General features: G+C 72.9%; 55 protein-coding genes and 1 tRNA gene (1 of these 56 cut by a window edge). 32 read left to right on the forward strand and 24 right to left on the reverse strand.

Features of this window, described 5'->3' with window-relative positions; all coding sequences use genetic code 11:
• The 8 genes from Q6348_RS06320 to Q6348_RS06355 form a co-directional block, all read left to right on the forward strand.
• On the forward strand, window positions 1–1302 hold a 1302-nt coding region (locus tag Q6348_RS06320; RefSeq protein WP_304600452.1), incomplete at its 5' end, for a PKD domain-containing protein.
• Window positions 1303–1385: 83 nt separating this feature from the next.
• Window positions 1386–2723: a hypothetical protein gene (locus Q6348_RS06325; protein WP_304600453.1), complete on the forward strand. Its 1338-nt coding sequence runs from the start codon at window positions 1386–1388 to the stop codon at window positions 2721–2723.
• The gene (locus Q6348_RS06330) at window positions 2720–4354 is read left to right on the forward strand and encodes a tyrosine-protein kinase domain-containing protein (protein ID WP_304600454.1); all 1635 of its coding nucleotides are present in this window, start codon (window positions 2720–2722) and stop codon (window positions 4352–4354) included. The genes Q6348_RS06325 and Q6348_RS06330 overlap by 4 nt, the downstream gene beginning before the upstream one ends.
• Before the next feature lie 211 nt (window positions 4355–4565).
• Window positions 4566–5021: an FAD synthase family protein gene (locus Q6348_RS06335; protein ID WP_304600455.1), complete on the forward strand. Its 456-nt coding sequence runs from the start codon at window positions 4566–4568 to the stop codon at window positions 5019–5021.
• 122 nt (window positions 5022–5143) lie between these two features.
• Window positions 5144–6094, forward strand: coding sequence for an acyltransferase family protein (locus tag Q6348_RS06340; RefSeq protein WP_304600456.1), 951 nt, complete (start codon window positions 5144–5146; stop codon window positions 6092–6094).
• Window positions 6095–6182: 88 nt separating this feature from the next.
• Entirely contained in the window at window positions 6183–9788 is a 3606-nt protein-coding gene (gene mfd, locus Q6348_RS06345; protein WP_304600457.1) for a transcription-repair coupling factor, read from the forward strand.
• A gap of 50 nt (window positions 9789–9838) precedes the next feature.
• The gene (locus tag Q6348_RS06350) at window positions 9839–10354 is read left to right on the forward strand and encodes a SurA N-terminal domain-containing protein (protein ID WP_304600458.1); all 516 of its coding nucleotides are present in this window, start codon (window positions 9839–9841) and stop codon (window positions 10352–10354) included.
• Window positions 10351–11034 (forward strand): nucleoside triphosphate pyrophosphohydrolase, encoded by a 684-nt coding sequence (locus Q6348_RS06355; protein ID WP_304600459.1) that lies wholly within the window; start codon window positions 10351–10353, stop codon window positions 11032–11034. Before Q6348_RS06350 ends, Q6348_RS06355 begins: the two co-directional genes overlap by 4 nt.
• A gap of 12 nt (window positions 11035–11046) precedes the next feature.
• Here the strand turns inward: Q6348_RS06355 and Q6348_RS06360 are convergent, their stop codons facing one another.
• Entirely contained in the window at window positions 11047–12027 is a 981-nt protein-coding gene (locus tag Q6348_RS06360; RefSeq protein WP_304600460.1) for a zinc-binding alcohol dehydrogenase family protein, read from the reverse strand.
• A gap of 343 nt (window positions 12028–12370) precedes the next feature.
• On the opposite strand from Q6348_RS06360, the gene Q6348_RS06365 reads away from it, so the two are divergent.
• The 5 genes from Q6348_RS06365 to eno all read left to right on the forward strand — a co-directional run bounded on the left by Q6348_RS06365 (window position 12371) and on the right by eno (window position 18242).
• Window positions 12371–13927 carry a Re/Si-specific NAD(P)(+) transhydrogenase subunit alpha gene (locus Q6348_RS06365; protein WP_304600461.1) on the forward strand — a complete coding sequence of 519 codons (1557 nt, stop codon included), beginning with the start codon at window positions 12371–12373 and terminating at the stop codon, window positions 13925–13927.
• 2 nt (window positions 13928–13929) lie between these two features.
• Window positions 13930–15366, forward strand: coding sequence for a Re/Si-specific NAD(P)(+) transhydrogenase subunit beta (gene pntB, locus Q6348_RS06370; protein ID WP_304600462.1), 1437 nt, complete (start codon window positions 13930–13932; stop codon window positions 15364–15366).
• A gap of 63 nt (window positions 15367–15429) precedes the next feature.
• Window positions 15430–16215: a type I 3-dehydroquinate dehydratase gene (aroD, locus tag Q6348_RS06375; RefSeq protein ID WP_304600463.1), complete on the forward strand. Its 786-nt coding sequence runs from the start codon at window positions 15430–15432 to the stop codon at window positions 16213–16215.
• On the forward strand, window positions 16212–16757 hold the full coding sequence (locus Q6348_RS06380) for a shikimate kinase (RefSeq protein WP_304600464.1): 546 nt from the start codon (window positions 16212–16214) through the stop codon (window positions 16755–16757). The genes aroD and Q6348_RS06380 overlap by 4 nt, the downstream gene beginning before the upstream one ends.
• A gap of 204 nt (window positions 16758–16961) precedes the next feature.
• Window positions 16962–18242 (forward strand): phosphopyruvate hydratase, encoded by a 1281-nt coding sequence (gene eno, locus Q6348_RS06385; RefSeq protein WP_304600465.1) that lies wholly within the window; start codon window positions 16962–16964, stop codon window positions 18240–18242.
• Window positions 18243–18302: 60 nt separating this feature from the next.
• On the opposite strand, the gene Q6348_RS06390 is transcribed toward eno, so the two are convergent.
• Together Q6348_RS06390 and Q6348_RS06395 are read right to left on the reverse strand one after the other, a co-directional pair.
• Entirely contained in the window at window positions 18303–18857 is a 555-nt protein-coding gene (locus Q6348_RS06390; protein ID WP_304600466.1) for an HAAS signaling domain-containing protein, read from the reverse strand.
• A complete protein-coding gene (locus tag Q6348_RS06395) occupies window positions 18854–19210 on the reverse strand; it encodes a PadR family transcriptional regulator (protein ID WP_304600467.1) in 357 nt (118 codons plus the stop codon). Before Q6348_RS06395 ends, Q6348_RS06390 begins: the two co-directional genes overlap by 4 nt.
• A 169-nt stretch (window positions 19211–19379) precedes the next feature.
• On the opposite strand from Q6348_RS06395, the gene Q6348_RS06400 reads away from it, so the two are divergent.
• The 10 genes from Q6348_RS06400 (at window position 19380) to Q6348_RS06445 (ending at window position 28563) form a co-directional block, all read left to right on the forward strand.
• Complete coding sequence (locus Q6348_RS06400; protein ID WP_304600468.1) at window positions 19380–20048, forward strand: FtsB family cell division protein; 669 nt, start codon at window positions 19380–19382, stop codon at window positions 20046–20048.
• A complete protein-coding gene (locus tag Q6348_RS06405) occupies window positions 20045–20542 on the forward strand; it encodes a DUF501 domain-containing protein (RefSeq protein ID WP_304600469.1) in 498 nt (165 codons plus the stop codon). Before Q6348_RS06400 ends, Q6348_RS06405 begins: the two co-directional genes overlap by 4 nt.
• A 61-nt stretch (window positions 20543–20603) precedes the next feature.
• The gene (locus Q6348_RS06410) at window positions 20604–21551 is read left to right on the forward strand and encodes a Ppx/GppA phosphatase family protein (protein ID WP_304600470.1); all 948 of its coding nucleotides are present in this window, start codon (window positions 20604–20606) and stop codon (window positions 21549–21551) included.
• Window positions 21552–21574: 23 nt separating this feature from the next.
• Complete coding sequence (locus tag Q6348_RS06415; protein ID WP_304600471.1) at window positions 21575–22051, forward strand: NUDIX domain-containing protein; 477 nt, start codon at window positions 21575–21577, stop codon at window positions 22049–22051.
• Between the two features lie 2 nt (window positions 22052–22053).
• Window positions 22054–22905, forward strand: a complete 852-nt coding sequence (locus Q6348_RS06420; protein ID WP_304600472.1) for a uracil-DNA glycosylase — start codon at window positions 22054–22056, stop codon at window positions 22903–22905.
• An 81-nt stretch (window positions 22906–22986) separates the two neighbouring features.
• On the forward strand, window positions 22987–24435 hold the full coding sequence (locus Q6348_RS06425; protein WP_304600473.1) for an NAD(P)/FAD-dependent oxidoreductase: 1449 nt from the start codon (window positions 22987–22989) through the stop codon (window positions 24433–24435).
• Window positions 24436–24467: 32 nt separating this feature from the next.
• Window positions 24468–24541, forward strand: a tRNA-Leu gene (locus Q6348_RS06430).
• A 113-nt stretch (window positions 24542–24654) separates the two neighbouring features.
• The gene (locus Q6348_RS06435; protein ID WP_350339646.1) at window positions 24655–26112 is read left to right on the forward strand and encodes a phytoene desaturase family protein; all 1458 of its coding nucleotides are present in this window, start codon (window positions 24655–24657) and stop codon (window positions 26110–26112) included.
• Window positions 26109–27611, forward strand: coding sequence for a CYTH and CHAD domain-containing protein (locus tag Q6348_RS06440; RefSeq protein ID WP_304600474.1), 1503 nt, complete (start codon window positions 26109–26111; stop codon window positions 27609–27611). The genes Q6348_RS06435 and Q6348_RS06440 overlap by 4 nt, the downstream gene beginning before the upstream one ends.
• 103 nt (window positions 27612–27714) lie before the next feature.
• On the forward strand, window positions 27715–28563 hold the full coding sequence (locus Q6348_RS06445) for a Bax inhibitor-1/YccA family protein (RefSeq protein WP_304600475.1): 849 nt from the start codon (window positions 27715–27717) through the stop codon (window positions 28561–28563).
• On the opposite strand, the gene Q6348_RS06450 is transcribed toward Q6348_RS06445, so the two are convergent.
• Together Q6348_RS06450 and Q6348_RS06455 are read right to left on the reverse strand one after the other, a co-directional pair.
• Window positions 28560–29207, reverse strand: a complete 648-nt coding sequence (locus tag Q6348_RS06450) for a TetR/AcrR family transcriptional regulator (protein ID WP_304600476.1) — start codon at window positions 29205–29207, stop codon at window positions 28560–28562. The genes Q6348_RS06445 and Q6348_RS06450 overlap by 4 nt on opposite strands.
• Window positions 29200–30069: an alpha/beta fold hydrolase gene (locus Q6348_RS06455; RefSeq protein WP_304600477.1), complete on the reverse strand. Its 870-nt coding sequence runs from the start codon at window positions 30067–30069 to the stop codon at window positions 29200–29202. Before Q6348_RS06455 ends, Q6348_RS06450 begins: the two co-directional genes overlap by 8 nt.
• 48 nt (window positions 30070–30117) lie before the next feature.
• Here Q6348_RS06455 and Q6348_RS06460 point away from each other — a divergent pair, with 48 nt between their 5' ends.
• A complete protein-coding gene (locus Q6348_RS06460) occupies window positions 30118–30555 on the forward strand; it encodes an FKBP-type peptidyl-prolyl cis-trans isomerase (protein WP_434062000.1) in 438 nt (145 codons plus the stop codon).
• 24 nt (window positions 30556–30579) lie between these two features.
• On the opposite strand, the gene Q6348_RS06465 is transcribed toward Q6348_RS06460, so the two are convergent.
• The 5 genes from Q6348_RS06465 to msrA form a co-directional block, all read right to left on the reverse strand.
• Window positions 30580–31248: a response regulator gene (locus Q6348_RS06465; protein WP_304600479.1), complete on the reverse strand. Its 669-nt coding sequence runs from the start codon at window positions 31246–31248 to the stop codon at window positions 30580–30582.
• Complete coding sequence (locus Q6348_RS06470) at window positions 31245–32474, reverse strand: sensor histidine kinase (RefSeq protein WP_304600480.1); 1230 nt, start codon at window positions 32472–32474, stop codon at window positions 31245–31247. The genes Q6348_RS06465 and Q6348_RS06470 overlap by 4 nt, the downstream gene beginning before the upstream one ends.
• Window positions 32475–32505: 31 nt before the next feature.
• A complete protein-coding gene (locus Q6348_RS06475) occupies window positions 32506–33351 on the reverse strand; it encodes an ABC transporter permease subunit (RefSeq protein ID WP_304600481.1) in 846 nt (281 codons plus the stop codon).
• Window positions 33348–34307 (reverse strand): ABC transporter ATP-binding protein, encoded by a 960-nt coding sequence (locus tag Q6348_RS06480; RefSeq protein ID WP_304600482.1) that lies wholly within the window; start codon window positions 34305–34307, stop codon window positions 33348–33350. The genes Q6348_RS06475 and Q6348_RS06480 overlap by 4 nt, the downstream gene beginning before the upstream one ends.
• A 164-nt stretch (window positions 34308–34471) precedes the next feature.
• Window positions 34472–35140: a peptide-methionine (S)-S-oxide reductase MsrA gene (msrA, locus tag Q6348_RS06485; RefSeq protein WP_304600483.1), complete on the reverse strand. Its 669-nt coding sequence runs from the start codon at window positions 35138–35140 to the stop codon at window positions 34472–34474.
• A 126-nt stretch (window positions 35141–35266) separates the two neighbouring features.
• Between msrA and Q6348_RS06490 the strand changes: the two genes are divergently transcribed.
• On the forward strand, window positions 35267–36427 hold the full coding sequence (locus tag Q6348_RS06490; RefSeq protein ID WP_304600484.1) for an AI-2E family transporter: 1161 nt from the start codon (window positions 35267–35269) through the stop codon (window positions 36425–36427).
• Between the two features lie 2 nt (window positions 36428–36429).
• Entirely contained in the window at window positions 36430–37617 is a 1188-nt protein-coding gene (gene ilvA, locus Q6348_RS06495) for a threonine ammonia-lyase (RefSeq protein ID WP_304601930.1), read from the forward strand.
• A 22-nt stretch (window positions 37618–37639) separates the two neighbouring features.
• Here the strand turns inward: ilvA and greA are convergent, their stop codons facing one another.
• Together greA and Q6348_RS06505 are read right to left on the reverse strand one after the other, a co-directional pair.
• On the reverse strand, window positions 37640–38128 hold the full coding sequence (gene greA / locus Q6348_RS06500; protein WP_304600485.1) for a transcription elongation factor GreA: 489 nt from the start codon (window positions 38126–38128) through the stop codon (window positions 37640–37642).
• Window positions 38129–38261: 133 nt separating this feature from the next.
• Window positions 38262–38669, reverse strand: coding sequence for a DUF4307 domain-containing protein (locus Q6348_RS06505; RefSeq protein WP_304600486.1), 408 nt, complete (start codon window positions 38667–38669; stop codon window positions 38262–38264).
• 140 nt (window positions 38670–38809) lie between these two features.
• Here Q6348_RS06505 and mca point away from each other — a divergent pair, with 140 nt between their 5' ends.
• The 3 genes from mca to Q6348_RS06520 are packed head-to-tail and all read left to right on the forward strand — an operon-like array spanning window position 38810 to window position 40691.
• Window positions 38810–39667: a mycothiol conjugate amidase Mca gene (mca, locus tag Q6348_RS06510; RefSeq protein WP_304601931.1), complete on the forward strand. Its 858-nt coding sequence runs from the start codon at window positions 38810–38812 to the stop codon at window positions 39665–39667.
• Complete coding sequence (locus tag Q6348_RS06515) at window positions 39664–39903, forward strand: hypothetical protein (protein WP_304600487.1); 240 nt, start codon at window positions 39664–39666, stop codon at window positions 39901–39903. Before mca ends, Q6348_RS06515 begins: the two co-directional genes overlap by 4 nt.
• Window positions 39903–40691, forward strand: coding sequence for a nitrilase-related carbon-nitrogen hydrolase (locus tag Q6348_RS06520; RefSeq protein ID WP_304600488.1), 789 nt, complete (start codon window positions 39903–39905; stop codon window positions 40689–40691). Before Q6348_RS06515 ends, Q6348_RS06520 begins: the two co-directional genes overlap by 1 nt.
• 4 nt (window positions 40692–40695) lie before the next feature.
• Here the strand turns inward: Q6348_RS06520 and trhA are convergent, their stop codons facing one another.
• The 4 genes from trhA to Q6348_RS06540 are packed head-to-tail and all read right to left on the reverse strand — an operon-like array spanning window position 40696 to window position 45657.
• Window positions 40696–41364, reverse strand: coding sequence for a PAQR family membrane homeostasis protein TrhA (trhA, locus tag Q6348_RS06525; RefSeq protein WP_304600489.1), 669 nt, complete (start codon window positions 41362–41364; stop codon window positions 40696–40698).
• Window positions 41365–41393: 29 nt separating this feature from the next.
• Window positions 41394–42245, reverse strand: a complete 852-nt coding sequence (locus tag Q6348_RS06530) for an MIP/aquaporin family protein (RefSeq protein WP_304600490.1) — start codon at window positions 42243–42245, stop codon at window positions 41394–41396.
• Window positions 42242–42961, reverse strand: coding sequence for an SDR family NAD(P)-dependent oxidoreductase (locus Q6348_RS06535; RefSeq protein WP_304601932.1), 720 nt, complete (start codon window positions 42959–42961; stop codon window positions 42242–42244). Before Q6348_RS06535 ends, Q6348_RS06530 begins: the two co-directional genes overlap by 4 nt.
• Window positions 42910–45657, reverse strand: coding sequence for an MGH1-like glycoside hydrolase domain-containing protein (locus Q6348_RS06540; RefSeq protein ID WP_304600491.1), 2748 nt, complete (start codon window positions 45655–45657; stop codon window positions 42910–42912). Before Q6348_RS06540 ends, Q6348_RS06535 begins: the two co-directional genes overlap by 52 nt.
• A 137-nt stretch (window positions 45658–45794) precedes the next feature.
• Between Q6348_RS06540 and Q6348_RS06545 the strand changes: the two genes are divergently transcribed.
• Together Q6348_RS06545 and phoH2 are read left to right on the forward strand one after the other, a co-directional pair.
• A complete protein-coding gene (locus tag Q6348_RS06545; RefSeq protein ID WP_304600492.1) occupies window positions 45795–46556 on the forward strand; it encodes an isoprenyl transferase in 762 nt (253 codons plus the stop codon).
• 385 nt (window positions 46557–46941) lie between these two features.
• The gene (phoH2, locus tag Q6348_RS06550) at window positions 46942–48252 is read left to right on the forward strand and encodes an RNA 5'-3' helicase PhoH2 (RefSeq protein WP_304600493.1); all 1311 of its coding nucleotides are present in this window, start codon (window positions 46942–46944) and stop codon (window positions 48250–48252) included.
• Between the two features lie 45 nt (window positions 48253–48297).
• On the opposite strand, the gene Q6348_RS06555 is transcribed toward phoH2, so the two are convergent.
• The 8 genes from Q6348_RS06555 to xseA all read right to left on the reverse strand — a co-directional run bounded on the left by Q6348_RS06555 (window position 48298) and on the right by xseA (window position 55662).
• Window positions 48298–49512: an NYN domain-containing protein gene (locus Q6348_RS06555; RefSeq protein ID WP_304600494.1), complete on the reverse strand. Its 1215-nt coding sequence runs from the start codon at window positions 49510–49512 to the stop codon at window positions 48298–48300.
• 3 nt (window positions 49513–49515) lie between these two features.
• Window positions 49516–50925, reverse strand: coding sequence for a class II fumarate hydratase (locus Q6348_RS06560; protein WP_304600495.1), 1410 nt, complete (start codon window positions 50923–50925; stop codon window positions 49516–49518).
• Window positions 50922–51776 carry a class I SAM-dependent methyltransferase gene (locus tag Q6348_RS06565; RefSeq protein WP_304600496.1) on the reverse strand — a complete coding sequence of 285 codons (855 nt, stop codon included), beginning with the start codon at window positions 51774–51776 and terminating at the stop codon, window positions 50922–50924. Before Q6348_RS06565 ends, Q6348_RS06560 begins: the two co-directional genes overlap by 4 nt.
• Before the next feature lie 98 nt (window positions 51777–51874).
• Entirely contained in the window at window positions 51875–52501 is a 627-nt protein-coding gene (locus Q6348_RS06570) for a carbonic anhydrase (RefSeq protein ID WP_304600497.1), read from the reverse strand.
• A 77-nt stretch (window positions 52502–52578) separates the two neighbouring features.
• The gene (locus Q6348_RS06575; protein ID WP_304600498.1) at window positions 52579–53001 is read right to left on the reverse strand and encodes a DUF1761 domain-containing protein; all 423 of its coding nucleotides are present in this window, start codon (window positions 52999–53001) and stop codon (window positions 52579–52581) included.
• Window positions 53002–53168: 167 nt separating this feature from the next.
• Window positions 53169–54179, reverse strand: coding sequence for a carbohydrate kinase family protein (locus Q6348_RS06580; protein WP_304600499.1), 1011 nt, complete (start codon window positions 54177–54179; stop codon window positions 53169–53171).
• Window positions 54179–54418, reverse strand: coding sequence for an exodeoxyribonuclease VII small subunit (locus Q6348_RS06585; RefSeq protein ID WP_304600500.1), 240 nt, complete (start codon window positions 54416–54418; stop codon window positions 54179–54181). The genes Q6348_RS06580 and Q6348_RS06585 overlap by 1 nt, the downstream gene beginning before the upstream one ends.
• A gap of 35 nt (window positions 54419–54453) precedes the next feature.
• Window positions 54454–55662 (reverse strand): exodeoxyribonuclease VII large subunit, encoded by a 1209-nt coding sequence (gene xseA, locus Q6348_RS06590; protein WP_304600501.1) that lies wholly within the window; start codon window positions 55660–55662, stop codon window positions 54454–54456.
• 107 nt (window positions 55663–55769) lie between these two features.
• On the opposite strand from xseA, the gene Q6348_RS06595 reads away from it, so the two are divergent.
• Window positions 55770–56259, forward strand: partial view of a 4-hydroxy-3-methylbut-2-enyl diphosphate reductase gene (locus Q6348_RS06595; protein ID WP_304600502.1) — the 5' portion only. It continues 503 nt past the right edge of the window; 490 of the gene's 993 nt are visible here — the first part of the coding sequence; its start codon is at window positions 55770–55772; its stop codon lies beyond the right edge, outside the window.

Here is a 56259-nt window from a genome sequence, read left to right on the forward strand (position 1 = left end):
GGTGCGCTGTCGTACGTGTGGGACTTCGGTGACGGGTCCACCGGTAGTGGCGCGACCGCGTCGCACACCTACGCGGCCGACGGGACGTACACGATCTCGCTGACCGTGACGGACCCGGGCGGCCTGACCGACAGCGTCACCCACTCCGTGACCGTGGTGGCGCCCAACCAGGCGCCGACGGCGGCGTTCACCGCGACGCCGACGGGTCTGTCGGTGTCGGTGGATGGGTCGGGGTCGAGCGATCCGGAGGGTGGTGCGCTGTCGTACGTGTGGGACTTCGGTGACGGGTCCACCGGTAGTGGCGCGACCGCGTCGCACACCTACGCGGCCGACGGGACGTACACGATCTCGCTGACCGTGACGGACCCGGGTGGTCTGACCGGAACGGTCACCCACGACGTCACTGTCTCTGCGGCGCCGCAGCCCCCGCAGGCGGCGTTCACGGCGACGCCGGCGGGTCTGTCGGTGTCGGTGGATGGGTCGGGGTCGAGCGATCCTGAGGGTGGTGCGCTGTCGTACGTGTGGGACTTCGGTGACGGGTCCACCGGTAGTGGCGCGACCGCGTCGCACACCTACGCGGCCGACGGGACGTACACGATCTCGCTGACCGTGACGGACCCGGGTGGTCTGACCGGGACGGTCACCCACGACGTGACGGTGTCTGCCCCGGTGGCGCCGACGGAGCTCGCCACGGATACCTTCGGCCGGACCCTGGCCACAGGTTGGGGTGACGCAGAGGTCGGAGGCTCGTGGTCGGTGCTCGCGTCGTCGAGCTACTACTCGGTGGACGGGACGTCCGGACTCCAGGTGATTCCGAGGGCGGGTGCGACCCTGGGGGCGTTCCTCGAGTCCGTCTCGGCGGATGCCGTCGACCTGACGGCGAAGGTCGCTGTGGACCAGGCTCAGACGGGCGGTGGGACCTACCTCTCCCTCGTCGGTCGGCAGGTCGGGTCTTCCTCCTACTCGGGACGTGTGCGGCTGCTCTCGACCGGGTCGGTCCTCGTGCAGATCGTTCGCGACTCGACGTCCGTCGCCTCGGCCGTTGTGCCAGGGATGACCTACACACCGGGTGACCTGATCGCCGTGCGCGTCCGGGTGGCTGGAACCTCGCCGACAACGATCTCCGCCAGGGCCTGGCCAGCGGGCGACACCGAGCCGACCGACTGGCTCGTCCAGACCACGGACAGCACCGCCGCGTTGCAGATGCCTGGCTACCTCGGGCTCATGGCATATCTCTCGGGCTCGTCGACCTCGGTGCCTACCACCGTCCGGTGGAATGACCTGCACGTGACCGTGGACTGACAGCCACGTGTTCGCGGCCCGGGTATCGTGCGATGCCGCGAGCCCGGGCCGCGGGCCATCTGGTGCGAGGATCAGGGGAACGGGTGTCCGGAGCGCAGGTTGACCGCTACGCCTTGCTGCTGGCTGTGGTGGCCGTCCTCGCGGTCCTCGTGCCGGCCTTCCGATCTAGGCCGCGCTTCGCGGTGGTCGCATGGACGCTCGTCGTCGCGTTCGTACCGTACTGGATGGGCGTGGACGTCAAGGTGTACGTCGCGCCCGCGACGGGTGTGGCCCTCATGGGCATCGTCGCCTTGACCGGCCGAAGGCCGGTGCGACTGCGCGCGCCCGACCTGATCGTGGCGGTCGCGGTGACCACGGCCGTGCTCGCTTACGTCGGCGGTTACGGCACCATCCACTCGGCGTCGGTGGCGGTGCTCGACTGGGGGGCGTGCTACGTGTTTGCACGCCTCGTCGCGTCGTCCGTCGAGGCCCGCTGGATCTACGGCGTGGTCGCGCTCGTGCTCGGCGCGGCGGGCCTGCTGGCCCTGGTGGAGTTCGCGACCGGAGTCAACGTGTTCGTCCACCTGCCCGCGTTGAGCGACTACAGCGGCAGCATCTGGCGCACGCTGCAGACCCGCGGCGGCGTGCTCCGGGCCGAGGGCGCGTTCGGTCACTCGATCGCCCTGGGTGCGAGCCTCGCCATGGCGGTGCCGCTTGCGCTGGGTAGTCGCTTGCCCAAGGCGGTCAAGGTGGCTGTTGTGACGACGCTGCTTGCCGGCAGTGTGGTGACGTTCAGCCGCATCGGGATCGGCACTGCAGTGGCCGGACTGGTGCTCTCTGTGCTGCTGATGCGCAGCGAGTTGGCCATGCGGACGCGGCTCGCGATGAGCGCCCTGTTCGGGGTGGTCGCGGTCGTGGCAACCCCGTTGCTGGAGGGCGTGTTCGCCGCAGCAGGCAGCGAGGCGGCTGGCAGCGCCGCTTACCGGCCGGCACTCCTGCGCCTCCTGCCGACCATCCGCGTGCTGGGGATGTCGGGCGCACGTGAACGCAGCGCTGCCGGGACCACGAGCTTCGGAGCCTTCGGCTCGATCGACTCCGCAGTGATCCTGGCGGGCGTCACCTACGGGCTCATCGTCGTGGTCCTGCTTCTGGGCCTGCACGTGACGGCCGCGGCGACGCTGTTGCGGCGGACCGAGCCCAGCCCCGCCCAGATCGCGATTGTTGCCCAGCTCCCCGCGGTGCTGACCGTCGCGCTCATCACCCAGTACGCCATGTTCTTCTGGTTCATGGCGGGGCTCGCGGTCAGTACCTACGTCCGGGCGAGACCGTCCCCTCCGTATCGTGACGTGGTGGTCTCCCCAGGGCGGTCCACTAGAATCCAGCGACCCCGGTCGGCGGTGCTCGACGATGACCGGGAGCTCAGCGGCTCGGAGGCCACATGACCTTGCACGAAGTGATCGCCTCGCTGCGCAAGCACCTGCTGCTCGTTGTGGCTACGACCCTCCTGCTCACGCTCGGCGTTGGTGTCCTGTCCCATTACTCCCAGCCGGTCTACCGGTCGTCGGCGAGCCTGTACTTCTCGCTCGAGTTGGGTCAGTCCGCCAGCGACCTGAACCAGGGTGCGGCGTACACCCAGAACCAGATGCTCTCCTTCGCCCAGCTCGCGACGCTGCCGTTCGTCCTCGAACCCGTCATCAGCGATCTCGGCCTCAGCACGAATGCCCGCGAGCTTGCGAAGAACGTGAGCGTGAACCTTCCCCAGGACACCAAGATCCTGGAGGTCGCGGCGTCCAGCACGTCGGCGCAACGTGCTGCGAACATCGCCAACGCCGTCGCCGCGCAGCTCAAGATCGGTGTGGAAGACCTGACCAAGCGCAGCGACGGCACCAGCACCGTCAGCGTTCGGGTGGTCAAGCAGGCTGAGGTGCCGAACTACCCCATCGCGCCCAATACCAAGCGGAACGTCCTCGCGGCTTTCGTCGCGGGATTGCTCCTCGGGGTGGTACTCGCCTATCTCCGCGATGTGCTCGATACCCGGGTGCGGCGGCCGGATGACGTCGCCCGCGTCGCCGATGTACCGGTGCTCGGACAGATCGGGCGCGCCACGGGGCGTAGAGGCAGTTCCCGCTCCGTCGCCTTCGATGACGAGCGTGCCGAGCAGTTCCGTCGGCTGCGCACCAATCTCCGGTTCGTCAACGTCGACAACGAGGGGCTCTGCGTCGTGGTCTCCTCTGCCCTGGCGGGCGAGGGGAAGACGACTGCATGTGTGAGCCTTGCCATGGCTTTGGCCGAGGCCGATATGTCCGTCCTGCTCGTCGACGCCGACATGCGCCGCCCTCGCGTGGCCGAGTACCTGGGGCTGGAAGGCAGTGTCGGGCTGACCACCGTGCTCATCGGCCGCGCGACCATTGAGGACGTGGTCCAGCGGTGGTCGGACCACGGGATCGATGTCGTGACGGCGGGCGAGGTGCCACCGAATCCGAGTGAGCTGGTGGCCACCAAGGCCCTTCGTGCGCTCCTGGAGAAGCAGCGCGCGCGCTATGACGTCGTGCTCTTGGACGCCCCACCCTTGCTCCCGGTCGCAGACGCCGCGGTGCTGTCCAGGATGGCTTCCGGCGTGATGCTGGTCGCGGACGCCCGCCGGGTTCGTCGGCAGCAGCTGCGTGAAGTCATCGACGGCGTCCGCGCCGCTGGCGGACACGTGCTAGGGGTCGTGCTCAACCGCGTCAAGCCACGCCGCGGTTCCGCGTACGGCTACGCGCCGCACGAGGGACGGCACGCCCGCTGGGCCGCCGCAGCCGACGAGGAGGACGGAGATCGCGCGGCGACGGCCGTCGCCGAGGAGGACGGCGCGCGTGCGCTCCCCGTCCCCGGCTCGCCCGAGAGCACGCAGGATGCCGACACTCCAGCGGACGACGCGACCTCCTCGTTCCTCGCATCCGGGGAGGAGGGCGGCTCAGCGCACGCGCCGCAGGATGTCCACGGCAAAGGCGAGGTTCTGGACGTCGAAGCAGAGCGACACGGTCGCGCCGACGCGTTCTCGGCTCGCGCGCCCGTCGCCGACGAGGAGTAGCGAAGAGCGGTCGGCCCCGATTAGGGGTGGGCGGGGGCTGGAGGCCGGGCCGGAGAGACGCGAACGCCGCACGGTTCCGGTCTGACCGAAATCACCCGCTTCGCCCTGTCCTGCCCGCGTCTTGGCCCGTAGCCTGTGAACGACGGCGGGCCGACCGCCCGGGGGGCAAGCGCAGGCCCATGGCCTGGCGGGTCCGCGACGAGGAGCGACCATGACTCGAGTCGGATATGCGCCTGGCGCGTTCGACCTTTTCCATATCGGGCACCTGAACCTGCTCCGTCACGCGAGAGCACATTGCGACGTCCTGGTGGCGGGCGTCGTGTCGGACGAGATGCTCGAGCTTGCGAAGGGGCGGCGCCCGGTGATCCCTTTGGCCGAACGTCTCGAGATCGTGCGCCACGTCGATCTGGTTGATGACGTCTTCGTCGAGACCCAGCCGGACAAGTTGGTGACCTGGCAGGACGTTCGGTTCCACGTCCTCTTCAAGGGGGACGACTGGCGAGGCACGGCCAAGGGCGACAAGTTGGAGCGGGACTTCGCAGCTGTGGGTGTCGACGTCGTCTACTTCCCCTACACGGTTCACACCTCGAGCTCCCTGCTGCGCCGCGCGCTCGCTCTGATCGAGGGAGATGAGTGGCCGGGGGCTGCTGTCGGCGGGGGCTCGTGACGACCGACCGCACCGTGGCCGCGTCCACCGGAGATGGGGCCCACGCTCCGCTGGACGTGGACCCGGGCACACACTTGTGGCCGGCGCTGCCGGCGCCCGGGGCCAGCCAGCCGCGTGGGCGCATGGAGTGGATGGACACGTTGCGGGGTAGCGCGATCCTCTTGATGCTGTTCTGGCACGCGACCTCGCTTCCGAACCTGCGCGGCATGCCCGTGCCTGCCGCTCTCCTTTCCATCAACGACTTCTTTCTGCCGTTCCGGATGCCGACGCTGATGTTCCTTTCGGGCATGCTTCTGCCCCGCGCACTGACGAAGCCAGTGCTGGTCTACCTGCGGGGAAAGCTCTCGCTCATCGCGTGGCCGTGGTTCGTCTGGATGGTCGCCTACCGGATCACGGATGGTTCGACCTGGGCTCTGGTCCACCCGTCGACATATGTGGCTCGCGGCTATATGTGGTTCCTGTTCTTCCTCTGCGTGTACTACGCCGTCGCGCCGATCGTGCGTCGTCTGCCGCCCTGGGTGATGCCGCTCGTGCTTCTGGCGGGCTCGTTCGCGTTCACGCCGGCGTCGTCGGTGAACCACCGGCTGCTCTACTTCGGGATCTTCTTCTTCGCTGGGGCCTGGGCGACCCATCTCGGGCCAGGGTTCATGAGAAGAGTGACCCGGCCACGAAGCGTTGTCGTGCTTGCGGTTCCGGCCTTGGCGCTGGGGCTCGCCTCAGCGCTGACGGACCTCGCCTACGAGAGCCTCTACGTGCCTGCAAGTTTCGCGGGCATCCTCGTCGCCGTTGCCGCGGCGTCCCGCCTGCCGTCGAGGCTGACGTCGCCGGTGAGGTATGTCGGCAGGAACTCGATCGTCTACTACACGGCCCACTTCCCGGCCATGGTCGGGGTGCTCTGGCCTTTCGTTCATGCCGGAACGCATGTGGCCGTCGTCGTCCCGAGCCTGATGCTCGCGGGACTCGCGATCGGGACATTGTTCTCGCATTGGCGCTCGGTCATCCCGATCCGATGGCTGTTCGAGATGCCGGGTCTGCCCCCGGTCCGGCAGGCTGCCGGCAAGGTGCCGGCCTGACCCACGTCGGGCGGCTTGAGGGCTGGAGCCTAGACTCGGGCGGCGTGTGCGTGCTCGCACGCGACTGCCTATCCGCTCCGAAGGACCGATGACCCTCTCCGGCCTGCTGCCCGTGCTCGACCCGGACCCGGCGGTGGCGCGCACCCTCGCCGAGGTGCGTGAGCCCGTCTCGTCGCGGGAGCCCGAGCTGGACGTGGTTGCGCCGCTCGGTCTGCGCGCCCCGCTGCTCGCGCGACTCCTGGACGCCGGCGGTGCCGCGCCGGCCACGATCGTGGTGATCACGGCGACGGGTCGGGAGGCCGAGGAGCTCGCGACGGCCGTGGCGTCCTACGCCCCGGCGCACGCGGACGCGATCGCCGTGCTGCCGTCCTGGGAGACCCTGCCGCACGAGCGGCTCTCCCCGCGCAGCGACACCGTCGCCCGCCGCCTGGCGGTGTTCCGTCGCCTCACGCACCCCGACCCGGACGGCCCCGGCGGTCCGCTGCGCCTGGTCGTGGTGCCGGTGCGCGCGGCCCTGCAGCCCACGGTCGCCGGTCTCGGCGAGCTCGAGCCGGTGTCGTTGCAGGCCGGTGGCACGGCGGACCTGGAGCGGGTCGTCGAGGCCCTGGCGGGCGCCGCCTACACGCGCGTCGACATGGTCGAGCGGCGCGGCGAGTTCGCCGTCCGGGGCGGCATCCTCGACGTCTTCCCCCCCACGGACGACCACCCGGTGCGCGTCGAGTTCTGGGGCGACCAGGTCGAGGAGGTGCGCTGGTTCGCGGTGGCGGACCAGCGCAGCCTCGAGGTCGCCGAGTCCGGCCTGTGGGCCCCGCCGTGCCGAGAGATCCTGCTGACCGAGGCGGTCCGGGCGCGTGCCGCGGAGCTGGTCAGCGAGCTGCCCGGCGCAGCCGACCTGCTGGAGAAGCTGGCCGCCGGGATCGCGGTGGAGGGCATGGAATCCCTCGCCCCGGCGCTCGTCGACCGCATGGTGCCCATGCTGGACCTGGTGGGCGACGACGCGCTGGTCGTCGTGACGGACCCGGAACGCGTGCGTCGCCGTGCCCACGACCTCGCGGCCACCAGTCAGGAGTTCCTCGAGGCCGCCTGGAGCGCGGCCGGGGCCGGGGCGGACACCCCGATCGACCTGTCGACCGCGTCGTTCATCAGCTATGCGGACACCCGCGAGCTGGCCCTGTCGCGGCGGTTCGGGTGGTGGAGCCTGAGTCCGTTCGGCCTCGCGACCGCGCCCGACGGGGAGCCGGGGGAGGGTGCGGAACCCGAGCAGCGGGATCTCGACGGGTCGCTCGTCATCGGCGCCAGGGACGTGCACGGGTACCGCGGGGAGGTCGCCAAGGCGGTGACGGACCTGCAGGACCTGCAGCGTGCGGGCTGGCGCTTGGTGCTGGTCACCGAGGGGCACGGCCCGGCGGCCCGGATGGCGGAGCAGCTCGGGTCGGCCGACGTCCCGGCGCGGCTCGTGGGCGGCGTGACCGAGCCGCCGGAGGCGGGCGTGGTCCTGGTCACCCCCGCGCCGGTCCAGCGCGGCTTCGTCGCCGAGGCGCTGCGGCTGGCGGTCGTCACCGAGTCGGACCTCACCGGGCGGGCGGGGACGTCCACGCGCGACATGCGGTCGATGCCGTCGCGCCGCAGGCGCACGGTCGACCCGTTGGCACTGCGACCCGGTGACTTCGTGGTCCATGAGCAGCACGGCGTGGGCAGGTTCGTGGAGCTCACCGCACGCACCGTGGGTGGTGGTCCCACGGCCGGCACCCGCGAGTACCTGGTCATCGAGTACGCGCCGTCCAAGAAGGGCCAGCCGGGCGACCGGCTCTGGGTGCCCACCGACCAGCTCGACCAGGTCACCAGGTACGTCGGCGGTGAGTCGCCGGCCCTGAACCGGATGGGCGGGTCGGACTGGGCGAAGACCAAGGGGCGGGCGCGCAAGGCGGTCAAGGAGATCGCGGGTGAGCTGATCCGGCTGTACTCGGCGCGGATGGCCACGCCTGGCCACGCCTTCGGTCCGGACACCCCGTGGCAGCGCGAGCTCGAGGACGCGTTCGCCTACGTCGAGACGCCCGACCAGCTCGCCACGATCGACGAGGTCAAGGCGGACATGGAGAAGTCGTTCCCGATGGACCGCCTGGTGTGCGGCGACGTCGGCTACGGTAAGACGGAGATCGCCGTGCGGGCCGCGTTCAAGGCGGTGCAGGACGGCAAGCAGGTTGCGGTGCTCGTGCCCACCACGCTGCTGGTCCAGCAGCACCTGGACACGTTCTCCGAGCGCTACGCCCCGTTCCCCGTGACGGTGAAGGCGCTGTCCCGGTTCCAGAGCGACACCGAGTCCAAGGCCGTGGTCGAAGGGCTGGCGGACGGCAGCGTGGACGTCGTGATCGGGACCCACCGGCTGATCACCGGCCAGGTGCGGTTCAAGGACCTCGGGCTCGTGGTCATCGACGAGGAGCAGCGCTTCGGCGTCGAGCACAAGGAGACGCTCAAGGCGCTGCGCACCGACGTGGACGTGCTCGCGATGAGCGCGACGCCCATCCCGCGCACGCTCGAGATGGCGGTCACCGGGATCCGGGAGATGTCCACGTTGGCCACGCCGCCCGAGGAGCGCCACCCCGTGCTCACCTTCGTCGGCGCCTACGACGAGAAGCAGGTCGCTGCGGCGATCCGGCGCGAGCTGCTGCGCGAGGGCCAGGTGTTCTACGTGCACAACAAGGTCGCCTCGATCGACAAGGCTGCGGCCCGCCTCGCGGAGCTCGTGCCCGAGGCCCGGATCGCCACCGCGCACGGGAAGATGAGCGAGCACCAGCTCGAGCGCGTCATCGTCGACTTCTGGGAGAAGCGGTCCGACGTGCTGGTCACCACGACCATCGTGGAGACCGGCCTGGACATCTCCAACGCCAACACCCTGATCCTGGAACGCGCGGACCTGCTGGGGCTGTCCCAGCTGCACCAGCTGCGCGGCCGGGTCGGCCGCGGCCGGGACCGGGCCTACGCGTATTTCATGTACCCACCCGAACGGCCGCTGACCGAGACGGCGCACGACCGGCTGCAGACCATCGCCGCGAACACCGACCTCGGTGCCGGGATGGCCGTGGCGATGAAGGACCTGGAGATCCGTGGTGCGGGCAACCTGCTCGGTGGCGAGCAGTCCGGCCACATCGCCGGCGTCGGCTTCGACCTGTACGTGCGCATGGTGGGGGAGGCCGTCGCGGCGTTCCGCGGCGAGCAGGACACCACCCCGGCCGAGGTGACGCTCGAGCTGCCCGTCGACGCACACGTGCCCACCGACTACATCGAGCACGAGCGGCTGCGCCTGGAGGCCTACCGCAAGGTCGCCGACGCCACCACGCCGCAGGCCCTGGAGGAGGTGCGTGCCGAGCTCACCGACCGCTACGGCGCGCCCCCCGCCCCGGTCGAGGCTCTGCTCGAGGTCGCGACGTTCCGCAACCTCGCGAGGCACGCGGGTCTGACCGACGTCACCGCGCAGGGGAAGTTCATCCGGGTCGCCCCGGTCGAGCTCCCCGAGTCCGCCGCCCTACGGCTGCGGCGGCTCCACCCCGGGTCGGTCCTCAAGCCCGCGACCCGGACCGTGCTGGTGCCGTTCCCGACCACGGCCCGGGTGGGCGGGCGTCCGCTGGCCGGGTCCGAGCTGCTCGCGTGGCTGACCGGTCTCGTGGAGCAGGTGCTGGTGAGGCAGGCGGCGTGAGGGGCGCTATCGTCGTCGGCGGGCCACGCGCGCCCATGAGGAGGAGACGCATGTCGAGGACCGTGATCCGCACGCTCGCCGGGGCGGTGCTGGCGGCGACGTTGCTGGCAGGCTGCTCGGCGCACCCGGGTGTGGCGGCGGTCGTGGGCGACCGCTCGATCTCCCAGAGCGAGCTCCAGCAGACCTATGCCCAGCTCAAGCCGATGCTGGCCAACTCCGACCCGGCGAACCTGCTCAGCGGCCTCATCACGGCGCCCGATGTGGTGGCCGCGGCCGAGCAGAACGGGGTCGGCGTCTCCGACGACGACGCGGTCACGCTCCTGAACTCGATCGTGACGCAGCAGAAGCTCCCGGCGGTCAGTGAATGGACGCCCGACGCGGTCCTGCTGGCCCGGTCCCAGCTCGCCGCCCAGGCCCTGCAGAAGCTCGACCAGGCGACGTCGGTGTTCGCCGCACTGAGCAAGACGCTCGCCGCCCACGACATCCAGGTCAACCCGCAGTACGGCACCTGGTCCGGCGGGCAGATCACCAGCGCCCCTCCCGCCTGGATCGCCTCGTCGTCGTGACGGCCGCGGCCGACGGTCCGTACCCGCACCTGCGCGACCTGGTCGCCGTGATGGACCGGTTGCGCTCCCCGGGGGGGTGCCCGTGGGACGCGGAGCAGACCGCCGAGTCGCTCGTGGCCTACGCCGTCGAGGAGGTCTACGAGGTCGCCGAGGCGGTCGAGACCGGCGATCGCGGGCACCTGCGCGAGGAGCTGGGCGACCTGCTCCTCCAGGTCGTCTTCCAGGCCCGCGTCGCCCAGGAGCACGCTACGGAGCCTTTCGACATCGAGGACGTCGCGGCCGGGATCGCGGCCAAGCTGCGGCGTCGGCACCCGCACGTGTTCGGCCCGGACGCCGACGCCGGGCTCGACCCGGCCGAGGTGCACCGGCGCTGGGAGCAGATCAAGGCCGCGGAGAAGACCGAGCGCACCTCGGTGCTCGACGGCATCCCGGTGGGCATGCCGGGGCTCGCCCGGGCGCAGAAGGTCGTGGCCCGTGCGCGGCGGGCCGGTCTGGACGGCGTACCCGCCGTGCCCGACGCCGCGGACCCGGCTGCCCGGCTGGGTGCACAGCTGCTCGACCTGGTGCGCAGCGCTGCTGGTGCGGGGATCGACGCAGAAGCGGCATTGCGGGCCGCTGTCCGGGACCTGGAGGCGCGGGTCCGCGCGGCCGAGCCGTCCGGCGCGGAGGCGAGCGGCTGACCGCACCCGAGGTCAGTCCATGACCAGCACCTCGGCACCGGTCACCCGGTCGGCGCGCAGGTCGTCCAGCGCCCGGTCGGCCTCGGCGAACGGCACGCGCGTGACGGTCGCCCGCATGCCGATGCGCCCGGCGAGCGCCAGGAGCTCACGGCCATCGGCTCTGGTGTTCGCCTCGACCGACCTCAGCTCCTTCTCGTGGAACACGTGGCGCTGGTAGTCCAGCGGCGGGATCCGGGACAGGTGGATGCCCGCCACGGCCAGCGTGCCGCCGGGGGCGAGCGCCTCCAGGGCGACGGGGACGAGCTCGCCCGCGGGCGCGAACAGGATCGCCGCGTCCAGCGGCTCGGGCGGTGGGTCGGCCGCGCCCTGCGCCGAGGCGCAGCCGAGCTCGAGGGCGAGCCGGCGCGACTCGGCCGCTCGCGTCATCACGTGCACGGTCACGCCGCGCGCGAGCGCGGCCTGTGCCGTCAGGTGCGCGGAACCGCCGAACCCGTAGAGGCCGAGCACCCCGCCGTCCGGCACCTCCGCGCGAGCCAGCGCCCGGTAGCCGATGATCCCGGCACACAGCAGCGGTGCGGCCTCGACCGGGTCCAGACCCTCCGGCCAGTCGTAGGCGTAGGCGTCCGGCACGGTGAGCCGCTCGGCGTAGCCGCCGTCGGCGTCCCAGCCGGTGTAGACCGACCACCGGCACAGGTTCTCCCGGCCCGCGCGGCAGTCCCGGCACACCCCGCACGTGCGGCGCAGCCACGGCGCGCCGACGAGGTCGCCGGGGCGGCGCACGGAGCCTTTCGGCGCATGCAGCACCTCGCCGACCGCCTCGTGCCCGGGCACCACGTGCGGCCGGTGCTCGGGCAGGTCACCGTCCAGGACGTGCAGGTCGGTGCGGCACACCCCACAGGCCAGCACCCGCACGAGCAGCTCGTCGGGTGCCGGCTCGGGGTCCGCGACGTCCGTGAGGACCAGTCGTCCTGCGTCGGTCTGCCAGGCGCGCACGGTCGTCTCCCTCCCGGCTGGGGCGCGATCAGGTCCCGCATTACTCCGGTCGGGGAGTGGTCGCAAGGGACTGCCGCCGCCCCACCTCGGCGGCCCAAGGTCGGGCCCGGCAGTGACATACCGGATCCGCCGCTTAGGACCCGGGTCCTAAGTCATGGGAGGTTCGGACCGACGGGCAGCATGATGGCGGAGGCCTGCCGCCGGCAGGACGTGCCGGCGGGCGACAGAGCAGTCGATCGTCGGTGCCTGGCCCCGCGGTAACGTGCGGGGCGCAGAGGATGCCGCCGGCGAGGGGCCGGAGGGCGATGGCCCGGTGCACGGATGTCTGCGCGAAGGAGCCAGGATGCAGATCGCAGTCCCACGGGAGTCCCGTCAAGGCGAGCGCCTTGTCGCGGCCACCCCCAAGACCGTCGGACAGCTCGTCGGACTCGGCTACGAGGTGGCCGTGGAATCCGGGGCAGGGGTGTCCGCGACATTCTCCGACGAGGCGTACGCCGAGGCCGGGGCCAACGTGGTGGACGCCGCGGACGTCTGGAAGGCAGATGTCGTCGCCGCGGTGAACACCCCCACCGAGGACCAGATCGCCGCCATGCGCGACGGGTCGGTCCTCATCTCGATGATGATGCCCGCCGCGCACCCCGAGCTCGTCGAGACGCTCGCCGCGCACAAGGTCACTGGCATGGCATTGGACGCCGTGCCCCGCATCTCCCGGGCGCAGGCGCTCGACGTGCTGTCCACGATGTCCAACGTCGCGGGCTACCGCGCGGTCATCGAGGCCGCCGAGAGCTACGGCGGGATGTTCACCGGCCAGGTCACCGCGGCCGGCAAGACCGCTCCCGCGCACGTGTTCGTGATCGGGGCCGGCGTCGCGGGTCTCGCGGCGATCGGCGCGGCGGTCAGCCTCGGTGCCGAGGTCCGGGCGTTCGACGTCCGGCCCGAGGTCGGTGAGCAGATCGAGTCGATGGGCGCGGCGTTCGTCCAGGCCGAGGCCGCCCAGCAGGAGGTCTCCGCCGACGGCTACGCCGCGGCGCTGACCGAGGAGCAGGAGCGCCTCACCGCGGAGATGTACGCCGCCGAGTCGGCCAAGGCCGACGTCGTCATCACCACCGCCCTGGTCCGCGGCTCCGCGCCGCGCACGATCAGCGCGGAGATGGTCGCGAACATGAAGCCCGGCAGCGTGATCGTGGACCTCGCCGCCTCGGGCGGTGGCAACTGCGAGCTCACCGTCCCGGGCGAGAAGATCGTGACCGACAACGGCGTGACGATCATCGGCTACACGGACCTGACGAGCCGGATGCCGCAGCACACCTCGCAGCTGTTCGGCACCAACATCGTCAACGTCATGAAGCTCCTGACGCCCGGCAAGGACGGCGAGCTCGTCCTCGACTTCGAGGACCAGGTCGTGCGCGGCATGACCGTCGCGCACGCGGGCGAGAGCATGTGGCCGCCACCGCCGGTCAAGGTCTCCGCGGCCCCGGCCGCGGCGGCGCCCGAGGTGCCCCAGGTCGACCCGGCCGAGAAGGCCCGGCTCGAGGCCGAGGCGGCGGCCGCCAAGGCGCGGCGCCGGGTGCTCGGTGCCGGGATCGCCGCGGTGCTCGTGGTGCTCGCCGTGATGTTCTCCCCGGCGAGCTTCGTCACCGCGTTCACGGTGTTCGCGCTCGCGGTGGTCGTCGGGTTCTACGTGATCAGCGGTGTCTCGCACTCGCTGCACACCCCGCTGATGTCCCAGACCAACGCGATCTCCGGGATCATCCTGGTCGGCGCCCTGCTCCAGATCGGCTCGACCAACGTGGCGGTGATGGCGCTGTCGATCGTCGCGGCGGCCATCGCCTCGATCAACATCTTCGGTGGCTTCCTGGTCACGTACCGGATGCTCGGCATGTTCCAGAAGGAGGTGTGAGCATGCTGACCCAGTTCGTCTACGGGCTGTACATCGTCGCCGGGATCATGTTCATCCTGTCGCTCGCAGGCCTGTCCAAGCCGACCACCGCCCGGATGGGCACCCTCACCGGCATGGTCGGCATGGTCCTGGCCCTCGCCGCGACCGTCGTCGACTCGCTGTACAAGTCGGCCCACGAGCCGAACCGCCACTCGGTGGGCGTCACCCTCGCGCTCATCGTCGCGGTGCTGGCGTTCGGGGCGCTGGTCGGGACCCCGATCGCGCGCAAGGTCGAGATGACCCAGATGCCCGAGCTGATCGCGGCGTTCCACTCGTTCGTCGGCATGGCGGCCGTGCTGGTCGGGTTCAACTCGTTCATCGCCCCCGACGGCGAGGGCGGCGCGGTGCACCTCGTGGAGGTCGCGCTCGGCGTGCTCATCGGTGCGTACACGTTCACCGGATCGGTGGTCGCCTACCTCAAGCTCTCGGCGAAGATGAAGTCCGCGCCGCTCGTGCTGCCCGGGCGCAACATGCTCAACCTGGCCGGGTTCGGCGCGTTCTTCGCCCTGCTCATCTGGCTTCTCGTGCTCCCGCACGACCAGGTCGGCTTCGGCGTCGTGCTGATCGCCGCGATGGCCCTGATCGGTTTCGCACTCGGCTTCCACATGGTGGCGGCGATCGGTGGCGGCGACATGCCCGTCGTCGTGTCGATGCTGAACTCCTACTCCGGGTGGGCCGCCGCGGCCGCCGGCTTCATGCTCGGCAACAACCTGCTGATCATCACCGGCTCCCTGGTCGGGTCCTCCGGTGCGATCCTGAGCTACATCATGTGCCGGGCGATGAACCGCTCGTTCATCTCCGTGATCCTCGGTGGCTTCGGGGCCGAGGGCGGCACCGTGGTCGCCGGGGCCGGCGAGCAGGGCGAGCACCACGAGATCGACGCGGCCTCGACCGCCGAGCTCCTGCTCGAGGCCAAGTCCGTGATCATCACGCCGGGGTACGGCATGGCCGTCGCCAAGGCGCAGTACCCCGTGGCGGACCTGACCAGCAAGCTGCGCGCGCACGGCGTCAACGTCCGGTTCGGGGTGCACCCGGTCGCGGGCCGGCTGCCGGGCCACATGAACGTGCTGCTGGCCGAGGCCAAGGTGCCGTACGACATCGTGCTCGAGATGGACGAGATCAACGACGACTTCGACGACACCGACGTCGTGCTCGTGATCGGCGCCAACGACACGGTCAACCCCGCGGCGCTGGACGACCCGAGCTCGCCGATCGCGGGCATGCCCGTGCTCGAGGTGTGGAAGGCCAAGCAGGTCGTCGTGTTCAAGCGCTCGATGGCCACCGGCTACGCGGGTGTGCAGAACCCGCTGTTCTTCAAGGACAACACGTCGATGCTGTTCGGCGACGCCAAGGCCATGGTCGAGGCGATCCTCGCGCAGCTGCCCGTCGGGGTGTCCTGACCCCTGCACGACCGATGCGGGCCCCGGTGGACGGACCGGGGCCCGCATCGGCATGATCGGGCCGTGCTCGAGATCCGCGGCGTCCGCTTCGACCCCGCCCGGCCCGTGGTGATCGTGCCGCTGACCGGCGTCGACCTGCGCGAGCTCACCGACCAGGCCGCCGCCGTGCGCCGGGCCGCACCGGACGTCGTCGAGTGGCGGGTGGACCTGGCCGAGCGCCTGGCGGGTGACCTGCGCGGGACCGTGGCCGCCGCGCACCGGCTGACCGACGCGCTGGGCGGCATCCCGCTGCTGGTCACCGTCCGCACCCGGCCCGAGGGAGGCCGCGCCCCGGTCGATCCGGACGGCCACCTCGACACGCTCCGCGCCCTGATGGACGCCGGTGCCACCGACCTCGTGGACGTCGAGATGCTGCAGCCCGGGGCCCACGCCGCGGTGGTAGCAGCGCACGAGGCCGGCGTGGCCGTGGTGGGCTCCCACCACGACCTGCGCTCGACGCCGTCGCGCGGCGAGATGGTGGGCGTGCTGCGCCGGATGGCCGGGGCGGGGGCGGACGTGTGCAAGATCGCGGTGACACCGCAGGACCCGGGCGACGTGCTCGAGCTGCTGGGTGCCACCTGGACGGCCTCGCGCGAGCTGGACCGCCCCGTGGTCACCGTGTCGATGGGGGCCCTGGGAGGGGTGTCCCGGGTGGCCGGTGGCGTGTTCGGCTCCGCGGCCACGTTCGCGTCGGTCGGCCGCGGGTCCGCGCCCGGTCAGCTCGACGTGGCCACCGTGCGGGCGGCGCTCGCGGCCCTCCAGCCGGACGGTGCCGGCCGGGAGCGGCCGGGGGCCGGGGACTGGCGGTGAGCCGCCCCGCGGGTCCGGAGCGCGGCCCCGTCGTGGTGCTGTGCGGTCCGATGGGCTCCGGCAAGAGCGCCGTGGGTGGGGAGCTGGCCCGCCGGTGGGGCGTCTCGCTGCGGGACACCGACCAGGACATCGTCGAGGCCACGGGACGGACGATCCCCGAGCTGTTCGCGGCGGACGGCGAGCCGGCGTTCCGCGACCTCGAGCAGCGCACCGTCGTCCAGGCGTTGAGCACGCACGACGGCGTGCTGTCCCTCGGGGGCGGGGCGGTGGCCTCGGAGGTGACCCGGGCGGCCCTCGCGGACTACGTGGCGCGCGGCGGCCGCGTAGTGTTCCTGGACGTCGACGCAGAGATCGCGATGGACCGGGTCGGCGGCGACACGAACCGACCCCTGCTCGGGGACGACCCCCGGCGGCGGTGGGAGGCCCTGGCGACCCAGCGCCGGCCCCTGTACCTCGAGGTGTGCACGCACCACGTCCGCACCGGGCGGCGCTCCCTGGCCCGGGCGGCCTCGGTCGTCGAGCAGCGCCTGACCGGCTCCTGAGGCTGTCCCCCGGGTCGCACGGCAGGGACCGGGAGAATACCCAGCGGACACGACGCGTCGACCGTGCGAACGTCCTGTCCGCGTCCGGCGGCTGCGGTCTAGGGTGGGCTGTGGCCGGTTGACGTGGACCGGCGGCCGGTGCGCGCCGCGCACGGGTCGTCGGCACCGAGCGGTGTCGACAACGATCGTCCGAAGGAGCAACCTGTGGCCACTATCGAGGCCGTTGGCGCCCGCGAGATCCTGGACTCGCGCGGCAACCCCACCGTCGAGGTCGAGGTCGCGCTCGACGACGGCACCATCGCCCGCGCGGGCGTCCCGTCCGGTGCGTCGACCGGTGCGTTCGAGGCCGTCGAGCGACGCGACGGTGACAAGAGCCGGTTCCTGGGCAAGGGCGTGCAGGACGCGGTCAACGCCGTCATGGACGAGATCGCCCCTGAGCTCATCGGTTTCGAGGCCAGCGAGCAGCGCCTCGTCGACCAGATGCTCATCGACCTCGACGGCACCCCGAACAAGGGCAAGCTCGGCGCGAACGCGATCCTGGGCGTCTCGCTCGCCGTGGCCAAGGCCGCTGCCGACTCGGCAGACCTGCCGCTGTTCCGCTACATCGGCGGGCCCAACGCGCACGTGCTGCCGGTGCCGATGATGAACATCCTCAACGGCGGGTCGCACGCCGACTCCAACGTGGACATCCAGGAGTTCATGATCGCCCCGATCGGGCCGTCCACCTACCGCGAGGCGCTGCGTACCGGCGCCGAGGTCTACCACTCGCTGAAGTCGGTGCTGAAGGCCAAGGGCCTGGCGACCGGCCTGGGCGACGAGGGTGGTTTCGCGCCGAACCTGCCGAGCAACCGTGCCGCGCTGGACCTGATCCTCGAGGCGATCGAGAAGGCCGGCTTCGTGCCGGGCACCGACGTGGCGCTCGCGCTCGACGTGGCCGCGACCGAGTTCTTCTCCGACGGCGCCTACCAGTTCGAGGGCGCTGCCAAGACCTCGGACGAGATGGTGGCGTTCTACGAGCAGCTCGTCGCGGACTACCCGCTGGTGTCCATCGAAGACCCGCTGAGCGAGGACGAGTGGGACGACTGGTCGGCGCTGGTCGCGAAGGTCGGCGACAAGGTGCAGATCGTCGGTGACGACCTGTTCGTCACGAACCCGGTCCGCCTGGCCAAGGGCATCGAGACCAAGGCCGCGAACTCGCTGCTGGTCAAGCTCAACCAGATCGGCACGCTGTCCGAGACGCTGGACGCCGTGACCATGGCCCAGCGCGCCGGCTTCACCGCGATGGTCTCGCACCGCTCCGGCGAGACCGAGGACGTCACCATCGCCGACCTGGTCGTGGCCGTCAACGCCGGCCAGATCAAGACCGGTGCGCCGGCCCGTGGCGAGCGGATCAACAAGTACAACCAGCTGCTCCGCATCGAGGAGGAGCTCGACGACGCCGCGCTCTACGCCGGCGCGTCGGCCTTCCCGCGCTGGAAGAAGTGAGCGGCTCGCACTGAGCGACGCGAGGGGCCCGGTCCTGGACCGGGCCCCTCGCGCGTTCGGCTAGGGGGCAGGCGAGACCGCTGGGACGGAGACGCCGTCGGTTGTCCGGCCCGTCTCGCTGTGCGGGGCGAACACGACGAGCGCCCCGAGGAGCACGACCAGGCCCAGCACGACCGTCGTCGCGCCGACGACGACACCGGTGAGCGCAGCCCACCGCGGCTCGTCCCTTCGGCGCAGCGCCACGATTCCGAGCACGAGGGCGACGACGCCGAGTGATCCGGCCACGGGTGGCAGCCAGATCAGCAGCACGCTGAGCGCGGCGAGCACGCCTGCCGCCACTGCGAGGCCGGCGGGGTGAGCGCGTCCCGGGGCCGCGGTCGCCCCGCCGTCCTCGGGCGTCCACGCGGCGGCCACCGTGTCGACGCTGCCCAACGACTCCAGCGCTGCCGCGACGTCGGCGGACGTGGCCGGCCGGTCGAGCATCGCCAGCTCGGACTCCACGTGCTCGCGCACCGAGGCGAGGATGTCGGCACGCTCACCCGGGTCGGCGGCCGCCAGGCGGCGCTCCAGGTCTGCGAGGTAGCGCTCCAGCAGCTCGTGACGTCCGGTGATCATCGCGGGTCCCCTTCCAGGCATCGGGTCACGGCCGCGGCGAACGGGCCCCAGACCTCGGTGAACGTCTCGACCGCGCGGTGGCCGTCGAGGGTGAGCGAGTAGTAGCGGCGCGGAGGCCCGTGGGGGGAGTCGCGCCAGAAGGTCTCGACCCAGCCGCGCCGGCGCAATCGTGCGAGCAGCGGGTACAGCGTGCCCTCGGAGTCGATCAGGGTGCCGCCGCCGAGCGACCGGGCGAGCTCCTGACCGTAGGCGGGAGCCCCGCGGAGGGTGGCCAGCAGGCAGTACTCGAGCGTGCCGCGACGCAGGTGGGTGAGCAGCTCGGTGCGCTCGACCGCTGCGACCTCAGGTGCCATGCGTCGCATGATACCTGCGTGGCATGGTAATCGCCACGAGCGCGCGGGCGCCGTTCACACCCGTCACATGCGTCACTCCCCGGACCGGCGCACCGGCGCCCAGGTCCAGGTCCCGCGCCTCCGGCGAGCCCGCGGCGGACCCGGGCTCCGGCCATGTCACCATCGGGGCATGACCCGACGTCCGGCGACCTCGCGCGCCCGCCGCCCGTCGGCCGGGGCTCCGCCACGGCGCGGCTCGGACCGCCCGGCCCCCCGGGCCGCCGAACGGCGGGCGACGGTCGAGCGCGACGAGCCCGGGGTCGGTGACCTGGCGCGGCTGCTGTCGGTGCGCGCACTGCTGCTCGGGGTGGTGCTGCTCATCGGTTTCACCATGGTGTTCCCGACCGTGCGGGCCTACCTCGCCCAACGTTCGGAACTGAGCGCGCTGGCCGCCAAGGTCGCGGCGGCGGAGAAGCGCGAGACGGACCTCAGTGCCCAGCTAGCCCGCTGGGACACCGACGCCTACGTCATCGCCCAGGCGCGCGAACGGCTGTCCTACGTGATGCCGGGCGAGACCGCGTACCGGGTGATCGACCCGCAGGTCGTGACCGAGCAGCCGCACGTCTCCTCGTCCGACCCCGGCTCCACGGGCGGCCTGGCCCTGCCCGTGGGCGGCGCCGTGGCGCCCTGGTACTCCACGATCTGGAGCTCGGTGCAGCTTGCCGGCGAGGCCCCGCTTCCGGGCGGCTCGGCCCCTGCGACGCAGGGCGGTCCTGCCCATGGCGGGGCCACGAGCGGGGGGCCCGGCGGCGCGTCGACGGCGCCGGGCGGCCGCGCCACACCTGGGAGCGGCGGATGAGCCCGACCCCGGCCACGGCGGAGGACCTGGCGACCCTGGCGGCTCAGCTCGGACGGGTGCCGCGCGGCGTCGTCGACATCGCGGCACGGTGCGTGTGCGGTCGGCCGACGGTGGTGCGCACCGCGCCGCGCCTGGACGACGGCTCGCCGTTCCCGACGACCTTCTACCTCACCCACCCGGCCGCGGTCGCCGCGCTGTCCCGGCTCGAGGCCGGAGGCGTGATGAAGCAGATGAACGAACGCCTGTCGGTCGATCCCGAGCTGGCGGCGGGGCACCGGCGAGCGCACGAGGACTACCTCGCCCGTCGGGCCGAGCTGGGCGACGTCCCCGAGATCGCCGGCGTGTCAGCCGGTGGGATGCCGAGCCGCGTGAAGTGCCTGCACGTGCTCGCGGCGCACGCGCTGGCCGTCGGGCCCGGTATCACCCCGTTGGGCGACGAGGCCCTGGCCCTCGCCGCGGCCGAGTGGACACCCCAGGTGTGTCGGTGCACCTGAGGCTCGCCCCTCCCCGGGGGAGCGGTCGGGACGTCCCACGTGCCGTGGCAGGCTGACGGGCATGACTCGCGTGGCGGCCGTCGACTGCGGCACGAACTCCGTGCGGCTCCTGGTCGCCGACGTCCGGGAGGGGGTCCTCACCGACGTCGTGCGGCGCCAGGAGGTCGTGCGGCTCGGTGAGGGCGTGGACCGCACCGGGCGCATCTCGCCCGAGGCCCTGGCGCGCACCCTCGCGGTCACCCGGCGGTACGCAGACGAGGTGCGCGCGCTCGGTGCCGAGGCCGTGCGGTTCGTCGCGACATCGGCGAGCCGGGACGCGGAGAACCGGGACGACTTCGTCGCCGGGGTGCACGATGCCATCGGGGTCCTGCCGGAGGTGATCACGGGGGCCGAGGAGGCCGAGCTCTCGTTCCGTGGCGCGACGGGGGCGCTGGCCGGGCGGCACCGCGGGCCGTTCCTGGTGTGCGACCTGGGCGGGGGATCGACGGAGCTCGTGCTCGGCTCGTGGTCGGCGGTCGCGTCGGCGTCCATGGACGTCGGATCGGTGCGGCTGACCGAGCGCCACCTGGCCGGCGACCCGCCGACGCCCGCGGAGATCGCCGCGGCCGCAGCCGAGGTCGAGGCTGCGCTGGACGTCGCGTCGAGGGCCGTCCCGCTGGGCCGGGCCGCCACCCTGGTCGGCGTCGCGGGCACCGTCACCACGGTCGCCGCGCACGCGCTCGACCTCGACGAGTACGACTCCGCGGCGATCGACGGAGCCGTGATCAAGGCCGACACGATGCTCAAGGCGTGCCGCTCGCTGCTGGAGATGAGCCGGACGCGCCGCGCGCGCCTGCCCTACGTCCACCCGGGGCGGGTGGACGTGATCGGCGCGGGCGCTCTCATCTGGTCCGCGGTCATCTCTCGGGTGCGCGCGGAGGCGGGGCGGGCGGGCGTGCGGATGCACACCGTGGTGGTCTCCGAGCGGGACATCCTGGACGGCATAGCCCTGGCGCTCGCGAGCACCTGACCTCCGGCGGTTAGGGTCGAGGGGTGCTCGAGTCCCGGACGCGGCTGGTGGCCGCCGCCTACCTGGTCCTGCGACGCGGAGACGAGGTGCTGCTCCAGCTGCGGCAGGGCACCGGGTACCGCGACGGGCACTGGGCGCTGCTCGCCGGGCACGTGGAGCGCGACGAGTCGGTCCTCGACGCTGCGGTCCGCGAGGCCGCCGAGGAGGCCGGCGTGACGGTCACCGTCGAGGATCTCGAGCCGTTGACCACGGTGCACCGGTTCGAGGTCGACGGGCCGCCGATCGAGCAACGGGTCGACTTCTTCTTCGCCGCGCACACCTGGTCGGGCGAGCCCGGGGTGCGCGAGCCGCACCGCACGGCGGACATGCGGTGGTTCAGCCTCGACGAGCTCCCCGAGCCGGTGGTCCCCCACGAGCTGGAGGTGCTACGGGCGCTGGCCACCGGCAAGGTCCCGGCCGTGCTCGCGATCCGGATGGACGACCCCGAGGAGCACTACTGACCGTGCCAGCTGAGCTGCCGCATCCGCGGACCGGCGTCCCGCACCGCTCCCCGGTCCCGCCCGGCACCGGCTGGCCCGCCGACCCCGCGTCGCGCGCGACACCGGTCGCCACGTCCCCCGCCGAGGTCGCCGCGCTCGCGGGTGCGGCCACGGACCTGGACGTCCTGCAGGCCGCGTCGAGCGTGTGCCGCGCGTGCCCGCGGCTCGTCGACTGGCGTGAGGCGGTCGCTGCCACGAAGCGTCGGGCGTACGCCGACGAGCCGTACTGGGGGCGGCCCGTGCCGTCGTTCGGGGACCCGGGCGCGTGGCTGCTCGTCGTGGGTCTGGCGCCGGGAGCCCACGGCGCCAACCGCACCGGTCGGCTGTTCACCGGCGACCGGTCCGGTGACTGGATCGTCGCCGCGCTGCACCGAGCCGGCCTCGCGAGCCGGCCCACCAGCACCGACGCCGCCGACGGCCTGACGCTCGTGGGCGCGCGCATGGTGGCACCCGTGCGCTGCGTGCCGCCGGAGAACAAGCCGACCACGGCCGAGCGGCACACCTGCGCACCCTGGCTGCGCCGCGAGCTCGCCATGCTGCCGGACGTGCGAGCCGTCCTCGCGCTGGGCGCGATCGGTTGGTCCGCAGCGCTCGGAGCCGCGCGCGACACCGGCTGGAGCGTTCCCCGGCCCGCACCCCGGTTCGGTCACGGCTCCCAGGCCGCCCTCTCCCGGCCCGACGGGACCGTCGTGGCGCTCGTCGGCAGCTATCACGTGTCCCAGCAGAACACCCAGACAGGTCGCCTCACGCAGGCGATGCTCGACGAGGCGATCGCGCTCGCGGCGCGGCTCGCCGGCGCGGACGGGCGCCCCTGAGCGGCCCGCCGCGCGGCGATCAGCCGACGTCCGCGTGCTCCCCCCGTGGTGCTCACCCCGGCTGCCGCCTACCGTGAACGCATGTCCGAGCAGCCCGAGAGCCCGCGCCCGCCGACCAAGCCTCGCAAGGTGCCCAGGGTCCTGATCCTGGGTGGGGGGACCGTCGGCCTGTACACCGCGCGCCGGTTGCGCCGGCGGCTCGGAAGGCGCGAGGCGGCGATCGTGGTGGTCGACCCGCGGCCGTACATGACCTACGCGCCGTTCCTGCCCGAGGTCGCCGCAGGGTCGATCGACCCGCGGCACGCGGTTGCGCCGCACCGGTTCGCGCTGCCAGGCATCGACTCGCTGCAGGGCAAGGTGTCCCGCATCGAGCACGCCGCGCGCCGGGTCGAGATCACCCCGGACGAGGGTGACCCGTACTGGGTCACCTACGACCACCTGGTCGTCGGGCTCGGGGCCGTGGCGCGCACGCTGCCGATCCCCGGCCTGGCGGAGGTGGGGGTCGGCTTCAAGAACGTCGAGGAGGCCATCGCGCTGCGCAACCACGTGCTCGGCCGGATCGACATGGCCGCCTCCACGTGGGACCCGGACCTGCGTCGGCGCATGCTGACGTTCACGTTCGTCGGCGGCGGCTTCGCGGGGATCGAGGCGCTCGCCGAGCTCGAGGACATGGCTCGGGACGCTGCGGCGAACTACGACTCGGTCTCCCCTGACGAGCTCAACTTCGTGCTCGTGGAGGCCACGCCGCGGATCCTCCCGGAGGTCAGCGAGGAGCTGGGTGGCTACACCCTGGACCAGCTTCGCAAGCGGAACATCCACATCCACCTGTCGACGTTCCTGAACTCCTGCGTCGACCGGCACGTGGTGCTCTCCGACGGGACGGAGTACGACTCCGAGACGATCGTGTGGACCGCCGGCGTCAAGGCGAACCCCGTCCTGAGCCACTCGGACCTGCCGCTCGACCAGATGGGCCGCGTGCGCTGCGCGGCGACCCTCCAGGTGGTCGACGAGGACGGTGGGGTCGTCGACGGCGCGTGGGCCGCCGGCGACTGCGCGGCCGTCCCCGACCTGCTCAACCCGGGCAGCTTCTGCCCTCCCAACGCCCAGCACGCGTTGCGGGAGGCGAAGCTGCTGGGGGAGAACATCGCCCGGCACCTGCGCTCGGCCGAGCCCGAGGCGTACCGGCACCGGAACGTCGGCACGGTCGCCTCCCTGGGCATGCACCAGGGCGTGGCCCAGATGTTCGGCCGGTTCAAGGTGCGCGGCCTGCTCGCCTGGGTCCTGCACCGCACCTACCACCTGTACGCGATGCCGACGCTCAACCGGAAGTTCCGGATCGCCTCGGGCTGGACCGCGACGCTGCTCTTCCGCCGCGAGGTGGTGGCGCTGGGCACGCTGCACGACCCGCGCGCGGAGTTCCGGGCCGCGGCCGTGCCGCCACGCAGCGGCAGGTCCAAGGACGGTGCGCAGGGGTCGACGGACCCGCACATCGGCGCCACGCACGCGCAGGAGTCCTCGTCCGAGGACTGAGGGGGCGGCCGCTGGCAGGATGACCGGTGCGGGCCCCCGTAGCCCAATCGGCAGAGGCAACCGGCTTAAACCCGGTCCAGTGCAGGTTCGAGCCCTGCCGGGGGCACACCCATCCACCGCGCAAGCCTCGGCGGAGACGGGGCGGCGACCTGCCGCGGTCTACCCCCGCCTTGAGACAGGGGGTCGGGAGGAGGCAGGCATGGCGACCGACGACGCATCGTGACGCGCCTCGACGTCGTCGTGGTGGGCTCCGGGCCCAACGGTCTGGTGGCCGCCATCACGCTGGCGCGAGCAGGTCTGGACGTGCTCGTGCTCGAGGAGCAGCCCGTCGCGGGTGGCGGTGCACGCACGCTCGACCTGGGCCTGGCCGGTGGTCTGCTGCACGACGTGTGCTCGGCCGTGCACCCGATGGCCTGGGCGTCCCCGGTGCTCGCGCCGATCCTGGCCCGGCGCGGCGTCGAGCTCGTCGTGCCGCAGGTCGCGTACGCACACCCGCTGCCGGGTGGGCGCGCGGGTCTGGCCTGGCACGACCTGGACCGGACGGTCGCGGGGCTCGGCGCCGACGGCGACGCATGGCGCGAGCTGGTGGGACCGCTCGCGGCCGACGTGCAGCGCCTGGTCGAGCTGACCCTCGGCGACCACCGGCACGTGCCGCGGGACGTGCTCGGCCCGGGTCTGCCCACCGCGGCCCGGCTCGCGGCCCGGATCGTCCAGCAGGGCACGCCCCTGTGGCGGCGGCCGTTGCGCGGCGACGTCGCGCGGGCGCTGCTGACCGGAGCGGCCGCGCACTCGATGACCAGATTGCCCTCCCTGGTCGGGGCCGGGACGGGGGTGCTGCTCGCCGCGCTCGCACACGCCGGGCTCGGCTGGCCGGTGCCGCGCGGCGGCTCGGCGGCGGTGTCCGACGCGCTCCTGGCCGAGCTCGCCGACCTGGGCGGTCGGGTCGTCACGGGGCGTCCCGTCCGCGTCCCCGGCGACCTACCGCCCGCACACGTCACGATGTTCGACACGGCGCCCGGCACGGTCGCTCAGGTCGCGGGCGACCGGCTCGCCCCCAGGGCCCGGCGCGCCCTGACCCGGCGGCGTCCCGGCCCAGGCGTCGCCAAGGTGGACCTCGTGCTGAGTGGACCGATCCCGTGGACCGTGCCCGAGGTGGGTCTCGCCTCGACGGTGCACCTGGGCGGGACGCGCGCGCAGGTCGTCCGGGCAGAGGCGCAGATCACGGCGGGTCGCCACGCACACCGGCCGTTCACCCTGGTCAGCGACCCGGCGGCGCTGGACGCAGCCCGTGCGCGCGGCGGGCTTCGACCCGTGTGGAGCTACGCGCACGTGCCCACGGGCTCCCGCGCGGACCTCACGGCGACCGTGCTCGCACACCTGGAGCAGTACGCCCCGGGCGTGCGCGACCTCGTGGTCGACGCGCGCTGCACACCTGCTTCGCGGCGGCACCTGGTCGACGCCAACCAGGTGGGCGGGGACATCACCGGCGGGTCGACGTCGCTGCTGCGCATGCTGGTCGGACCGGTCCCGGGCTGGGACCCGTACCGGGTGGGCCCGGACGTCTGGCTCTGCTCGGCATCTGCGCCACCGGGGCCGGGAGTCCACGGCATGTCCGGAGCGCATGCGGCACGATCGGTGCTGGGAGCGCTGGCCGAACGAGGGAAGGCAGGACGATGACCACCACCGCGGTGGAACGCGAGGTCAAGCTCGACATCCCCGACGGCTGGGAGCTCCCTGACCTGGTGGCCGTGCCCGGTGTGGACCGGGTGTCCGACGCCGGCGAGCACTCCCTGCTCGCGACGTACCACGACACGGCCGACCACCGGTTGCTGGCCGGCCGGGCGACGCTGCGCCGACGCACCGGCGGCACGGACCCGGGCTGGCACCTCAAGCTGCCGAGGGGCACCACGCCGGGCGGCGACCGCCTGGAGGTGCGGCACGACCACCGCCGCCCCCCGCGGGCGGTCCCCGAGGACCTCGTGGCGCTGACCCGGTCCCGCACGCGCGGGGCCGACCTGACCCCGGTGATGGAGCTCGCCACCCGGCGCCGCGCCCAGCACCTGCACGCCCCGGACGGCACCGTCCTCGCCGAGGTCGTGCTCGACGAGGTCACCGCGACCCCACCGGGCGGCGAGCCCCACCGCTGGCGGGAGGTCGAGGTCGAGCTCGTCGACGGCGACGTGGCGCTGCTCGAGGCGGCCGTGCAGGTGCTGCTGGACGCCGGGGCGACCCGCGCGGCAGGTCCCTCCAAGCTCGGCCGGGCCCTGGGGCGCCCGGGCGCCGCACGGGCCGACGTGGCCTCTCCCGGGTCGGTCGACGGGCTGGTGCTGGCGTACCTGCGCGCCCAGGTGGACGCGCTGGTCGACAACGACGTGCGGGTCCGGATGGGCACGGCCGACGGCGTGCACGACATGCGGGTGGCCACCCGACGGCTGCGCAGCACGCTGGCCACCCACCGACGCCGGCTCGACCCGGCGCAGACCGAGCTCCGCGACAAGCTCAAGCACCTCGGCACGGTGCTCGGGGCCGCGCGGGACGCCGAGGTCCTGGGCGCCCGGCTCACCGCCGAGCTTGCCGACGTGCCCGAGCCCGCCGGAGACGCCGAGACCGCGCAGTGGGTGGCGCAGCGGCTCGACGACGCGTGGTCCGCGGCCCGGGGCGACCTGCTCGCCACGCTCGACTCGGACCGCTACGTCGAGCTGCTCGCGGCACTCGAGGCGCTCGTGGCGGGGGAGCGGCTGCCGGCCCGCAGTGCGCCGGGCAAGGACCCGCGCGGCAAGCGGCGCTCGGTGCGCCACGACCTGCGTCGCGTGCGGCGCGCCCTGCGGGATGCCAAGCGGGTCCGGGGCACCGCCGACCTGCCCCCGGCGCTGCACGAGGTCCGCAAGGCGGCCAAGCGCGCCCGGTACGCCGCCGAGGCGGTCGCACCCCGTGTCGGCGGCAAGGCCTCCCGGTTCGCCGAGCGCATGGAGCGCCTCCAGGACCTGCTCGGCGCCCACCAGGACGATGTCGTGGCGCGCGCCAGGCTGCGCGAGCTCGCCCGGCAGGCGAGGCAGGACGGGCCCAGCACGTTCCCGTTGGGCGTGGTCCACGAGCGCGCCGAGCGCTCCGACGACGCCGCCTACCGGGCGTCGAGGTCGGTGCTGCGCGATGTGCGCGGCAGCTGGCCCGACTGACCAGGCCGGGCGTCGGCGACGGTGGGAACGAACTGCGCGCCTCCGGCGTTGACCCGGCAGGATGTGGGGCAGGACCAGACCTGTCCCGGAGGAGGAGACCCCAGTGGCCAACCCCGTGTTCAGCTCCAGCGAGATCTTCGGCGAGCCGCGCCGCGGACGTGCCGGCACCGCTGCCTACGGCGGACCGCGCGCTGCGCAGACCGGCGCGACCGCGCAGGCCGGCATGGACGCCGCAACCCTCGAGCAGATGTACGGCGCGCCGTCGGCGACGACCCGCGACACGGCGCGCCTCACCTACGACGACGTCATCGTCAAGACCGGCGGGCTCCTGGCGCTGCTGGTCGCGGTGGCCGCGGCGACCTGGTACCTGGCTCCCGGACTGTTCTGGGTCGGGATGATCGCCGGCCTCGTGCTCGGCCTGGTCAACGCCTTCAAGCGCGAGCCCAGCCCTGCGCTCATCGTGGCCTACACGGTCGCTGAGGGTGTGTTCCTGGGCGGGATCAGCTACCTGTTCCAGTCGATGACGTTCAACGGCACGGCTGTCCAGCCGATCGTGCTGCAGGCCGTGCTCGGAACGTTCGCGACGTTCGGCGCCGCGCTCGCGCTGTACAGCTCCGGCAAGGTGCGCGTGACCCCGAAGTTCACGCGCTGGCTGATGATCGCCATGGTCGGCTACCTGGCGTTCTCGGTGCTCAACATCGTGCTGTCGTTCTTCATGCCCAGCTCCGGGTTCGGGCCGCTGCGCGAGGGTGGCATGGGGCTGCTCGTCGGCCTGTTCGCCGTGGGCCTGGCCGCGGCCATGCTCATCGTCGACTTCGACAACATCAAGCGTGGCGTGCAGCGCGGCGCGCCGGCCCGGTACGCGTGGTCCGCCGCGTTCGGCCTGATCGTCACGCTGGTCTGGCTGTACCTGGAGATCCTGCGGATCCTGGCGATCTTCAACCGCAACTAGGGCTGCCCCGAGGGCCGGTCACCGCCAGGTGGCCGGCCCTCGGCACGCCCGGGCCGATGCCGCGTCGCCTCGCCCGCGGCGAGCCCCGCGACCAGCGCGTCGACCGCCCGCGTGAAGCTCATCTCCACGTCGTCGGGCATGCCGAAGCCGCCGGACTGCTGCAGCGTCACGAAGCCGTGCACGAGGGCTCGCACGGCACGGATCGCGTCGGTCGTCCGGTCCGCCGGGAGGTCCAGGGCCGCCAGGCTCTCGGCGATGGTCCCCACGGCCGCCGCGCTCGCGGCCTCGAGCTCGATGGCGTCCGGGTCGTGCGCCCAGTCGCCCCCCTGCACCGCCGCGTAGCGTCCCGGGTGGTCGATGCCGTAGGCGCGCACCGTCACCGCCATGGCACGGACCGCGTCGCCCGGCTCCCGGCTGCTCCGACCCGCCGCGGCCCGCAGCCTTGCGTCGAACTCCCGCACGCAGACCAGGGCCACCCGCCGCCGCAGGTCGGGCAGGCCGCGCACGTGCTTGTACAGGCTCGGTACCGCCACGCCGGCGCGGCCGGCCACGGCGGCCAGGGTCATGCCGTCCCACCCGTCGTCGTCGAGCACGCCGAGCGCGAGGTCCACCACGCGTTCGGGGGTGAGTCCCGCCCTAGGCACCTGCCACCACCCACCGCTCGCCGTCCCGGGGGAGGGTGGCCAGCAACGCGCTCGTCGCCTCGAGAAAGACCTCTGGAGCCTGGTGCTGCGGGTAGTGCGCGGCGTCGGGGACCAGAACGGTGCGGGCGCGCAGGCGCTCGCCCATCGCGGCGAGCTCGGCGGCGGGGTCGCGGTAGTCGGGGTCGTTCGCGCCCACGAGCACGACGGCCGGCGCCTGCACGCGGTCCACCACGGCCCCGACCAGCGAGTGGTCGAGCTGGGTGACCAGGCGGCGGAACTCCCGCAGCCGGCCCGGGCGGCGCAGGTCGGCCTCGAGGGTCGCGACGTGCTCGGTCTGCCACGCGGCGTGCCGCCCCCTGGTCAGCGGGCCCGCGTAGTAGCGCGCCCACACCCACGGCCCCCACGGCCCGGCGAACAGCGCACGGAACGCGAGCCGGGTGGCGGCCTTCACGGCGGTCGAGCCGGGCGCCTCGTCCAGGAAGGGGGACACCAGCACCAGGCCGGCCACCAGGTCGGGCCGCTGCGCCGCGGCCCACGCGACTGCCGATCCCCCCATCGAGTTGCCCACCAGCACCGCGGGGCCCGCGTCCAGGTGCTCGACCAGTGCGAGCACGTCGGCGCCGGTCGCGTCGTCACCGTGCTCGGCGAAGCCCGTGTCGGAGGCGCCGTGCCCACGCAGGTCGCAGGTGACCACGCGGAACCCGGCGTCGACGAGGGACGGGACGACGTCGCGCCAGGTACCGGCGGTGTCGCCCATCCCGGGGACGAGGACCAGCAGGGGACCGCTGCCGGCGTCGGTGAAGGCGATCCGGCCGTCCGGCCGCGAGAGCATCTGCATGGTGGTCTCCTGGGTCGTCGTCATGCGAGAAAGCTAATGCTATTAGCCAAGGCCGTCAACCCTCGTGCGAGGATGGCCGGACCCAACAGACAGGAGACGGTCGTGACGACACTGCCCAGCGCCACCGGAGGGTTCGGGGACAAGCCCGTGCTGACCTTCCCCGACGCGCCCGCCCCGGAGGACCTCGAGGTCCAGGTCCTCGTCCAGGGAGCCGGGGACACGGTCGCCGCCGGCGACGAGATCGAGGTCGACTACTACGGCCAGGTGTGGTCCGGCGCGATGTTCGACAACAGCTACGACCGCGGCTCCTCGATCTCCTTCCCGATCGGCGTCGGCGCCGTCATCGGCGGTTGGGACGACGGCCTGGTGGGCAAGCAGGTGGGCTCGCGCGTGCTCCTGTCGATCCCGTCGCACCTCGGCTACGGGCCGACCGGCGTGCCCCAGGCGGGCATCCGCGGCGGGGACACCCTGGTGTTCGTCGTCGACATCCACGCCACCCGCCGACGCTGAGCCCCCGGCCGGCCTCGCCCATCCTCACCGGTCGGCGAGGCCGGTCTCGTAGGCGACGATCACCGCCTGGACCCGGTCGCGCACGCCCAGCTTGGCCAGCACCCGGCCGACGTGCGTCTTGACGGTGGCCTCGGAGAGCACGAGCTCCGTGGCGATCTCGGCGTTCGACAGGCCGCGGGCCACCGCACGCAGCACCTCGACCTCGCGCGGGGTCAGGTCCGCCAGCCGCGGGTCCGTCCCGGCGTCGCCGGCCTCGGCGCGCACCGGCAGGTGGGGCGCGAACAGCTCGAGCATCCGTCGGGTCACGCGCGGCGCCACGACGGCCTCACCCGAGGCGACCGTGCGGATCGCCTCGGCCAGGGCGCCCGGCTCGGCGTCCTTGAGCAGGAATCCGCTCGCTCCGGCGCGCAGCGCCCCGAACGCGTACTCGTCCAGGTCGAACGTCGTGAGCACCAGGACGCGGACCTCAGGGTGCTCGGCGGTGATCCGAGCGGTCGCCTCGATGCCGTTCATCCCGGGCATCCGCACGTCCATCAGCACGACGTCCGGGCGCAGCGCCACGACCTGAGCCAGGGCGGTGGCACCGTCGGCCGCCTCGCCCACCACCTCGAGGTCGTCCTGCGCGTCGAGCACCATCGCGAACCCCATCCGCATGAGCGCCTGGTCGTCCACCAGCAGCACGCGCGTGGTCATCTCGCCTCCGGGATCGTCACGTGGACCCGCCAGCCGTGCTCCCACGGCCCCGCCTCGACGGCTCCCCCCAGCACCTCGGCCCGCTCGCGCATGCCGATGAGCCCGAGGCCCGCGCCGCCGGCGTCGGTGACAGGCACGACGCCGCCGTGGTCGCGGACCTCGACCTCCCAGGACTCCGGGTGGTGCCGCACGGTCAGGTCGACCCGGGCAGTGCCCGGGGCGTGCCGCAGCACGTTCGTCAGTGCCTCCTGCACGACCCGGTACAGCGCGAGGCGCAGACCGGTGTCGGTGGGCGGTGCGAGCCCGAGCCCGTCGGCGTGCACGGGCAGGCCGGCGGTACGGAACCGCTCGACGAGGGCGCCCAGGTCCTCCCCGTGACCGGTGGGTTCCATCGGGGCACCGTCCTCGGCCAGCGCCCCGAGCACGCGTCGCATGTCGGCCAGCGCGCTGCGCCCCGTCGAGGACAGCTCGGCCAGCGCCGCCCGGGACCGCTCCGGTGCCCGGTCCAGCGCTGCTCCGGCCCCGTCCGCCAGCGTGATCATCACCGAGAGGCTGTGTGCGACGACGTCGTGCATCTCCCGGGCGATCCGGCTGCGCTCGGTGGCCCGGGCGAGCTCGGCCTGCCGGTCGCGGTCCCGCGCCAGTGCGTTGGCCCGCTCCACGAGGTCGGCCAGGTGCTGGCGGGTGTTGCGCACGCTCGTTCCGATGGCCACGGCGAGCAGGGTCAGCATGACGACCCCGACGAGGCTGCCGAGCCGGTCGTCGGTGAGGACCACCGTGCCGTCCGCCTGGCGCTGGAGGGGGTCGGGACTGGGCTCCTCCCAGATCCACAGGGCCACGGCCATGGTCGCGGCGACGGCGCCGGCCACCGACCACGCGAAGGCCGGTGGGTGCGAGACCACCACGGCGTAGAGCCCGAACGCCACGGCCAGCTCGAGACCGCTCGCGGTGCCCGTGGCGGCCTCCGAGGCGATCACGAGCGCGACGAGGAGGGCGGTGACCGGGACGGGGTGCTCCCGGCGCCACCACAGCACGACGGCGGCGACGAGGCCGAAGACGCTGCCCACCACGAAACCCCGGGACCGGGACGCGTCCGAGGTGGCGGCCGCCACCCCCGCGACGACGGACACCAGGGCGTCCATCACACGGGGGTGGCGGATGAAGAAGCGCCGGACCGGGCCCAGCCGGCGCGAGTTCAGCTCCGTGAAGGGCCCGGTCTCGGTCACGATCACACTCTGGCAGGTTCCGGCGGTGCGGTCAGGCGTCCCGGCGGCGCAGCAGCCACCCCGCGGTGGTCACCAGCACCAGGACCCAGGCCAGCAGGACGCCGTAACCCTCCCAGGGGGTCAGGTGGGCACCGTTCGTCATGGCGTCGGTCGCGCTGAGCGTCTCGGCGTCGAACAGCACCCGCCGACCCGCGGTCGAGGGCAGGAACGGGCTCATCAGCTCGACGAACCGCAGCGGGATGAGCATCAGGACGTTCTCGACCACCAGCAGCAGCGCGATGACCGCCGTCAGTGCGCCCGCGCTGTGCCGCAACAACGCGCCGACCGCGAACGCGAACAGTGAGATCGCCATGAGGTACAGCGGAAGGCCCACGGTCATCCGCACCGTCACCGGGTCGGTCAGGTCGAACGTCGCGTGCAGCTGGTCGTGCCAGGGCATCGTGGCCAGGTAGGACAGGCCCATCGAGACCACCGAGACCACCAGGACGACGACGGCGAGCACCAGCGCCTTGGCGGCCAGCACCGGGGTCCGACGCGGCACGGCGGCGAGGGTCGAGCGGATCATGCCCGTGGAGTACTCCCCGGTGACGGTCAGCACGCCGAGCACCGCCACGGCGAGCTGGGCGAGCTGATAGCCCGCGCTGAGCAGCTGGGCGATGTTCATCGAGCCCGAACCGGCGTCCACCGCGTTCGTGGTGGTGCCCCACGCGGCCAGCACGCTGATGCCCACCATGACGACCACGGTGGCGACCAGGGTCCAGACGGTGGAGCGCACGGTGCGGAACTTGATCCACTCCGCGAGGACGGCGCGGGGGAAGGTGACCCGGCCGGCGGGACGTGTGGTGCGGGCGGGAATGGACAGGGTCGTGGCGGTCATCGCAGCGCGCTCTCGGTCGTCGGCGCGTCGGCGCCGGAAAGGGTCGGGTCAAGGGTCGACGAGTGGTACTCCACCTCGTCGGCGGTCAGCTGGAGGTAGGCGTCCTCCAGCGAGCTGCTCACGGGCGTGAGCTCGTGCAGCGGCAGGCCGGCCGCCGCTGCGGTGTCTCCGATCTGCTCGGCGGAGCTCCCGGTGACCTCGAGCAGCCCGGGCTCGGTCGTCGTGACGCCCGCGCCGGCCCGGCGCAGCAGCTCCTCGAGCCGGCCGGCCTGCGGGCTGCGCACCCGGACCGACGAGCCCTGCGCACCCGCGACCACGTCGGCGACCGGGGCGTCGGCCAGGACCCGGCCGCGCCCGACGACGATGATGTGGTCCGCGGTGAGCGCCATCTCGCTCATCAGGTGCGAGGACAGGAACACCGTGCGGCCCTGGCCCGCGAGGTACTTGGTCAGGTTGCGCACCCACAGCACGCCCTCGGGGTCCAGTCCGTTGACCGGCTCGTCGAGAATCAGGGTCTGCGGGTCGCCCAGCATCGCCGAGGCGATGCCCAGGCGCTGGCCCATGCCCAGCGAGAAGCCGCCGACGCGCTTGTCGGCGACCGAGCCGAGCCCGGTCATCTCGATGACCTCGTCGACACGCTTCGTGCTGATCCCGTGCGTCGCGGCCATCGCGCGCAGGTGGTTGCGGGCGCTGCGGCCGGTGTGCACGGCCTTGGCGTCCAGCAGGGCCCCCACCTCGTGCAGCGGTGCGCGGTGCTCGGCGTACCGGTGGCCGTTGACGGTCACGGTGCCGTGCGTCGGGCGGTCCAGCCCGACGATCATGCGCATCGTCGTGGACTTCCCGGCGCCGTTCGGGCCCAGGAAGCCCGTGACCCGGCCGGGCTGAACGGTGAACGACATGTGGTCGACCGCCGTCGTGGGGCCGTACCGCTTGGTCAGGCCCGTCGCCTCGATCATGGTTCCTCCTCGTCGGTGTGACGAGACGAACCTACGGATCGGCCCACCCGTGCCGAGACCCCCGCAAGACCGATCTTGAGGGTGTGGCCGCGTACGACCTTCGGATGACGGACCCAGACCCCGGTCGCACCGGCCCACCTTCGCCGCGGGGGCCGGCGCGCCGCTCAGGACGGGATCGGGCAGGCGACCCCGGTGGAGTGCACGGGGCAGTAGCCGTGCGGGACCTTGTGCAGGTACTGCTGGTGGTAGTCCTCGGCGTAGAAGAACTCGCCGGCGCCGGGCGCCCCGTCGCGGCCCCGGACGCCACGGATCTCGGTGGTGATCGCTCCGTAGCCGTGCGCGGCGAGCTGCGGGGCGTAGGCGTCGCGGGTGGCCAGCGCAGCCTCGTGCTGCTCGTCGGTCGTGGTGAAGATCGCCGAGCGGTACTGCGTGCCACGATCGTTGCCCTGCCGGAAGCCCTGCGTCGGGTCGTGCAGCTGCCAGAAGGTCCGCAGCAGGTCGGTGTGCGACAGCACGTCCGGGTCGTAGGCGACCAGCACGGTCTCGGTGTGCCCCGTCATGCCCGTGCAGGTCTCCTCGTACGTGGGGTGGGGGGTGTACCCACCCATGTACCCGGCCGCCGTGGTGACGACCCCCGGCAGCTGCCACAGCGCCTTCTCCGCGCCCCAGAAGCAGCCCAGCGCCAGATACACCACGGCGGTGCCCTCGGGCCACGGGCCGCGCAGCGGGGTCCCGAGCACGGCGTGCGTCTCCGGCACGCTGTAGGCGTAGCTGTCCCGGCCGCGCAGCGCCGCCTGCGGGGAGACCATCGTCGGGCTCGTTCGCGTGAACATGCTCACCTCCGTCGGGGCGGGGCGGGTGTCGCCCCAGGCGTTCGCACGCGTCAACGTCGTGGGTGGTGCCCGGTGTTCCGCGCGGCCACCAGGTGTGTGGCGCTCGTGGCCCCTAGCCTGGGCTCCGTGAGCGAGAGCACAGCGCAAGGCGTCCCCGACAGCATCCGCCTCGCAGCCGCGTGGGCGTGGCGGGTGCTGCTGATCGCCCTGCTCGTCGTGGCCCTCGTGGCCCTGATGGGCGTCGGCAAGGTCATCTGGGTGCCGGTGGTGATCGCGCTGCTGCTCACCGTGCTGCTCCAGCCGCTGGTGACCTGGCTCGTCGAGCACGCACGGATGTGGCGCGGTGCGGCCGCTGCGGTCGCGGTGCTCGGGCTGATCGCCGTCGTGGCCGGACTCCTCACGCTGGCCGGCCGGCAGATCGCCACCGGCGTGAGCGATCTGTGGAACCAGGCCTCGCAGGGCTTCGACGAGCTGATCACCTCGCTGTCCAGCGGGCCGCTGGGGCTCGACCAGCAGACCGTGCAGCACTACGTGACCCAGATCGGCGACCAGCTACGGTCCAACTCCGGCTCGCTGGTCTCCGGTGCGCTGTCCGCGACCGTGACCGCTGCGCACGTGGGCGCCGGGGCGCTCATCACGCTGTTCTGCACGCTCTTCTTCCTCAAGGACGGCCCGCTCATCTGGACCTGGCTGGTGCGTCTGGTGCCGCCCGCTGCGCGGGAACGGGTGCACGAGGCCGGCCGTCGCGGCGTGATCACCCTGGGCGCCTTCACCCGGACCCAGATCCTCGTGGCGCTGATCGACGCGATCGGGATCGGCCTGGGCGCGCTGTTCCTCGGCCTGCCCCTGGTCGTGCCGCTGGCCGTCCTCGTGTTCCTGGCGAGCTTCGTGCCGTTCGTGGGCGCGATCGCCACGGGGGCGATCGCGGTGCTGGTCGCGCTCGTCGACAAGGGCCCCGTCCAGGCGCTGATCATGCTCGGCGTGGTCCTGCTCGTGCAGCAGATCGAGGGGCACGTGCTGCAGCCGCTGCTGCTGGGCCACGCGGTGTCGGTGCACCCCGTCGCCGTGCTGCTCTCCGTGACCGCAGGGTCGCTCGCCTCGGGTGTCGTCGGGGCGTTGCTCGCGGTGCCGTTCGTGGCCACGCTGAACACCGTGGTGCTCTACCTCAAGGGGCACGACAAGTTCCCGCAGCTCGGCAGCGACGCCGAGGGGTTGCGCCTGAGACTGGACTCTCTGAACGCCACCGGGAGCATGGACCAGGTCGCTGAGGCCGAGGAGCAGGGATGAGCATGGTCACGCGCGAGGAGGTGCTCGCGGCCCAGCAGCTGCTGGACGGCGTGTGCCTGCGCACCCCGGTCGAGGAGAGCCGCGCGGTCTCGCAGATCGCCGGCACGCGAGCCGTCCTCAAGTGCGAGAACCTCCAGCGCGCGGGCTCGTTCAAGATCCGCGGCGCCTACACCCGCATCTCACGGCTCAGCGACGCCGAGAAGGCCCGCGGCGTGGTCGCGGCGAGCGCGGGCAACCACGCCCAGGGGGTCGCACTGGCCGCGCAGATGCTCGGCCTGCGCTCGACCGTCTTCATGCCCGAGGGGGCCGCGCTGCCCAAGATCGCGGCGACCATGCAGTACGGCGCCCAGGTGCACCACGCGGGCAGCACCGTGGACGAGGCGCTCGTGGTGGCCAGGGAGCACGCCGACCGGACCGGTGCCGTCCTGATCCACCCCTTCGACCACCCGGACATCGTGCGTGGGCAGGGCACGGTGGGCCTGGAGATCGCCGAACAGGTGCCCGGCGTACGGACCGTCGTGGTGCCGGTGGGTGGCGGTGGACTGGCCGCGGGCATCGCGGTGGCGCTCGCGGGGTCCGGGGTACGGGTCGTGGGGGTGCAGGCGGCAGGTGCCGCCGCCTACCCCGCATCGCTCGCGGCGGGGCACCCCATCGCGGCGACCGCGATGCGGACCATGGCCGACGGCATCGCGATCGCCCGGCCCGGGGACGTCCCCTTCGGCCTGCTCACCGAGCTGGGCGTCGAGGTGGTGACGGTGAGCGAGGAGGAGCTGTCCACGGCGCTCCTGCTGGTGGCCGAGCGCGCCAAGCTGTTGGTCGAGCCGTCGGGAGCCGCCGGAGTCGCCGCGCTGATGGCCGGCCTCGAGGTGGAGGGCCCCACCGCTGTCGTGCTCTCCGGCGGCAACATCGACCCGCTGCTGCTGCTGCGCGTGCTGCGCCATGGCCTGTCGGCCGCGGGTCGCTACCTGCTGCTGCGGGTTCGTGTCGACGACACACCGGGCCACCTCGCGGGGCTGCTCACCGACATCGCGGCGCTCGGCGGCAACGTCGTGCACGTCGAGCACGACCGCACGGCGCCCGACCTCGCCGTGGACGACGTGGAGATCGCGGTGCAGCTCGAGACCCGCGGCCCCGAGCACGCGGACCAGCTCCGGGCGGCGCTGCGCGAGCGCGGCTACCTGCTCGTGTGACCGGCCCGGCCGGCGGGCAGGGTCAGGGCAGGAACGGCTTGGCGTCCTTGAGGACGACCTCGATGCTCGCGCCCGTGGGCGTGGTGTAGGACGTGGTCTCGCCGACGGAGCGCCCGACGATCGCGGCGCCCAACGGGGACTTCTCGGAGTACACGTCCAGGTCGGTGCCGTCGGCGGCCTCGCGTGAGCCGAGCAGGAAGGTCATCTCGTCACCGGCGACCTCCGCGGTGATGACCATGCCCGGGGCGGCGACGCCACTGTCCGTGGGCGACTCGCCGACGGTGGCGTGCCGCAGGAGGTCGGTGAGCTGGCGGATCCGCGCCTCGATCTTGCCCTGCTCCTCACGAGCGGCGTGGTAGCCGCCGTTCTCCTTGAGGTCACCCTCGGACCGCGCGGCCTCGATCTTCTTGGCGATGTCGCTGCGGCCCGTCGTCGACAGCTCGTCGAGCTCAGTGGACAGGCGGTCGTAGGCCTCCTGGGTCAGCCAGGTGGTCGAGGTCGACTCGGACACAAGATCCTCCGTGGGGGTGCTTCGGGTTGACGTCGGGGCCGCGCCGGGCGGTCCTGCGGGCGAGCGCGGGAGGGCTGGGCTCGACGGCGCGGGAAGAAACAGGATAGCAACCGGGCAGACCCAGGGCCCGTGCTCAGCCCTCGGACGTCACCCAGCAGCGGTCGACGACGCCCGTCGTCGCCTCCTCGGAGGTAGCCACCTCGACGTGGTGACGCTGCGCGCCTCGTTCCCCGGGTGGGATGTCCACGGTGACGACCCCCACCTGGGCGAAGTGTGCGTTGAGCGCCTGGACGCGGCACTGCGCCGGGACCGAAGGGTCGGCGCGCATCACGTCGAAGGTCACCGAGACGCTGCTGTTGCCGTCCACCGAGAAGCCGACGTCCTTCCAGGACACCGCCGGGTTGGCGTTGATGAGCCCCAGCCACACGACGAACGCGACACCGACCACCGCGAGTCCTGCGATGGCCAGCGCACTCCAGCGGCGCCGGCGCGCGCTGGGTGCAGGTCCGTAGCGCCCCTCGGGCGGGGCAGGTGCGCTCATCCTCGGCTCTCCTCGTCGGTCGGCGTGCCGCGACGTCTGGTCGCGCACTGGTGGGCCGATGGGAGACCATTGTGGCCGGTGCGCCTCGGTGGTGGGGCGCCGGAGGGAGGATCGTGACCGACCGGACGGGTCTTCGCCTCATGGCGGTGCACGCCCACCCCGACGACGAGTCCAGCAAGGGGGCGGCGACCGCGGCGCGGTACGCCGCCGAGGGCGTCGACGTCCTGGTGGTGACCTGCACCGGCGGCGAGCAGGGCAGCGTGCTCAACCAGAGCTATCCGCGCGACGTGCCGCCGGAGGAGATGGTCGAGGTCCGCCGGGCCGAGATGGCCGAGGCCGCTCGGGCGCTCGGCGTGCGGCAGCACTGGCTGGGTTTCACCGACTCCGGTCTGCCCGAGGGTGATCCTCCGCCGCCGTTGCCCGACGGGTGCTTCGCGCTGACCCCGCTCGAGGACGCGGCGGCGCCGCTGGTCGAGCTCGTCCGCAGCTTCCGGCCGCACGTCATGACCACCTACGACCCCACGGGCGGCTACCCGCACCCGGACCACATCATGACCCACCGGGTGGCCTACGAGGCGTACCACGCGGCGGGCGACCGGGAGCGCTACCGCGGGCACGGCGTCCCGTGGACCCCGCTGAAGCTGTACTACAACCACGACTTCTCCCTGCGCCGGATGCGGACCGTGCACGAGGCGTTGCTCGCTGCGGGGGTCGACTCGCCGTTCGGGGACTGGATCGAGAGCCGCGAGGTCCGCGAGGTGCCGGAGCGCCCCGTGACCACCCGTGTGCCGTGCGCCGAGTGGTTCCCGGCCCGCGACGCGGCGTTGCGCGCGCACGCCACCCAGGTGGATCCGAACGGCTTCTTCTTCGCGGTCCCGCGGGACCTGGAGCCGAGGATCTGGCCCGTCGAGGAGTTCGAGCTCGCGGACGCGAAGGTCCCCGTCTCCCTGCCCGAGGACGACCTGTTCGCGGGCGTGCACGCCGAGGACGACCGGTGAGCCCGCACGTGTGGCTCGCGACGCCCGCACCGACGCCCGGGGGCCAGCTCGACGCCTACGACGTGAGCCCGGGCCTGCTCGGGTTCCTCGTCACGTTCGCGGTGGTCGTGGTGCTGATCGCACTGCTGGTGTCCATGACGCGCAAGCTGCGGCGGCTCAAGCACAACGCGGAGGCGGGCCGGGAGGCGGAGACGCCGCCTCCGACCGCGGACCCGAGCGGCCCCCGCAGCCCCTGATGCGCGCCCGGCTCGTGGGGCTGGCCGCGGTCCGGGACGCCGCGGCCAACCGGGAGGTCGTGCGCGCGGCACTGGCCGAGGCGCGTGGCGCGGGCGCCCGGCTGGTGGTGCTCCCGGAGTACGCGGCGGCGTTCGACCCCCGCGGTGTGGGGCGCGACCTCGCCGAGCCGCTGGACGGTCCCTTCACCGCTGCGCTCGCGGAGGCCGGCGCGGGCATGACCGTGCTGGCCGGCACGGTCCTGCCCGGCGGCGCAGAGCCCGGCGGCGACGGCCGCGGCGTGAACACCGTCGTCGCCGTGCGCGACGGCACGGTCGTCGGCAGCTACGCCAAGGTGCACCTGTACGACGCGTTCGGCCGGCGGGAGTCCGACCGGCTGGTTCCTGGACCGGCCGATGCCGCACCGCTCGTGGTCGACGTCGACGGCCTCGGCGTCGGCGTCCTGACCTGCTACGACCTGCGGTTCCCCGAGTCGGCCCGGCGGGTGGTGGACGCCGGAGCCGACGTGCTGGCGGTGCCGGCCGCCTGGGCGAGCGGCCCGGGCAAGGCCGACCAGTGGCTCACGCTCCTGCGGGCCCGTGCCATCGAGAACGTCGCGTACGTGCTCGGGGTGGCGATGCGCGGGCCCGGTGTGACGGGCGACCTCGTCGTCGTGGATCCGGCCGGGGTGGTGGTGGCACGCAGCGCCCGCGGCGTCCTGGACGCCGAGCTGGACCGGGCTGTCGTCACCGAGGCCCGGCGGATCAACCCGTCCCTGGAGAACCGGCGCTATCGCGTCGTTCCATGGTGAGTCCTCAGGCCACCTGGGTGTAGGCCGCGATGCTCACCGCGATGTAGTGCGTGACGTAGCCCACCACGGTCAGCGAGTGGAAGATCTCGTGGAAGCCGAACCACCGGGGGCTGGGGTTGGGCCGCTTGGTCCCGTAGACCACGGCGCCCAGCGTGTACGCCAGGCCCCCGGCACCCACGAGCCAGACGATCGTCGGCCCGTACGGCGTGGCGGCCGTGTGCCAGAAGTCGCCGAGGAACCACACCGCCACCCAGCCCAGTGCGACGTAGATGGGCACGTACAGCCAGCGGGGGGCGCCGAGCCAGAACACCCGGGCCAGCAGCCCGGCGAGCGCGCCTGCCCAGACCACGACGAGCAGGGTGCGCGCCGTCGCCGCGGGCAGCAGCAGGACCGCGAGCGGGGTGTAGGTGCCGGCGATGATCAGGAAGATGTTGGTGTGGTCCATGCGGCGCAGCGCGGCGGCCCAGCGGGGCGACCAGGTGAACCGGTGGTAGATCGCGCTCGTGCCGAACAGCATGATCGCGGTGACGCCGAAGACCGCCGTCGAGACCTTGCCGGCCGTCGTCGGCGCGAGGGCGACCAGCACGATTGCGCCGACCAGGACGACGGGGGCCATCCCCGCGTGGATCCAGCCTCGGAGCCGGGGCTTGACCGCGGCGACGAGCTCCGTCATGTGACCTCCCGGACGTGGCGTGGCAACCGTCACCTACGGTTCCGTAGGTTTGACCCTACGGTACCGTAGGTTCGGTGCCGCGACACATGCGGACGCAGGTCGGCCAGCAGGTCTGCGGCCAGGTGCTCGGCATCCACGAGGAGGCGGTCGTACACCAGCCGGGCCTGCCCGACCCGGTGCCGGGTGACCAGGTGCAGGACGGCCACCGCGACCAGGGCTCCGACGGCCGGGCCCACCCAGTAGACCCAGCCCTCGCGCCACGTCCAGGTCACGACGGCGGGGCCGAGGCTGCGGGCCGGGTTCGAGCTCGTGCCGGTCAGCGGCGCCTCGATCGCCACCAGCACGGCGTACAGCGGGCCCATCACCCACGGCGTCAGGTGTCGGATCGTGGGTCGTGCCGCCATCGCGAGCACGAGCGCCACGAGTGCGAACGTCACGAGCGCCTCGAGCCCGGCCGCCTGCCAGGCTGCCAACCCCACCTCGGGGACCGTGGCACCCCACCGCACGCCGCGTCCCCACGGGCCCCACAGCCGGACCACCGCCGCGCCGGCGATCGCCCCCGTGGTCTGGGCGAGCACGTATCCCGTGGCCAGTGCGGTCGAGATGGTGCCCTCGACGCGGAACGCCAGGGTGACCGCCGGGTTGAGGTGCGCACCCGAGCGCCGGCCCCAGCGGGACAGGCTCGCGGCCGTACCCGACAGGCCGAACAGGCCGCCGGCGACGAAGCGCCGCGCCCATCCGGCCACGTCGAGCCCGGCCAGCGGGCCGGTGGGTGAGACCACCAGGATGACCGCCGTCAGGCCACCGATCATGAGCAGCGCGGTCGCCACGGCCTCGGCTCCGAGGGTGCCCAGGGTCGACCGGGTGCGGTGCTGCGTCACAGTCCCAGGCTGGACTGCATGAGGCCCCCGTCGGCCACCACCGTCGTCGCGGTGACGTAGCGTGCGGCGTCGGACGCGAGGAACGCGACCACCGAGCCGATCGCGGCGGGCTCGGCCACCCGGCCGAGCGGGATCGCCGCGTCCAGTGCGCGCATCTTGACGGGGTCGGACTCTGTCGAGGCGTTGATCGGGGTGTCCACCGCCCCGGGCGCCACGCCGACCACCCGGATGCCGTGCGGGCCCAGCTCGACACCGGCCGTGCGGGTGAGCATGCGCATGCCGCCCTTGGAGACGCAGTAGGCGGTGTTGCCGGGCATCGGCCAGTCTTCGTGCACCGACGAGATGTTGATCACCACCCCGCCACCGCCCTGGGCGATGAACTGGTGGGCGGCGGCCTGAGTGCCGAAGAACGCGCCCTTGAGGTTGACCCCGAGCACCGCGTCGTAGTCCTGCTCGGTGGTGTCGAGCAGGGCGTGGCGGGTCTCGATCCCGGCGTTGTTCACCATGACGTCGAGCCGGCCGAACTCCTCGACGGCCGCGGCGACGAGCCGGGTGAGGTCCTCCGGGCGGGAGACGTCCGCCTCGACCGCGATCGCCCGGTGACCGGCCGACATGAGGCTCGCCACCGCGGCGTCCGCCGCCGTCGACGCGCCCACGTGGTCGATCACCACGGAGGCGCCTGCCTCGGCCACCGCCGCGACGACCGCCGCTCCGATGCCCGTCGCGCCGCCCGTGACGACGACGGTCCGGCCCGCGAGCGGGCCCTCAGTCCCCGTGGCTGCCATGTGTGCGTCCCTTCTCGAACATCAGGTGCGCGACCAGCGCGGTCCAGCCGGTCTGGTGGCTGGCTCCGAGCCCGGCGCCGGTGTCGCCGTGGAAGTACTCGCTGAAAGTCGGGTGCGACCACAGCGGCCCTCCCGGGTGATCGACCGGGTCGCTCGGCCGTCGGCCGTCCGGACCGGGGTGGAACAGGGCGAGCAGGCGGTCGGTGAGCTCGCCCGCCACGGCGTGCAGGTCCACTGCGCGGCCGCTGCCGGCCGGGAGCTCGACGCGCAGGTCGCGGCCCGCGCCGTCGGCGTAGGTGTGCAGCGCGTCGACGAGCAGCGCGTTGACCGGCAGCCACACCGGCCCGCGCCAGTTCGAGTTCCCCCCCGAACAGCCCCGACCGCGAGGCACCCGGGTCGTACTCGATCGCCATCGCACGCCCGTCCGGGTCGCCCTTCACCCCGTACGCCGCGGACAGCGACCGCACGCCGTGGTCGGACCAGAACTCGCCCGGGTCCAGCAGTCGGGCCAGCAGGCGCTGCCACCGGCCAGGATCGACCAGCGCGAGAGTGCCGGCGCTCGTGGCGTCCGGGTGCGTGACCAGGCAGTGGGCGAGCAGGTCGGCGCGGTGCTCCTCGATCCACCCGCGCCGGAGGGTGTACCCCGGCAGGTCGGTGGCGACCCAGTGCGGCTCGAGCGCGACGGCCAGCAGCGGCACGAGCCCGACCAGCGACCGCACGCGCACCGGCTCGGCGTGGCCTGCGCCGTCGACGAGCACGTCGTAGAAGAAGCCGTCCGCCTCGTCCCACAGCCGCACGTCGGAGGACCCGAACGCCTCGGTGGCCTCGGCGATCGCCAGGAACCGCTCCAGGAACGTGGTGGCGAGCTCCTCCCACGTCGGGTCGTGCCGGGCGAGCTCCTGCGCCATGCGCAGCATCGACAGGAACGCGAAGGCCACCCAGCTCGTCGCGTCGGACTGCTCGAGCCGGTGCCCGGCGGGGACGTCCGTGGACCTGTCGAACAGCGAGATGTTGTCCATCCCGAGGAACCCGCCGGTGTACAGGTCGTTGCCGGCGACGTCCTTGCGGTTGAGCCACCAGGACACGTTGAGGAGCAGCTTGGAGAGCACCGTGCCCAGGAAGACCCGGTCGCGAGCGCCGTCGATGAGGTACACCTGCCAGGCGGCCCAGGCGTGCACCGGCGGGTTGACGTCGGAGAACTCCCACTCGTACGCGGGCAGCTGGCCCGCGGGGTGCTGGACCCACTCCCGGCACATCAGCAGCAGCTGCTCCTTGGCGAACGCGGGGTCGACGTGGGCGAGCGTGACCGCGTGGAAGGCCAGGTCCCACGCGGCGAACCAGGGGTACTCCCAGTCGTCGGGCATCGAGATGACGTCGGCCAGCTCGAGGTGGGTCCACCCGGCGTTGCGGCCCTCGCGGCGCCGCGGGGGAGGCGCGGGCTGGGCGGGGTCGCCCTCGAGCCACTCGCGCACCGAGTAGCGGTAGACCTGCTTGCCCCACAGCAGGCCGGCGAACGTCCGCCGCGCCACCGCACGGTCGGCGTCGTCGACGGCCGTCGGCAGGGTGGCGGCGTAGAACTCGTCGGCCTCGGCCCGGCGCGCGGCGAGCACGTCGTCGAAGCCGTCGAACGGGTCGGCGGCGCCGTGGCGCGCGGCGCGGAGCCTGAGCCGGACGGTGGTGGTGGCGCCGGGCGCGACCTCGCGGGTCCAGCGCAGACCGACCTTGGTGCCGTGCCCGTCGGGGTGCGTCGCGGTGCGGTCGCCGTGCACGACGGCACGCTCGACGCCGTTCTTGGGGTATGGCGTGATCGGCGTCGCGGCGCCCCACAGCCCGACGACGTCGGTCTCGTTGTCGCACACCAGGACCTCGGGGGCGTCGTCGGCATGCACCTCGTAGTAGCCGAGGAAGTCGTGGTGGGCGCGCAGCAGGACGCGGCCGGCGGGGGCGTCCGCGGGCGGGTCGCCGACCTCGATGACGGGCGTGCGGTCGTCGCGGCCCCAGGCCCAGGTGTTGCGGAACCACAGCTGGGGGACCAGGTGGATCGTCGCGGGATCGGGCCCGCGGTTGGTCGCCTCGACCGTGACCAGCACGTCGTCGACGTCGGCCTTGGCGTGGCTGACGGTCACGTCGAAGAAGCGGTCCTCGGCCAGGACGCCGGTGTCGGCGAGCTCGTACTCACGCACGTCGCGGCCGCGGTGGGCGTTCTGCTCGATCAGGTCGCGGTACGGGTAGGCGGCCTGCGGGTAGCGGTAGAGCAGGCTGCCCCAGGAGTGCGTCGGGGTCGCGTCCAGCGCCCACCAGTACTCCTTGACGTCCTCGCCGTGGTTGCCCTGCGCGTTGGTCAGGCCGAAGAAGCGCTCCTTGAGCCGCTCGTCGTGGCCGTTCCACAACGCGACGGCCAGGTGCAGGAAACCATGCGAGTCGCACAGGCCGGCGATGCCGTCCTCGCCCCACCGGTACGCCCGCGCCGACGCCTGCTCGAAGGGGAAGGACGCCCAGGCATCGCCGTCGGCGGAGTAGTCCTCACGGACCGTGCCCCACTGGCGCGCCGCCTGGTACGGGCCCCAGAGGCGCCAGCCGCGGTCCTCCTGGGCGAGGCGGTCGCCTTCGCGCGTCGTGGAGCTCATCGCACTCCTCGTGGTCGTCGTCGTCACGATAGGTCGGCCCTCCAGGGGGTGCCCGGTGAGAGTGGGGAAGTGCTGTGTGCATGATCGACGGGTGGCGCAGCGGGGACCGGGGCGCGAGGCGGCGTAGATTTGCCGCCATGCGTCTGCCGAATCCGCTCTACGGTCTGTACGAGCGGAGGCTGGCCCGCAGCCTGCCCGTGGACGCCAGGCCGCGACACATCGGCGTCATCCTGGACGGCAACCGGCGGTGGGCGCGCACCTTCGGTGCCCAGGCCGCGGACGGGCACCGCGCCGGCGCGGACAAGATCGCCGAGGTGCTCGGCTGGTGCGAGGACGTGGGCGTCGAGCGCGTCACGCTCTGGATGCTGTCCACGGACAACCTGTCCCGCGCCGAGCGGGAGCTGGGCGACCTGCTCGAGATCATCGGCGAGGCCGTGACGGGTCTGGCGGCGACCAGGCGCTGGCACTTGCAGGTGATGGGTGCGCTCGAGCTGTTGCCGTCGGAGGTCGCGACCAGGCTGCGGGAGGCCGAGGCGGCGACGGCGGACGTGCGGGGGATGCACGTCAACGTGGCCGTCGGCTACGGCGGACGCCGGGAGATCGCCGACGCGGTGCGATCCCTGCTGCGCGAGCACGCCCGCAACGGCACTCCGCTCGAGGACCTCGCCGAGTCGTTCGACGTCGAGCACATCGCCGACCACCTGTACACCAAGGGCCAGCCTGACCCCGACCTGGTGATCCGCACGTCGGGTGAGCAGCGGCTGAGCGGGTTCCTGATGTGGCAGTCGGTGCACTCGGAGTTCTACTTCTGCGAGGCGTACTGGCCGGACTTCCGCCACGTCGACTTCCTCCGCGCCCTGCGCTCCTACGCCGCCCGGGAGCGCCGCCTGGGCCGCTGACCCCACCCCACCCAGGGGTGATCAAGGAACTCCTGTCCGCCCCCGGGTGGTGATCAAGGAACTCCTGTCCACCCAGGGGCGACGATCAGGGAAGTCACGGCGCGCTGGACGAGCACGAGTTCCTTGATCACGGCCATGGGGTGAGCATCACTTCCTTGATCGCCTTGCCTGGAGGGCGTGTCGGCGCGGGGCGTCGGGCCGGGGTGCTTAGGCTCGAAGCACTCAGGACGGCGTCCGTCGTCCCTCGGGAGGCCGGCTCATGGCTCTGACTGGGGGAGGCCGGTCCCCGGCCTCCAGGCCGGCCGACCGGGTCCACCGCAGCGGGAGCCGGCGTGCGCGTCGGTGACCCCCCGACTCGGCGCACCCGCGCCGGAGGGGAGCCCTCGTGAGCCGCACCTACGTCCTGGACACCTCGGTCCTGCTGTCCGACCCGCGCGCGATGCTGCGGTTCGCCGAGCACGCCGTGGTCCTGCCCGTGGTGGTCATCACCGAGCTCGAGGCCAAGCGCCACCACGCCGAGCTGGGCTACTTCGCCCGCAGCGCGCTGCGCACCCTGGACGACCTGCGCATCCTGCACGGGCGGCTCGACCAGGCGGTCCCGGTCGGTGACGCGGGAGGGACGCTCCGGGTCGAGCTCAACCACGTCGACCAGGCGGTCCTCCCGGCCGGCTTCAGGCTGGGTGACAACGACAGCCGCATCCTGGCCGTCGCCAAGAACCTGTCGGACGAGGGCCACGACGTCACGCTGGTGTCCAAGGACCTGCCGATGCGGGTCAAGGCCTCCGCGGTCGGCCTGACGGCCGAGGAGTACCGCCACGAGCTCGCCGTGGACTCGGGGTGGACCGGCATGACCGAGCTCACCATCATCGAGGAGCAGATGGCTCGCCTCTACGAGTCCGAGCGTCTCGAGCTGGCCGACGTCGACCTCACCGCTCAGGAGCCGGGCCCCCTGCTGTGCCACACCGGCGCGGTGGTCCACTCGGCCCGCGGCTCGGCGCTGGCCCGGGTCACGCCGGACAAGCAGCTGCGGCTGGTCCGCGGGGACGCCGACGCGTTCGGGCTGCACGGTCGCAGCGCTGAGCAGCGCATCGCGCTCGACCTGCTCCTCGACGAGGAGGTCGGGATCGTCTCGCTGGGCGGTCGGGCCGGCACCGGCAAGTCGGCCCTGGCACTGTGCGCAGGGCTCGAGGCGGTGCTCGAGCGCCGCCAGCACCGCAAGGTCGTGGTGTTCCGGCCGCTGTACGCCGTCGGGGGCCAGGAGCTCGGCTACCTGCCCGGCACGGAGAACGAGAAGATGAACCCGTGGGGCCAGGCGGTCTTCGACACCCTCGGCTCGGTGGTCTCCGGCGAGGTCGTCGAGGAGGTCCTGGACCGCGGCATGCTCGAGGTGCTCCCGCTGACGCACATCCGCGGACGCTCGCTGCACGACGCCTTCGTCATCGTCGACGAGGCGCAGTCCCTGGAGCGCAACGTGCTGCTCACGGTCCTGTCGCGGATCGGGCAGAGCTCGCGCGTGGTGCTCACCCACGACGTCGCGCAGCGCGACAACCTCCGGGTGGGCAGGCACGACGGCGTCGCCGCGGTGATCGAGGCTCTCAAGGGGCACCCGCTGTTCGCGCACATCACGCTGACCCGGTCCGAGCGGTCGCCGATCGCCGCGCTGGTCACCGACATGCTGGAGGGGCTGGAGCTCTGAGCCGCCCACGAGGCCGGCGCCCACGTGGCCGGCCTGGTGGGCGCGTCAGCGCCGTGCGCCCCCGACCCACGCCCGGATCGCCGACTCGTCCTGCGGCGAGAGCTCCATCCGGGCACCACGGCACAGCCCGACGACGTAGTCGGTCCAGGTCTGGGCGAGCTGGGCGACCGTCGGCTTCGTGCTCAGGTCCAGGCCGGAGTACAGCACCCCGGCGATCACCGCGTTGACCGAGGCCCGCCCGATCGCCTCGCCGGCGGCCTGGCAGGCGTCCCGCACCCGACGGGCGGTCTCGGCCCGCTCGAAGGGGCGCGAGCGCACGTCCTTGGCGAGCTCGCGCAGCAGCACGCCGTACCGCTCGGTCGGCAGGTTGGGGATGTCGGTGACCTCGACCACCTGGCGTTGCAGCGGAGGGAGATCGACGCCGTCGGCGCCCGGCAGGTCCGCCTCGCTGAACCGCTTGGGGTCCCACACCCAGCCGGGGGAGGGCTTGGTCGCCGTCCCCAGCTCGGGCACGACCGCCGCCAGCCAGTCGAAGAACCCGCCCGCACCACCCCAGTCCGAGCCCGACAGGGCGGGGTCGGCCTTCTGCGCGGCCTGGGCCACGGCCCCGCCCGTCAGGGGCCGGTCCGCCGTGCGGACCTGGCGCAGCACCGCGCGCCGGGCGGGGCTCGGGGCGTCCTTGCGCCCGCTCGCCCTGGGGGCGGCCTCCTCCTCCGGTTCGGGCACCGCGGGCTCACGGACCAGCTCGACCAGCTCGTCGGCCGTGATGACGGCGTCAGCCACCGCGCGGTAGGCGCTCGCCGCGGGTCCGGCGGTCACGATGGTCACCCGGCGGTCCGACGCCCGACAGCGCAGGGCCAGCGGCGTGAAGTCGGCGTCGGCCGACACGATGACGAACTCGTCGTACCGGGTGGACGCCGCGAGCGCGTCCACCGCGTCGAGGACCAGGTTGATGTCCGCGCTGGACTTGCCCTGCTGGGTCAGCGACGGGCAGTCCACCACGCTGAAGCCGGCCCGCGTGAAGTTCGGCCGGAACTGCGAGAACGCGGCCGGGTTGAGATAGCAGGAGCGCACCAGGAACCGGCGGGTGAACTCTCCGTCGGCGTCGCTGCCGGCCTCCAGGGCGGAGAGCCAGTGCGCGGGCGAGACGGCGAACGCCTCCGCAGCCTCGCGGTCCAGCCGCTGCAGGCCGATGTAGACGTTGTCGAAGTCGACGAACAGCGCGCAGCGGACCCGCCGGGTCTCGGTCTCCTCGGCCACGGCTCAGGCCCGCGGCGGACGGGTCATGGACAGCACGTCCAGGGCGGCGTCGAGCTGGTCCTCGCTGATCTCCCCGCGGTCGACGAAGCCCAGGTCGAGGACCGCCTCGCGCACGGTCATCTTCCGTGCGACGGCGTGCTTGGCGACCTTCGCCGCCGCCTCGTAGCCGATCACGCGGTTCAGGGGCGTGACGATGGACGGCGACGACTCCGCGAAGGCCCGCGCTCGGTCCTCGTTGGCGGTCATCCCGTCCACGGTCCGGTCGGCCAGCAGGCGTGCCGCGTTGGACAGCAGACGGATCGACTCCAGCACGCCCATGGCCATGACCGGGATCTGCACGTTGAGCTCGAAGGCGCCGCTGGCCCCGGCCCAGGCCACGGTCGCGTCGTTGCCGACCACCCGGGCGCAGACCATCAGGACGGCCTCCGGGATCACCGGGTTGACCTTGCCCGGCATGATCGACGAGCCGGGCTGCAGGTCCGGCAGCGCGATCTCGCCCAGGCCGGTGTTGGGCCCGGAGCCCATCCAGCGCAGGTCGTTGCAGATCTTGGTCAGGCTCACCGCGATCGTCCGCAGCGCGCCGGACAGCTCGACCAGGCCGTCGCGGGCTCCCTGGGCCTCGAAGTGGTTGCGGGCCTCGGTCAGCGGCAGACCGGTGTCCTCGCGCAGGAGCTCGATCACCCGCTGCGGGAAGCCGGCCGGGGTGTTGATGCCGGTGCCGACGGCCGTGCCGCCCAACGGGAGCTCTGCGGTGCGCGGGAGTGCGGCGGCCAGCCGCTCCGCGCCTGCCCGGACCGCCGCCGCGTAGCCGCCGACCTCCTGGCCCAGCGTGACCGGGGTCGCGTCCATGAGGTGCGTGCGGCCGGACTTGACCACGTGGGCCCAGTCCTCGGCCTTGCGGCCGAGGGCGGACGCGAGGTGCTCGAGCGCGGGCGCGAGGTCGTGGGTGAGCCCGGCGGTCGCGGCCACGTGCACCGACGTCGGGAACACGTCGTTCGAGGACTGCGAGGCGTTCACGTGGTCGTTGGGGTGCACGTCGCGACCCAGGCGGCGCGTGGCCAGGGTTGCGAGCACCTCGTTCATGTTCATGTTCGACGACGTCCCCGACCCGGTCTGGTAGACGTCGACGGGGAAGTGCTCGTCGTGCGCGCCCGAGGCGACCTCGTCGGCGGCGGCCACGATGGCGTCGGCCATGTCCTGCTCCAGGACACCGAGCTCGGCGTTGGTGCGGGCCGCGGCCTTCTTCACGCGGGCCAGGGCCTCGATGTGGGTGCGTTCCAGGCGCGTGCCGGAGATCGGGAAGTTCTGCACCGCCCGCAGGGTCTGGGCGCGGTACAGCGCGTCGACGGGGACCTCGACGTCCCCCATGGTGTCGTGCTCGATCCGGTATCCGGGCCTCGTCGCTTCGGTCATGGGGCCATCCTGGCATCGGCGTCGACCCCACGTCGCACCGCGCTCGCGCCCAGCCGGGCGTGGACGAGGCCGACGAGCCGCATCGGCCTCAGGGCGTCCGTGCGATCCCAGGCCGACGCGGGCACGGCCTCGGCGTCCGGGACCCACTCGGCCTCGAAGCCCCTCGCTCGCACCATCGCGAGGATCTCGTCCGCCTCCGGCGTCCAGCGCCAGGGCTCCCCGCCGGCACCGGCAGCAGCGCCGACCGCCGCCGCGTAGCCGGCTCCGGCCGCGTCCCGTTCCCCGCGTGGCAGCAGGTGGTCCATGACGAGCTCGCTGCCGGGCGCCAGCCGTCCGAGCCCGCCCAGCACGGAATCGACCGAGGCGGGCGTGAGGTACATCGTGACGCCGAGCCACGCCACGACGGCCGGAAGGCTCAGGTCGAGACCAGCACGGGCGAGTTGATCGAGCAGCCCGGGCTGCCCGAGGTCCCAGGGCACGGGAATCGCCGACGGCGTCAGCCCGGCGCGCGCGAAGGCCTCCCGTCGATCCTCCAGGGCGTCCGGGAGATCCACGGCGAACGCCGTCAGGGGGCGGGCCGAGCGCTCGGCGGAGGTGTCCAGGCCGGCGCCGAGGACCACGTACTGCTCGGCGCTCGACGCCGCGAGCCGGTCCTCGGCGAAGCGGCTACGCAGCACGGTGGAGGCGCGCGCACCCGCGAGGATCGGCTCGGCAGGCAGTCGGCGGTGGAAGCTCAGGGCCTCGTGGTCGGCGGCCAGCGCCACGGCGAGCTCGTCGGTCAGCAGGAACGGGGGCCGGTCGACCAGCACGTGGGCCGCGCGCGCGGCGCAGGACATCATCGCGGTGCTCATGACCATTCAAGTATCAATGAATGTCCCAAAATGCAACCGAACAATACCAAAAGAATCGCGTCAAGAAAAGGGCAGGGTGTCCCGTGCCGCGCCGGACCTCAGGCGATCGACCCGCGAACCGTGACCGGCCGCACCCGCCCCTCGGCGAGGGTGTACTCGGCGCCGACGACGGCGCAGCTGCCGTCGGCCACGGCGGTGGCCAGACCCGTCGAGTACGCCATCAGCATGTCGACGGTGTGCGTGATGTGCCCGCGGCCGAGGGCGGCGGGCGACGGGACCACGACGCGGCACTCGTCGTCCCCGCTGCTCGGCAGCTCGACGATGCTCGGTATCACCCGGTCCACGACGGCGCGCACGAACCCGGTCGGCATGGTTCCGGTGGACAGGGCGTGCGCGGCGGCGGCGACCGCGCCGCACGAGTCGTGGCCCAGCACCACGACGAGCGACGCGCCGGCCACCACCACGCCGTACTCGATCGAGCCGATCACGGTGGTGTCCACGACGTGCCCGGCGGTGCGGATCACGAACAGGTTGCCCAGGCCCCGGTCGAAGACGATCTCGGCGGCAACCCGTGAGTCGCTGCAGCCGAACACCACCGCGAACGGGTGCTGCGCCTCGGCGATCTCCCCGCGCCTGGTCGCGTCCTGGGACGGATGGTGCATGCGATCGGCGACGAAACGCTCGTTCCCGTCGAGGAGCGCAGACCACGCCTCGCCTGGAGTCATGGCCGCCATGCTTGCAGGCCGACGGTGGCCGTGCGCGTCGGCTCCCCGCTGCACCTCCGGGTGTCCCACGAGCCCGCTCAGATGCCGATCAGACCGATCACCAGCGACATCACCAGCACGGTGATCAGCTCGTGCGCGACGTTGACCGTGGTCAGCCCGGCCGGTCGGGCCTCGAAGGCGTCGTGCGTGATCATTCGCGCCGCGGTGAACCCTGCCCACAGCACGACACCCGTGACCAGGGCATCGACCAGGAACGTGCCCTGGTAGAACTCGAACGCGATGGTGATCGCTCCGGCGAGGACCATCGCGGTCACGAAGCTCACGGCGACGGTGACCAGGATCGGCAGCACCCCGCGCGAGGCGGCCGTGTCCCGGTCCACCTTGGCCTGGGTCATCCAGTACTCGCCGAAGACCCGCGGGGTGTACCAGAGCGAGCCCACGACCATGGTCGACGCGGTGGCCAGCAGCACCGCCCAGAAGTTGATCGTCGGCACGGTCATCATCGGCTCCTGGGTCGGCGGCACTCGAACGGGTCCAGCGGTGAGCCGGCGTGCCCCCGCGCCGGGATCGCCCGCAGTCTAGGGGTGCGCGGCGGTGGCGTGCCGACGTGCGGATCGGCCCCGGCGCCTGGTCGTGCCGACGCGCGACGAGCCGGGAGCGGACGTCGTCAGTCGAGCTCGGCCGCGGTCGGGGGGTTGGCGCCGGGCCGGCTCACCGTGATCGCCGCGATCCTGGCGCAGCGTTCGAGCACCGCCCGCCACACCTCGGTACCCGCGTCGCGCAGCGCAGGGCGGCGTTCCGCGCCGAGCAGGCCGGCCGACCAGAGGCCGTCGATCAACCCGCCCATGAACGAGTCGCCGGCACCCACGGTGTCGGCGACCTGCACCGGCGGCGCCGGGACCTGCACCTCGAGACCTGTGGCGGTCACCGCCACCGCGCCGGCCCCGCCACGGGTGACGACGACGGCGGCCGGGCCCATCGACGCCCAGCGGCGGGCGTGCTCGAGCGGGTCGGCTGCCGGGTCGAGCCAGGTGAGGTCCTCGTCGCTGACCTTGACCACGTCGGACAGCGTGACCAGGTGGTCCACCAGGGCTGCGGTCTCCTCGGGCGGAGGCATCAGGGACGGGCGGATGTTGGGGTCGTAGGTCAGGGTCGCGGACGCGCGGTGCGCCTGGAGGATCCGTGCCACGTCCGTCGCGCCGGGCTCCAGCACCGCGCCGATCGACCCGGTGTGCACGACGAGGGGCGGGGCGGGCGGTGACGCCCAGTGCTCGGGCACCTGCCAGGCGAGGTCGAAGACGTACGTCGCTGCGCCCGTGGCGTCGAGCACCGCCTCGGCGACCGAGGTGTGGTCCGCGCCGTCCGAGCCGGGCACCACTGCGACCCCTGAGGCGGCGAGGTGGGCGGCGATCTCCGCCCCGCGCGCGTCGGTGCCGAACCACGTCAGCAGGTCCACCCCGCGACGCAGACGCGCCAGCCCGATCGCAACGTTCATCGGCGAGCCGCCCGGGTGCTCGGTGCGCGTGCCGTCGGCGCGGCTCACCACGTCCACGAGGGCCTCGCCGATCACCAGGGCGCGGCGCTCCTCAGCCTCGACGTCGGAGGCGAGCTCGGTCTGGACGCCGGGCGCCAGGACGGCCTCGGCCTGGTCACCGGTGGTGCTGTCGGGCTCGTGCATCACTGCTCCTGGGGCTCGTCGCTCGCGGTTGCCGACTGCGCGCGGGCCGCGTCCAGCCGCTGCCGCGCCCCGTCCAGCCACTGCTGGCAGCGGGCCGCGAGCGCCTCCCCGCGCTCCCACAGGTCGAGGGACGTCTCCAGGGGCTGGTCACCGGTCTCGAGGCGCTGCACCACCAGGACGAGCTCGTCCCTGGCCTGCTCGTAGGTCATCGCCGCGACGTCGTCGGGAAGTTCTGGCACGGGGCCAGTAAACCGTGCCTCGGGGCGCGACGCCCTCAACCACGTACCACGGCGCCGATCTCTCCCTCGGCGAGCCGCAGTCGCAGAGGGTCGCCGGGGGCGACGTCGGCGGGGCCGCGAACGACCGCACCGTCGTCCCGCTGCACCACGGCGTACCCGCGGGCCAGGGTCGCGGCCGGCGAGAGGGCCGTGAGCTGTGCGTGCAGCCGGCCCAGCGCCGCGGACCGGTCGACGAGCACGCGGTCGAGGCCGCGCCGCAGGGACTCGCGGTGCTGGGCGATGTCGCGGGCATGCCGGTCGACCAGGGTGGTGGGGGCGGCCAGGGCCGGGCGGGAGCGCAGGGCCGCCAGCCGCTCGGCCTCGCGCCGCAGCATCCGCTCGACGGCGGCGGCCGCCCGCTGGCGTGCCTGGGCCAGGCCGCGGCGCTCTTCGGCCACGTCGGGCACGATGCGTTTGGCGGCATCGGTGGGGGTCGAGGCACGGTGGTCGGCGACCAGGTCGAGCAAGGGGGCGTCGGTCTCGTGCCCGATCGCGCTCACCAGGGGCGTCCGGCAGGCTGCGGCGGCCCGCACCATCGCCTCGTTCGAGAACGGCAGGAGATCCTCGACCGATCCGCCGCCGCGGGCCACCACGATCACCTCGACCTGTGGGTCCGCGTCGAGCTCGGCGATCGCGGCACTCACCTCGGGGACTGCGCGGGGTCCCTGGACGGCCACCTCCCGGATCACGAACTCCACCGCAGGCCACCGGGCACGGGCGTTGACCACCACGTCGTGCTCGGCCTTGGACTCCCGGCCGCAGACGAGTCCGACCACGCGAGGCAGGAAGGGCAGCGCCACCTTGCGCTCGACGTCGAACAGGCCCTCGGCGGCCAGCACGCCCCGTAGGTGCTCGATGCGGGCCAGCAGCTCGCCCAGGCCGACGACGCGGATGGTGTCGGCCTGGAGCTGCAGGGTGCCGCGCTTGGACCAGAACGTCGGGGTCGCGTGCACGACCACGTGGGAGCCCTCGGAGATCTCGCCGAGGACGCGGGTGTGCGCGACCACCGTCAGTGAGACGTCCGCCTCGGTGTCCCGCAGCGTCATGAAGCTCATCCCGGCCCGTCGGTTGAGCTGGACCAGCTGGCCCTCCACCCACACGCCCGGCATGCGCTGCACGTACTCGGCGATCTTGGCGGACAGGTGGCGCACCGGCCACGGCTGCTCGGCGGTGGTCTCCAGGGCCCGGGCAGGAAGTGCGGTCACGGGTCAAGCCTCCCCCACCGTGGCCGTGATCAAGGAATCCGTGCCCGGTGATGGGCATGGATTCCTTGATCACGGCAGGGAAGGGTGGGCTTACCTAGACTGGGGGCATGACCAGACGTGTACTGCTCGCTGCCCCGCGCGGGTACTGCGCCGGGGTGGACCGGGCCGTCATCGCGGTCGAGAAGGCCCTGGAGCACTACGGCCCGCCCGTGTACGTCCGCAAGGAGATCGTGCACAACAAGCATGTCGTGGCCACCCTGGCCGAACGCGGGGCCGTCTTCGTCGAGGAGACCGACGAGGTGCCCGAGGGCGCTCGCGTGGTGTTCTCGGCGCACGGCGTGTCCCCGGCCGTGCACCGCGCTGCGGCCGCCCGCAACCTTCGCACCATCGACGCGACCTGCCCCCTGGTCACCAAGGTGCACAAGGAGGCGGTCCGGTTCGCGAACGACGACGTGGACATCCTGCTGATCGGGCACACCGGGCACGAGGAGGTCGAGGGCACCTCCGGCGAGGCCCCGGAGCACATCCAGGTCGTCGACTCCCCGGACGCCGTCGACTCCGTGGTCGTGCGTGACCCCGACAAGGTCGTGTGGCTGA

Source organism: Actinotalea lenta (genome assembly GCF_030586465.1).
Taxonomy (GTDB): domain Bacteria; phylum Actinomycetota; class Actinomycetes; order Actinomycetales; family Cellulomonadaceae; genus Actinotalea; species Actinotalea lenta.

What these genes read in the sequence shown, in the direction of transcription:
- Q6348_RS06425 (WP_304600473.1), top strand. Translation starts at nt 22,987, where the DNA reads ATGTCCGAGCAGCCCGAGAGCCCGCGCCCGCCGACCAAGCCTCGCAAG.
- Q6348_RS06520 (WP_304600488.1), top strand. Translation starts at nt 39,903, where the DNA reads ATGCGCGCCCGGCTCGTGGGGCTGGCCGCGGTCCGGGACGCCGCGGCC.
- Q6348_RS06505 (WP_304600486.1), bottom strand. Translation starts at nt 38,669, where the DNA reads ATGAGCGCACCTGCCCCGCCCGAGGGGCGCTACGGACCTGCACCCAGC.
- Q6348_RS06400 (WP_304600468.1), top strand. Translation starts at nt 19,380, where the DNA reads ATGACCCGACGTCCGGCGACCTCGCGCGCCCGCCGCCCGTCGGCCGGG.
- Q6348_RS06365 (WP_304600461.1), top strand. Translation starts at nt 12,371, where the DNA reads ATGCAGATCGCAGTCCCACGGGAGTCCCGTCAAGGCGAGCGCCTTGTC.
- Q6348_RS06480 (WP_304600482.1), bottom strand. Translation starts at nt 34,307, where the DNA reads ATGATCGAGGCGACGGGCCTGACCAAGCGGTACGGCCCCACGACGGCG.
- mfd (WP_304600457.1), top strand. Translation starts at nt 6,183, where the DNA reads ATGACCCTCTCCGGCCTGCTGCCCGTGCTCGACCCGGACCCGGCGGTG.
- Q6348_RS06545 (WP_304600492.1), top strand. Translation starts at nt 45,795, where the DNA reads ATGCGTCTGCCGAATCCGCTCTACGGTCTGTACGAGCGGAGGCTGGCC.
- Q6348_RS06390 (WP_304600466.1), bottom strand. Translation starts at nt 18,857, where the DNA reads ATGATCACCGGACGTCACGAGCTGCTGGAGCGCTACCTCGCAGACCTG.
- Q6348_RS06460 (WP_434062000.1), top strand. Translation starts at nt 30,118, where the DNA reads ATGGCCGGACCCAACAGACAGGAGACGGTCGTGACGACACTGCCCAGC.
- Q6348_RS06475 (WP_304600481.1), bottom strand. Translation starts at nt 33,351, where the DNA reads ATGACCGCCACGACCCTGTCCATTCCCGCCCGCACCACACGTCCCGCC.
- Q6348_RS06580 (WP_304600499.1), bottom strand. Translation starts at nt 54,179, where the DNA reads ATGCACGAGCCCGACAGCACCACCGGTGACCAGGCCGAGGCCGTCCTG.
- msrA (WP_304600483.1), bottom strand. Translation starts at nt 35,140, where the DNA reads ATGTTCACGCGAACGAGCCCGACGATGGTCTCCCCGCAGGCGGCGCTG.
- Q6348_RS06330 (WP_304600454.1), top strand. Translation starts at nt 2,720, where the DNA reads ATGACCTTGCACGAAGTGATCGCCTCGCTGCGCAAGCACCTGCTGCTC.
- Q6348_RS06405 (WP_304600469.1), top strand. Translation starts at nt 20,045, where the DNA reads ATGAGCCCGACCCCGGCCACGGCGGAGGACCTGGCGACCCTGGCGGCT.
- trhA (WP_304600489.1), bottom strand. Translation starts at nt 41,364, where the DNA reads ATGACGGAGCTCGTCGCCGCGGTCAAGCCCCGGCTCCGAGGCTGGATC.
- Q6348_RS06350 (WP_304600458.1), top strand. Translation starts at nt 9,839, where the DNA reads ATGTCGAGGACCGTGATCCGCACGCTCGCCGGGGCGGTGCTGGCGGCG.
- ilvA (WP_304601930.1), top strand. Translation starts at nt 36,430, where the DNA reads ATGGTCACGCGCGAGGAGGTGCTCGCGGCCCAGCAGCTGCTGGACGGC.
- Q6348_RS06540 (WP_304600491.1), bottom strand. Translation starts at nt 45,657, where the DNA reads ATGAGCTCCACGACGCGCGAAGGCGACCGCCTCGCCCAGGAGGACCGC.
- Q6348_RS06565 (WP_304600496.1), bottom strand. Translation starts at nt 51,776, where the DNA reads ATGAGCACCGCGATGATGTCCTGCGCCGCGCGCGCGGCCCACGTGCTG.
- mca (WP_304601931.1), top strand. Translation starts at nt 38,810, where the DNA reads ATGGCGGTGCACGCCCACCCCGACGACGAGTCCAGCAAGGGGGCGGCG.
- Q6348_RS06410 (WP_304600470.1), top strand. Translation starts at nt 20,604, where the DNA reads ATGACTCGCGTGGCGGCCGTCGACTGCGGCACGAACTCCGTGCGGCTC.
- Q6348_RS06465 (WP_304600479.1), bottom strand. Translation starts at nt 31,248, where the DNA reads ATGACCACGCGCGTGCTGCTGGTGGACGACCAGGCGCTCATGCGGATG.
- Q6348_RS06575 (WP_304600498.1), bottom strand. Translation starts at nt 53,001, where the DNA reads ATGACCGTGCCGACGATCAACTTCTGGGCGGTGCTGCTGGCCACCGCG.
- pntB (WP_304600462.1), top strand. Translation starts at nt 13,930, where the DNA reads ATGCTGACCCAGTTCGTCTACGGGCTGTACATCGTCGCCGGGATCATG.
- Q6348_RS06395 (WP_304600467.1), bottom strand. Translation starts at nt 19,210, where the DNA reads ATGGCACCTGAGGTCGCAGCGGTCGAGCGCACCGAGCTGCTCACCCAC.
- Q6348_RS06340 (WP_304600456.1), top strand. Translation starts at nt 5,144, where the DNA reads ATGGAGTGGATGGACACGTTGCGGGGTAGCGCGATCCTCTTGATGCTG.
- Q6348_RS06570 (WP_304600497.1), bottom strand. Translation starts at nt 52,501, where the DNA reads ATGACTCCAGGCGAGGCGTGGTCTGCGCTCCTCGACGGGAACGAGCGT.
- Q6348_RS06335 (WP_304600455.1), top strand. Translation starts at nt 4,566, where the DNA reads ATGACTCGAGTCGGATATGCGCCTGGCGCGTTCGACCTTTTCCATATC.
- Q6348_RS06440 (WP_304600474.1), top strand. Translation starts at nt 26,109, where the DNA reads ATGACCACCACCGCGGTGGAACGCGAGGTCAAGCTCGACATCCCCGAC.
- Q6348_RS06560 (WP_304600495.1), bottom strand. Translation starts at nt 50,925, where the DNA reads ATGACCGAAGCGACGAGGCCCGGATACCGGATCGAGCACGACACCATG.
- Q6348_RS06455 (WP_304600477.1), bottom strand. Translation starts at nt 30,069, where the DNA reads ATGACGACGACCCAGGAGACCACCATGCAGATGCTCTCGCGGCCGGAC.